This window comes from Ruegeria sp. SCP11, from assembly GCF_040329455.1.
GTDB classification, from domain to species: Bacteria; Pseudomonadota; Alphaproteobacteria; order Rhodobacterales; family Rhodobacteraceae; genus Ruegeria; species Ruegeria atlantica_E.
This window is the reverse complement of the sequence record NZ_JBDZYG010000010.1, coordinates 115,344-173,014: the sequence shown is the minus strand read 5'-3', so window position 1 is coordinate 173,014 and position 57,671 is coordinate 115,344. Positions and strand designations below refer to the sequence as shown.

The following is a 57,671-nucleotide window of genomic DNA, read 5'->3' as shown; positions in this document are numbered from 1 at the left end:
GGGACCACATTGCGAGGGATCGTCAAAGAGTTGAGCTACACAGCGGCCTACGAAAACGGATGTGACATGAGCGTTAGGGTGCTGCCCGACGGGCCGGTCATCAAGATCACTCAGGATCTGGGTGAAGGATCAGCAGCTTGCAGGCTGAACCCAGTGGCGCTTACCGATGCGGTAGCCCAGGTCGAGCGTAGTGGCTTTGACGATGTCGACCTGTTCATTCTAAACAAATTCGGTCCCGAGGAAGCCGCCGGAAGGGGGTTTTGCGCCGTGATGGCAAAGGCGCTGGAACAGAACATTCCGGTTCTGGTTGGCGTGGGGAGTGCAAATGCCAAATCTTTTCAGGCATTTGCAGGCGGATTGGCTGAGGAATTGCCTGCAGATGCCCAAGTACTAAAAACCTGGTACGGGGCCACGCAGCAGCAGGCCTGACAACAATTCAAAGCCGAAACGAACGCCTTTGTTGGCTTACTCTGCAGCGATTGCTCGCTCGGCACCGGCACCGGTCTGGATCGGAGACCAGTTCAGGTCTCCGTCATAGCGCCAGGCCAGCTTGCCCTGATCATCCATGGCGATCAGATGCAGCCATCCGTTATCAAACAGCGCGCGCACGTCACTGTGTCGCGACAGGATGTCCGACATTGCCTCGCGCGGCGCTTCGATTATCACCGACAGACGCAGCGGGTCGTGCTGAAGGCACTCACCGTCATGCACCGACTGCCAAGGCAGCCCCGGACGCGGCGCTCCGTTGTTGCCCTCAAGCACGCCGATTCCGCCGACCACGTTGTGCAGCAGCTTGTTGCCGCCGCCGAAAAGCTGTGGTGCTACGGTCGACCCATAATATTGCAGGCTGATCCAGCTGACCACGACGACAGGAGCTGTCATGATCAGTTCCAAAACACCAAACCCCTTATCCTTGCGCCAATTGTAGTTGTGCAGGAAGGCCTGGCCTGCCAAATCCGCGCCATCGGTGCGGTGGCGCGGAGCCGCGATAAAAGCCCGACAACCGGCGAGTCCCCATTCCGGGCGTGTCTCGGCCCAGTCCTGCGCCCTCTGCTGAATGTCGGTAGCCTTGTTTGCGCGCGGCAAGCGGGCAGCACGTTCCGCACGAGCCAGTTGCCCGGCAGCGGCTAGCCACTTTTGCAACTGTTTCACGTCACTTGCCCAGTCGCCGTTTGGCAAGCCATGTTCGTACAGGCTGACCCGGTCGGTTGTGGTATAGTGCATCGCTGGCAGGAACACGGTATCTTCCGGAATATCGATCCCCTGCTCCCGCAGCCCCAAGCGCAACTCGGCGTCATTCAGCAATGCTGCCAGCAACCGCGCGTTGACGTCGCCCGCATGGCCGCCGCAAGCTCCGCAATGCAACGCACTTTCATGCGGGTTGTTGGTCACATCTGCGCCATGCCCAGCCAACAGAACAACCCGCGCAAAGTTTTCGGTCAGCGACATGGCTGTCAGAACTGTCTTGGCCATGCCGATACGTGTGTCCAGATCAAGGCTCGGGTCCAGCTGCGGCGCCGGATCCGTTTTGCCTTTACCGCCAAGCCCCATCGCATCGCGCACGAGCTTCCCGGCATACAAAGGTCCGGTGGCCTCGACAAAAGCAAAGGAAGACACGGCGGCCAGTTTGAAACGGCCCCATGCCCGCTTGGCCCGAGCCGTATAACGGCGGGTCAAATCAGCCTTTTCCGGCTCTGAAGCATGCGAGCAAACACCCGGCCGCAACAACACCGGACCGTGCTGCTCTACCACGTCCGACCCGGCTGCTGTATGGGCACTGGCAAGGCCGAAAAAACCGGCAAAGCCAAGGGTTTCTATGCCGCTATCCTGTGCTTCGAACGCTCGGCGGAATACTTCGGACCGCACGTCGATGCAAAACGCGGCCTGCACGTGCGGGCGCTCCTCGATGTTGCGCGCGGCACCCGGCAGCAACCGTTTGGCCAGCTTGCGCTGTTCCGCCCGCTCTGCCGCCTCTTGCAAGACAGCGTCGATAACGAAGTCAGTTGTATGTGTTACTGGGGCTTCATGCGCAGCAACAACCTCGGCCCACTTTTCGGCGATCTGATCTTGATAAAGTTCGAAAAGTGCTTCGTCGAATACCATTCGCAGAGCCAACAGCTCGGTTACGGCGTTGTCCTGTTCGCCCTTCAACTCGGCGTCCCACAACAGATAGCGGGCGTATTGCGCCCACCCGCCCATGGTGCTGAGCCAGCGGTGATAGGCGGTGGCTGCCGCCTCGGTGCTCAGACCCAGCCGTTCGGAAGACCGGCCAATTGCGCGCCAATGCGAGCGGTTGGTAGCTGCAACAAACGCACCGAAGCCTTTCAACCCGTGAATTTCCGGTGTCAGGTCGCGCGTGGCGAAATCGCGCCAGGCGCTGAATGCGCCTCCGGTGCGGGCCTGCTGCCAAAGCGCTTGTCCCTGATCGAAATGGCTGGCCGCCCAGACGCCGATCCGGTCTTCAATCAGACCGGGCCAGTCCGTACCCGAGACCTCGGCCGCCAGTTCGGCCACTGTCGGCAGAGGCTTGGGTTGTGCCGCCTGCTGGCGCACTGCTGCCATGACATCGTCATAGCTTGGAACGTTGAACTGTTCTTCAATTGCCGACAGTGCGCCCAGAATGTCGGCCTCGGTGATCTCACCGGCATCCAGTTTTTCTGCCCAAAGTGACCGTTCAGGCGTGATCCGCGTGCCAGCAACCCGCGCCAACCGGGCCGAGGTGACCGCCAACGGCTCATTCGACTGGCCCAAGAACGGGTTCACTGCAACACTCGCGGACAGAGGAAACAGTGGTGGGATAGCCTTGGCTGCAGCTTTGGCTTCAGCCACCAATTCCAACAGAGGGGCGGGGTAGGATTCGAGTTTGGCAAACATGAATTATGCTCCTTCTCAGGCTGCGGACCGCTTGGACCAACCGTCCAGCAGCTTGTCGAAAATCGCGTTGGCGTAGAGGCCGTTTGACAGGTGCACTCGCAAACCTGCCGCCGCTGGATGCGGAGCCCAAAGCGGAAAGGTCGCCTGTGCGATGGCGACAAGGCCAAAGCTCAGCAGAGCGAGCACGATGAGTGCCCATTCCAACGGACCCGGCGCGGGCGTGGCGGGCAGAGTTCCAGCGGTCATGTACTGAGCGATGACCTGAAGTGCGAAATAGCTGACAGAGGTCACCAGCGCATAGACCACGGTGCGCTGGGTCAACTGGCGCGGGGCAGCATCGGCGAAGCCCTGGGCCAGCAGATAGGCGACTCCAAAGATCAGGATCACACCCAAGGCAATGGCCTGAACCGACTTGCCGTCAAAGCCCAGAGCTGTGCCAACCAGAGCGTAAATCACGATCGCTGTGACAAAGGCCCGTAGAACATTGCTGGCACTGGGCACCGCAATCGGACCGGGCCGGTTAATGGCCGCCACGTTCCGCACGGCCTCTCCCGAACTCAGGAACGCATGCGCCTTGTATAGGGAGTGCGCCACAATATGCAGCAACGCCAGCGGGAACAGGGCAAGGCCGCACTGCATCACCATGAACGCCATCTGCGCAATCGTGGACCAAGCCAGCGAAGTCTTCACCGCAGGTTGCGTCAACATCACCAAACCGCCGAACAATGCGGTAAATCCACCCAACATCACCAGCAGCGCCATCACTCCTGGCGCGACCAGCATCACATCGGCAAAGCGGATCAGCAGGAAACCACCCGCGTTGATCACACCCGCATGAAGCAGGGCGGAAACGGGCGTCGGGGCTTCCATAACCTCGGTCAGCCAGCCATGCACCGGGAATTGCGCTGAGGCAAGAACCGCTGCTATTGCGATCAGCAATGCCGCTGTCGCGGTCAACCAGCCAGCCTGAATCGTTGTCAGGATCGTGTGGATATCAGTTGTGCCAGTTTCGACAATCAGCAAGACCACGGCTCCGGCCAGCGCTCCTTCGCTCAATCTTGCCACGAGTGCCTTCTTACGCGCGGCGCGTTGGGCCGTTGCGCGTTTGGGGTAAAACAGCAGCAGTTTGTGAAGGGCTAAACTGGTGGTCGTCCAAGCAAACAGCAGCTGGATCAGATTGCCTGACATCACCAGTAACAGGACCGACGCCAATGTCAGCGTCATCCACTGGGTGAACATGCCCTGCCGCGTTTCGCCGTCCATATAGGTGGCCGAATAACGCAGGACGATCCAACCGATAAAACTAACCAATACCAACATCACCGCGCTGACGGCATCAAGCCGTATTGACAGTCCAATCCCGAGCAGTCCGATGAGCTCAGAGTTGCCGGGACCCTTGACCACCAGTACTGCTGCTGCCCCGGCAGCGATCAGAAAGGCAACGAAGCCTGCCAGTTCGGCAAGTTTTGGCACCCTGCCAGGGCGCAGCCCCGGATGGAGCCTGGAAAGGATCGCAGCGGCAATTAAAATCATCGGGCCAAGTAGCGGCAGATAGAGATAGTACATTGTGACGTTCCCGAGTTCGTAGGCTTGGCGACGTCAGTTAGGGCAGATTGCTTGTCATTAAAAATTCATTGTTCTGTAAGTTACGTTCTATTAAATAGAATAATATGCCTCTGAATTATCACCATCTGCGGTATTTCTGGGCCGTGGCCCATGACGGGAACCTCACTCGCACGGCGCAGCGGTTGAATCTGTCGCAATCGGCCTTGTCGGTGCAGATCAAGCAATTGGAAGAACGACTTGGACACGACCTGTTTGAACGTCGAGGACGGCAGCTCTACTTGACCGAAGCCGGACGCATCGCGCTGGATCATGCGGATTCGATTTTCTCGACAGGACAAGAACTTGTCGCCACTCTGACTGAGACTGTTCAGACCCGTAGAGCCCTGCGGGTCGGGGCTCTGGCAACCCTCTCGCGCAACTTCCAAATCGGGTTTCTGCGGCCGATCCTATCGCGCATGGATGTCGAGGTGATCCTGCGTTCGGGCGGCCCGACCGAGTTAATGGAGGGACTGCAGACACTGAATCTCGATCTGGTGCTGATGAACAGACCACCGCCCGATGACAGCCTGACGCCGTTTGAAACCCACCAGATTGCCGAACAGCCCGTCAGCATCGTCGGCACGCCCGAGCGGTTGGATCCGGAACGCCCGATCAAGGAGTTGTTGCAGGCTCAGCCTTTCATCCTGCCTACTACCGACAGCAGCGTACGTACTGCGTTTGACGCCATGGCCAGCCGTATGTCAGAGCGCCCACAGGTTGCGGCCGAGGTGGATGACATGGCGATGATGCGCCTGATGGCGCGTGAGGACATTGGACTGGCCCTTGTGGCCCCAATCGTTGTGAAGGACGAACTGACCTCGGGCCGGTTGGTCGAAGCGAAGGAACACCCCCACATCAGGGAAAGTTTCTACGCGGTCACCCTACGCCGCCGCTTCCCCAATCCGCTGGTCCAGGAATTACTGTCACAGGATACAACACCTGCCTTTCGAACCTGATTTCCGCTGCCCTTCATCGGGTGCCCATGTGCAGCGCGTGGATGTGGTTGATGTTAATAATGAAGGTTTCCCAGATGCCTGGTCTCCTTGAAGATTATCCTATTAGTTCGAGATTTTAGCACTAATACTGCAATATAATTGAACTAATGTGCCGCCTACTTCTGCCAAAATTAAAGGGAACCAATGCCTCGCCATTCCGCCGCAAAAGACCTGAGCCTCAAGTGGCTTGAGCTTTTTCAGATCTGTGCTCGAAAAGGATCATTGCAGGCCGCATCCAAGGAAACGGGCCTGACAATCAGCACGGTGTCGCATCATCTTCGCAATCTTGAGGATCACTTGGGCGTTGAGCTTTTCAACCATTCCCGCAGACCCATGGTGCTAACCCCCAAGGGGCAGGTTTTTCTACGCAACATTGATGATGCGCTTTTTGCGATCCGCAAAGCCAAGGCCGAAGCATCAGCCGGAAGCATTGCCGAAGCAAGCCTTCTTCGTGTTGGGAGCATCGAAGACTTCGACAGCGATATTGTTCCTGAGCTGGCCGTTTTCCTGTCGCAGCATATGCCGAACTGCGATTTCATGTATCAGACGGATTCAAGCCATACGATCATAGAGATGCTACGCAATCGGCATCTTGATCTGGGCATTACAACCACGCCGAATGACCGAACGCGTGACTTGCAGGAACGACCTTTGCTGCGCGATCCATTTGTCGTGGTTCTTCCGCGCATTTGCGAGCATCCCGTGTCGGACATAGTAGAAGGTCGCAGTCCCCTGCCCTTTCTGAAATTTTCAAGCAATCTAATCATTGCCCGCCAGATCGACTCGCAGATGCGTCGGCTTGGCTTGTCCTCTGTGTCCAGTTTCGAATGCAGCAACAACCAGACGCTTATGGCGATGGTGGCCGCAGGGGCCGGGTGGACGATCACAACACCCTTGCTGTTTTCGCGCGCCCAGCGATTTCAAAGTAGGCTTCGGATGCATCGATTTCCGGGCAAGAGTTTCTCACGCACATTGGCCATTGTAGCCACGCCGGATTGCTCAAGATCCGTGCTGGAATTGGTGGATGGCAAGATGCGAGCCCTCATCACCGAACACGCGATTTCTCAACAATGCCAAAGCAATCCCTGGCTGGAAGAAAGCTTCCGGCTGATCTCTTGATGGGCCTGCCTCTTGCTAGGCATTTGGGTGCAATCAGGGATGAAGAATGTTGAACCGAGCGCGTATCTCCTGTTCCTGCGCGGGCGTCAAGTACACAGGGTTGTGCTCGTTCAGGATTTCCTGCGCGCGTTCTCGGGCCCGGGTCCAGGCATCCTGTGCTCCCTTTAACGCCCATGTCCGCGGCTCGTCCCGGTCTGCAAGTGATGGGTAAAAATAGTCGCGCTCCATCGCGGCATAGGTCTGCTGGCCGCCCAGAAAATGACCATCGCCCAAAACCGCATCGCAAATGGCGTTAAAGCCCAGGTTTTCTTCCGTTACCTCGATACCCCGAAGGGCGCGATAGGTGTTCGAGTGCATTTCGTCGTCCAGCAAAAAAGCTTCAAAGCTTGCACCCAACAGAGACGCGGTCATACCTGAGCTTTCATAGATCAGGTTGCCTCCGGCAAGCGCCGCAGCCATTGACGTGATCCCCTTTTCCATCCCGTATTGCGCGTCGATCGCCTTCGCATCCGTCATCGAGCAAGCCACTCCAGACGGCAGCCCCAGCCAGTTCGACAGCTGCGCCGACGCCGCGTTGAGCACAGCGGTTTCCCCACTGCCGCCGGAAAACGCACCTGTCCGCAGGTCAATCACTAACGGCCAGTTGGAAAAAACCATCGGATAGCCGGGCTGGATGGCATGCACCATCAGCAGGCTGGCCAATGTTTCGGCCAGCGACTGCGCCAGAAATCCGGCCAGTGTAGCGGGTGCGGTCGCCCCGGCCTGAGCGGCAGTGATGCAGGATATCGGGATGTTGTGCCGGATGCACTCATAGACCACATCTACCGCGTCCTCGCCGTAGCGCATTGGCGAAATCATTGGGCTGATATGGGCCTTCATAAAGGGGCGTTTGGCAAATTCTCCCGGCCCACCTGCTGCGATGTCCAGCATCTCGACAATCGGGGCCACATATTCCGCCAGCGTGAATGACGTCGCCGTTGGCTTTGTGGTGTTTTTAAGTAAGGCAAAGGCGGTGTTGACGTCCAGGTCGTAATTGTCCGGCACATCGGTCGCGACACAGCAGCGGGTGTACCAGCTGACATTCGCCAGCGTGTCCTGAAGCCTAGTAAACTTGTGCAGGTCATCCAATGTCGAGGGTCTGTAAACGCCGCTTTCCATGTCCAGCGTCTGAACGGCGGCACCCCCGGTTCCAAAATAGACCTTGTTGCCGCCCACCTCGATTGAACGGGCCGGGTCCCGACCATGCAGAACGAAGGTCTTGGCCGCCTGATCAATGGCCTCTTCCACTAGCGCAGGGGGAAACAAAAAGCGCCCCTCGCCATTGTCGATTGCCCCGATGGTCAACAAGTCGGCCTGCAGGCGATCGGGCACTTCGCCGACACCAAGTTTTTCAAGCAGATCCAAAGCGGTGTCGTAGATCATGCGAAGGTCTGCTTCGCTGAGTGGCCTGTACGCGCCACCAATCTGACCCGGTGGACAAGGGTCAACAAGCGGTTTCGCCGAGCGCTGTGCCAGTCGCTCGCGGCGACCTCCTCTCTTTCCACGCTGCCCGGTCATGTTCGCTCCTTTTGCATCCAGACTTGGGCGCGATAGAAGAAGCGCCGACCTACTCTATTCAACGGCCACAGGTAGTATAATGAAAAAATCGAATCTAGATTTCGAAATAATTTGAATAATACGCATATCATTGCGAATTGCGGCAATGTGCAGGCCTATCTCGGCCAAACGACTGTCGGAGGCACTCTTCACATGAAAACCCATACCAAGGTTGTTGTCATTGGCGGTGGAATTGCCGGATGCTCAACACTTTACCACCTGACCCAAGAGGGCTGGAGCGACGTTGTCCTGGTTGAGCGCAACGAGCTGACCAGTGGTACGACCTGGCACTCGGCCGCGCAAGTGACCAACTTTGGCATGAATCAGACTATGGTCGGGCTGAAGACGCATTCGATCAATCTTTATAAAAAGCTGTCCGAAAACCCCGAGTATCCGATCAATTACCACCATGCGGATGGCGGCATCCGTTTGGCCAACACTGAGGCCCAGATGCAGGGCTACCGCCATTTTGCCTCGATGGCGCGGGGCATGGGTGTTGAGTTCGAGGTTATCGATGCCGAAGAATGCGCTCGCCGTCACGCGCTGATCTCGACCACCAACCTGCTGGGCGGGCTGTGGGATCCGCTGGACGGAGATATTGATCCGGCCCAGCTCTGCCAGGCGCTGGCCTATCATGCGCGCAAGGCTGGGGCCGAAGTATACCGCAACACGCCAGTCACCGCGCTGACCCAGCACAAGGACGACACTTGGACCGTGCATACCGAGCATGGTGACATTGATTGCGATATCGTCGTCAATGCCTGCGGTTATAGGGTTAATGAAGTGGGGGCGATGATGGGTGTTCATCACCCAGTCGCCTCGATGGAGCACCAATATTTTCTGACCGAAGACATCCCCGGCATCGCCGAAGCCGGACACCGGATGCCGCTGCTGCGCTGCCCGATCTCGGATTACTATAGCCGTCAGGAAAAGGGCGGGTTGCTGGTCGGGTTCTACGAACAGGACTGTAAACCCTGGGGCATGGACGGGATCGACCCGAACTTCGTCAACGCGCTCTGCCCGGATGATTTGGACCGAGTCATGGACGTGCTGGCGGGTGCATTTGAACGCATGCCCGCGCTGGAAGAAACCGGCATCCGATCCATCGTTAACGGCCCGATCACTTATACAATCGACGGTGCACCTCTGGTCGGACCGATCCCCGGTAAGAGAAATGCTTTCTGTATCATCGGACTGCGCGCGGGTCTGGGCGAAGGCGGCGGACATGGCTGGTTGCTGGCACAGCAGATCGTGCACGGTGAAGCCTGTTATGACACATGGTGCCTCGATCCGCGCCGCTTTACCGGTCACGCCAATGTAGAGCTGACTTCGCTGAAAGCAATCGAGGACTATCAAAACGAATTTCGCTTTCACTTCCCGCATGAACACCGACCAGCGGGGCGCCCAGCGAAGACAACGCCTCTGACGCCGATTCTCGCCGCGGAAGGTGCCGAATTTACGGTCGTGAACGGCTGGGAGCGGGTCGACTACATCAAGCCCGCTCCGGATTTTCACCCGAGCCTGACCTTCGATTTTGATGAAGCCTTTGACGTGGTCGCAAGTGAGATCAGGAACGTCCAGAACAATGTCGGCCTTTGCGAGGTCAACGGCTTCAACCGGTTTGAAATTACCGGTACCGACCGCCACAACTTTCTGGATCGTATGTTCTGCGGCAACATCACCAAACGCGTGGGCCGGGTTGGGTTGGGCTATCCGCTGAACCATCACGGCATGGTCAAAGCTGAAGCCACAGTCGCCAACCTGCCCGCGAGCGACCGCGGTCCCGACCGGGTCTGGTATGGCTCGGCAGCAGCGAGTGAATACCATGACATGGATTGGCTGACCCAGCATCTGCGCGATGATGAGGATGTACAAATTCGGTCGTTAACCAACGATCAGACAATCCTGGTGCTTGCAGGCCCCAAGGCGCGGGACGTGCTGTCCGCATGCGCGCGCGGCGATTGGTCGAAAGAGGCCTTTCCCTGGCTCTCAGTTCGCGAGTGCTTTGTCGGCTTTGCACCAGCTACAGTGATGGGCGTGAGTTTCTCGGGCGAGTTGGCCTACGAGATTCATGTACCCAACGCCTCGCTCTATGCCGCCTATCTGGCGCTGCGCGCGGCAGGTGAGGCGTACGGCATGAAGCTGTTCGGCGCGCGCGCGGTTGAATCGATGCGGATGGAGAAAGGCTTTCTGCATTGGAAGGCTGATATCCTGACCGAGTTCGATCCGTTCGAGACGGCACTTGATCGGTTTGTCAAGCTGGACAAGGGCGATTTTGTCGGCAAGGAAGCCTTGGTGCGCCGGCAAGCCGAGGGGCTGCGCAAAAAACTGGTGACACTGAAGATCGATGCCACCCATGCCCCTGCGCATGGTGGCGCTTCGCTGCTGCAAGGAGATCAGGTTGTCGGGACTATCACTTCGGGCGACTGGGGGCACCGCACCGGGTTGAACCTTGCCTATGCGTTTGTGAACCCCAATCTGGCCTCGGAGGGCAGCACCATGCAATTGGACCTGTATGGAGACCTTGTAGCAGCGGAGGTCATCGCGCCGTCGCCTTATGATCCAGATTGTACTCTCATGCGTGGCTGAACCTGTCATGATAGAGGTTTGCGTCACGCTTCTGGTGGATTAGAGCTTTGTCACAATAGAACTGACATCGGTGTAGGACGTCCTGCGTGTCGCCACACGGATGAACACCGACATCGGTGTTGTGGCCTTTGCTCCTAGTCCAAATGGAAATCCTTAAACTGTCCGTTCCTTATTTAGCAACGACAGACGACTATTTTACGCAAGCCTTGGCACCCGCTCAACAAGGTTGCCCTCTGTGATAGGAACGTCTTTAATGACACCTCTGTCTAAGTGTCGAACCTAGTCCAGCTTTCCTTCGATTGAGATGGTATTGGCGAGGGTGCGGATGTCGCATCTAACAGGACGCCAATCCAAACAACTCTTCGGGGTTATCTACCAGTGCCCGACGGCGAAAGGCGCCAGGTATCCATCCAAGTACAACATCCAGAAGCTCTGCATCGTCAGGATAGTCCTCGGTTCGCGTCGCCATATTGTGAGGCCAATTTGTACCCCAGACGATCCGGTCGGGGGCATACCGTGCGATTTCGCGCGCAACCAAACCAATGTCGGCATAGTCCGGCTTTCCGAACCGGGACGACTCGTAGCAACCTGCGAATTTAATCCAGCAGTTGCCCCGATCAATCAGGCGCTTCAATGTATCGACTTGTGGACTGTCCGGCGTAACGCCGCAAAAGAATTTACCATGATGATCAATTACATAACGGCTTTGCAGCGATTGCAGACAAGATTCATGTTTTTGGATATGGCTACCATCGAACTGAACAGCGATGGCCAGCCCGAACGATGCCGTCTTGGCATCAACGTCCCTCAATTCCCTTAGGCCAATAGCGCCTCCGGGCAGATCCATGACACGCGCGCCGACAATGCCAGCGTCAACCAGAGTCCGAAGCTCGGTTTCGCTTGTACCTGCGTGGATCGCCCCGACGCCAACTGCACGACCGGCGGCCTGCCGCAGTACGTCCAACAGGCAGGCATTGTCGCGCTGATAGGCATTAGCGACAGTGACGATGAACCGATCTATTCCCAGCCAATTGGCGACCTGCAAATATTGCTCAAGGTTCGGGCAACCGTCCGGGACGTCCGGGCCGCCGGGTTGGGCTGAATACCCCTTCTGGTAAATATGCAGCTGTGTATCCACCGCCCCCTTTGGCAACTGAGTTTTCGGAGGGTCTCCGGTCAGTTTGCGGCACAGCATTTTCAGACGACCTTTAGCGCAAAGCGCTGAAGGGCCGCCCGGTCGATTGTTATGCCCAATCCCGGTCCGTCCGGGATGCGCACGACACCGTTTTCGTGTTCCAGCGGTTTGGTAACAACGGCTTGACGGAATGGGTTCTCCGTCCTGTCAAATTCCAAGATCGGATCGCGGGCGCCGGGGCGCGGTGGGCTGGGCGGCAGGGCAGCCATGAATTGCAGGCTGGCAGCGATCTGTACCGCCGTTCCCCAGACATGCGGCACAACACGAATGCCATGCAGCGCCGCGTGATCGGCAATGCGGCGTCCTTCGGTGAAGCCGCCGCAACCGCAAATGTCGGGCTGCAAGATATCGACCCGTCGGTTTTCAATCGGATCCTGCATACCCCAGCGGCCATGCCAGGTTTCGCCACCGGCCACCGGGATTGGTTGCCGTGCTTTGACCTCGGAATAAGCGTTCAAGAGTTCGGGCAGCACAGGTTCTTCGAACCAGTCCACCTTATATTCTGCCGCGCGCTGGCCCAGTTCGATCGCTTCCAGAGCGTCATAGCCGTGGTTCGCATCGATCATCAGCCGCATATCCGGACCGATGGCATCGCGCACGGCGGCGATGACGCACAGATCCTCTTCGACGTCGAAACCGATCTTAATCTTGACTGCATGGAACCCTTCGGCTCGATACCCTGCGACCTCTGCTGCGATATCGGCAACCCGGTCCACGTTGTCCTTTCGGAATGACCCGGTCGCATAGGCGCGGACAGTGTCGCGAAACCGCCCTCCCAACAGGGTGGAGACGGGAACCCCGAAATGCTTGCCCTTGATATCCCAGAGCGCGATGTCGATTCCGGACAAAGCGGTTACGGTCAGACCGCGCTGCCCCTGATCGCGCAGGGCGTTGTAAAGATCGATCCAGGTCTTTTCGGTTTCCAGCGGATCGCGCCCGATCAGCATCGGGGCATAGGCCTGCACAACCGACGCGTTGAGCAAGGCTGGCCCGAGGCATTCACCCCATCCGACCAGCCCATTGTCACAGGTGATTTCCACCAGCACATGTTGCCGCCGATCGAAACGCGCCGAGGCGCTTTCGAACGCGGTATCCAGTTTGAAATCAAGGATATGGGTCTGAACGGATGTGATTTTCATTACCTGTGCGCCTCGATCAGTGCGGCCAAAGCCAATTCTTCTTCTTTTGCCAGGTCGGTCAATGGCGCACGCACCGGTCCGGCGTCAAACCCGACAAGACGGACACCCGCTTTGATTGCCGAGACTGCATACCCACGTTTGCGATCACGGATATCCATGAACGGGTAGAAGAAGCTTTGCAAAAGCGCTTCGCACTTCGCCCGGTCACCGACGCGCAGGGCTTTGTAGAAGTCTTGCGCCAATCGCGGGACAAAGTTGAACACGGCCGAGGAATAGGTGGTGAACCCCGCGCCCAGATAGGCTTCGGCGAACAGCTCTGCCGTAGGCATCCCCCCCAGATAGGTCAGCCGGTCACCAACCAGGGCCGTCACTTTCCGCACTTCACCGATATCGCCGGTGCCATCCTTGAACCCAACAAGGTTGGGGCACACATCGCAAAGCCGCAGCAAAGTATCTGCCTCAAGTACTGTGATCCCGCGATTATACACCATCACTCCGATGGACACCGCATCGCACACCGCCTTTACATGCGCAAAAAGCCCCTCCTGCGGCGCGTCGATCAGATAATGGGGCAACAACAGGATGCCGTCCGCGCCCGCCTTTTCCGCGGCTCGGGCCAATTCCACGGCCATATGCGTGCCGTAGCCGCACCCGGCAATGATCGGGGTATTCCCCGCACCGACTTTAGCGCTTGCCACGATCTCGGGCACTTCGCGCGGGTCCAGCGAGAAGAACTCGCCGGTGCCGCCGGCCGCAAAAAGCGCCGTCGCGTCGAAACCGGCAAGCCAGTCGATATGTTTTTCATAAGGCGCCCGGTTGAACCGGCCCTCTTCGTCGAAGGGCGTAACCGGAAAAGAAAGCAGGCCGGCACCTAGGGCAGTTTTGAGCGTTTGTGGATCCATTGTCGATCTTCCCGTCCGCGTTGAAAGGTTGCTCGTACCATATGCCCGGCTAGATCATTGTCAACCACTTATATTATAAGTTGATGCAGCTTATCGTAACAATTCCCGATAACGGTTGCCACTCCCCTCAAGGTGCAGGCGCATCGCATCCCGGGCACCTTTTTCATCTTGGTCCGAGATCGCCCGGCAGATTTTTTCATGTTCTGCAAGGATTTGCTGCAGGTAACGTCGGGTTGCCGCCTCTTCCTCACTTGATTCGAGGCGCTGCCGCGGAATCACCCGATTCCCCATCAGTTCCAGGAATTCGGAAAACCGCCTGTTATTTGTCGCTGCCGCGATCGCCATATGGAACTCGAAATCGGCTTCAACCGTCGATTCTCCCACCTCGATGAGCGCCCGCATCTCGCCGCAGGCTTCCAGAATTGCGCCCTCCTGCGCGGGCGAGCGCCGCTTGGCCGCAAGCGCTGCAGCCTCAACTTCGACGGCGGTTCTGAGCTCCAAAAGCTCGATGATCGACGATATCTTATTGGGGGAAAACGATTTTAACATCGAGCTGGAAGGCATCGACTGGCTGATGACAAAAACGCCTGCCCCCTGCCGCGCCTCGACCAGGCCATCCGAGCGCAAAGATGCAATTGCCTCTCGCACAACCGTTCGGCTGACTTCATGTGATTCGGTCAGTGCTGCCTCGCTGGGCAGCTTTGCTCCCAACTGGTAGGCTCCGCTCAATATGTCTTCGCGCAGAGATGCAGCCAGTTTTTGCACGAGATTCGCCCTGACGGGCCGATTCCTTGCGCGCGATCTCGACATATCCTCAGAATTCATGGTCCGGCTTACCTCCTTAAAGACTTGTGCTTTAATATAGATGCATTCCGGCCTGTCAGACAACAATACGAAAATATATTGACTTAACTTGTCATATATGTTTGCTGATAACCAGTCACTCATATGACAGGTTGGACACCAAGGGAGGTTCCCATGAAATTCGTTAAACTCAGCACTGCCGCAAGCGCGATAGCGCTGGCCCTGACTTCAGCCGTTTCCGCTGCTGAACTGCGCGGCTGGAACACGCACGTGCCGGATTACCCAGTCTCTGTCGCTATGGATCGCTTCGGCGAACTGGTTGCCGAGCGCACCGAGGGCCGGATCGCCCCCAAGACCTATCATTCGGCGCAACTGGGCGAGCAGGACGACGCCATCGAGCAGATGCAGTTCGGCGGGGTGGATTTTGCGGTCTTCAATCTGGTGCCGCTGAACAACATCATTCCGGCAACGCAGGCCACCACCCTGCCCTACGCATTCAAGTCCATCGACCACATGCACCGGGTGATGGACGGCGATGTCGGCAAAGCCATCGGATCGCATATGGAAGATGCCAACATGGTGGCGCTGGCCTGGTATGACAGCGGCGCAAGGTCTTTCTACGCCAATCAACCGCTGAACTCGATGGCGGATCTAAAGGGGTTGAAAATCCGCGTGCAGAATTCGGACGTGAATGTCGCGATGGTCGAAGCCCTGGGTGGCAACGCAACACCTATCCCGTTCGGCGAGGTTTTCACCTCGATCCAATCCGGCGTTGTCGATGGGGCGGAAAACAACTGGCCGTCCTACGAGTCCACCGGCCACTTCGAAGTGGCTGGTCATTATCTGCTGGACCAGCACACAATCGTGCCCGAGGTTTTTGCCGTTAACAAATCCGTCTGGGACGGGTTGAGCCCCGAAGACCAGGACATTCTGCGTCAGGCTGCAATCGAAAGCGCAACCCTGCAGCGCCAACTCTGGGCTGAACGCGAAGCCAAGTCTGAAGAGATCGTGCGAGCTGCGGGCAATTCGATTGTCGAACTAGAGGACAAATCCGAGTTCATCAATGCGATGACACCGGTTTACGAGCAATTCGCAACCGATCCGGTGGTCCGCGATATCCTCACCCAGATTCAGGCTGTGGACTAAGCAAGAAACGGTAAGGTGCAGGGCAAGCGGGGTAACCGTTTGCCCTGCAGGGAGGACGATATGCATTGGAAAATATTTGACCGGCTTTCGGATTTCGTCATTTTGCTTGGCGGGATTTCTCTGGTCGGCTTGATCGGGATCATGGGATATCAGGTTTGGGGGCGGTACGTTCTCAACAGCACCCCGACCTGGGCCGAAAGCTTGGCTCTGCTTTTGATCTTGATGGTGTCTCTTCCCATCGCGGCGATCGGTCTGCGCGAGAATTTCCATCTCGGTCTCGACTTCCTGACCGAGCGCCTGCCGCATCCCGTTCAATCCACGTTGCGTATCTTCAACACGGTCGTGTTACTTTTGTTCGGTGCCGCAATGACTTGGCACTCAATCGGTTTGGTAACCGGCACTTGGAACCGCGACATCCCCCTGATCGGCCTGCCCCAGGGCGTCAAATACCTGCCGCTGGTGTTTTGCGGCATCCTGATCGTCTTGTTCATGATCGAACGGCTCGCCGGTCTGGTCTTCGGTGGCGGGACAATTGGCGAAGATATCTCGGAAGAAGGAAACTGAAATGGGTCTCGCAATTCTTCTCGGGGTCTTCACCATCTCAATGCTGGCCGGGATCCCCATCGCTTTCTGCCTCGGCATCGCCGCGTTCAGCGCCGCACTTGTCGAGGGCTTGCCGGAACTGATCGTTTTCCAGCGCATGGTGTCGGGGATGAGTGGTTTCACCCTGCTTGCCATTCCTTTCTTCGTTTTCGCAGGCGAACTGATGATGCACGGCGGCATCGCGATGCGGCTGGTGCGCTTCGCTGAAACGCTGGTCGGGCAGGTGCGCGGTGGCTTGGGCGTGGTCAATGTGCTCAGCTCGATGCTGTTCGGCGGCATCTCGGGTTCTGCGGTGGCGGACACATCAGCTTTGGGGTCGGTGATGATCCCGATGATGCGCGAACAAGGATACGACGACGACTATTCCGTCAACGTAACTGTGACCTCATCGATTGCGGGCATCATGATTCCGCCCAGCCACAATATGATCCTCTATGCGCTGGCCGCAGGCGGCGGCGTTTCGATCTCATCGCTGTTTCTGGCCGGTATCGTACCGGGATTCCTGATGTGCCTGATCCTGTCCGCGGCAACCTATCTGGTGGCTGTACGCCGGAGGTATCCGTCACAGAAATTTCCCGGCTGGATGGCCGTGTTTCTTGCAGGGGTCTACGCTATTCCGGGACTGATGACTGCGGTTGTCATCATTGGAGGCGTGCTGTCCGGCGTGTTCACGGTGACGGAATCCGCTGCCATCGGTGCGATCTGGGCGCTTCTGGTCACGCTGTTCGTGTATCGTTCCCTGACGTGGCAAGCCTTTTGGCAATCCGTCACCCAGGCAATCCGCACCACCGCACTGGTGATGATCCTGGTTGGCGCGGCAACAGCCTTTGCCTATTTCCTGGCGTTGTATCAGGTGCCCGACAAGATCCTCGGCCTGATGACAGCCGTTGCGGACAACAAGTTCGTTATTCTGCTTATGATCAATATAGCGCTGCTGATCCTGGGTATGTTCATGGACATGGCGGCGTTGATCCTGATCTGTACGCCTATCTTCCTGCCGGTGGTGCGCGAATTCGGAATGGACCCGGTCCAGTTTGGCATGCTGCTGATGATGAACCTTGGGTTGGGGCTTACCACGCCACCGGTCGGGTCCTGCCTTTTCGTCGGCTGCGCGGTTGCGAAGGTTCGCATCGAAAGTGTCATCAAAACCATCTGGCCTTTTTACCTTGCCATTTTTGCGGCGCTGATGCTGACGACCTATGTCCCGGCAATATCGCTGACGCTTCCCAGCCTGTTTGAATGAGGTAGTCGCAATGCTTGAAAAACTGCTGATCACTGGTGCCGGCGGAGCATTGGGCACAATGGTACGCCCACGCCTGGGCCACGTAGCTAAATCTCTGCGCGTAACCGCCCGCCGGGAGATCCCACTCAATGGGCCCGATGAAGAGTTGATGATCGGCGACTTGGCAGACGCAGCCTTTGTAGATCGTTTGGTGGAAGGATGCGACGGCGTGTTGCATTTGGGCGGCGTATCAGTCGAACAACCTTTCGCGCCTATTTTGCAGGGCAATATCGTCGGCATGTACAACCTGTACGACGCGGCGCAAAAGGCTGGGCAGCCGCGTATCCTGTTTGCCAGCTCGAACCATGCCATCGGGTATCACCCGGTGACGAAAAGGTTGGACGCCAATTCGGTGCCACGCCCCGACGGCCTTTATGGCGTATCCAAGGTATTCGGAGAGGCGCTGGCGACTATGTATTTCGACAAGCTTGGGCAGGAAACGGCAATTGTGCGCATCGGATCATGCTACGCCAAGCCGAAGGATCACCGTATGCTCAGCACATGGCTCAGCCCGAATGATTTCATTTCATTGATATCAAGGGTTTTTCAGGTCAAAACTCTGGGATGCCCGATCATCTATGGGGCTTCTGACAATGATGCGGGATGGTGGGACAATAGCCAAACTTTGGACTTGGGTTGGGTTCCCAAGGACAACTCCGAACACTTCCGCGCCGAACTGGATGCCAAGGTCGAAAAACCGGCGCCAGATGACATCGCGGCCAGATATCAGGGTGGCAGCTTTGCGGCAGCGCCGATAAGGAAGGACTGAAAACAAATGATCTCGGGAAAACACTATATCGCCGGTGAATGGATCGGCGGCACGGAAAACTTTGCCTCAGCACCCGCGATGGGGGCTCCGACGCAATTTTCCAAAGGCTCTCCGGCCTTTGTCGATCAGGCCGTGGAAGCCGCCGAAGCCGCGTTTTCAAGTTTTGGCCGGGCCAGCCGCGCGCGCCGCGCGGCTTTGCTCCGGACGATTGCCGACGAAATCGAGGCCCGCGGCGACGACCTGACTCAGATGGCCACACAAGAAACCGGTTTGCCCGAGACTAGACTGGTTGGCGAACGTGGCCGCACCACCGGGCAGCTTCGGCTGTTTGCGGATCATATCGAAAAAGGCGATTACCTAGACCTTCGGCATGACCCCGCATTGCCAGACCGGGCGCCTCTCCCCCGCCCGGACCTGCGCATGATACAACGCCCCATCGGTCCTGTAGCCGTATTTGGCGCGTCGAACTTTCCACTCGCATTCTCGACCGCCGGCGGTGACACGGCAGCGGCGTTGGCAGCGGGTTGCCCGGTGGTGGTAAAGGGGCACGAGGCACATCCGGGCACTGGAGAAATCGTGGCACAGGCCATTGCCGCCGCCGTCCAAAAATGCGGCGAACATCCAGGCGTGTTCTCACTGGTACAAGGGGGATCTGTCGAGGTCGGCACCCGGCTTGTCCAGCATCCGTTGATCCGGGCGGTGGGGTTCACCGGCAGTCTGCGGGGTGGCCGGGCCCTGTTCGACCTGTGCGCTGCACGACCCGATCCGATCCCGTTCTTCGGTGAACTTGGATCAATCAATCCGGTCTTTGTACTGCCCGCAGCCGCCGAAAACCGCGCCGTAGGTATTGCCGAGGGATGGGCGGCCGCCCTGACCATGGGCGCAGGCCAGTTTTGCACAAACCCCGGCATTGTCCTGATCGAGGACGGGCCGTTTGCCGACGCCTTTGTTGCGATGGCTGAATCGGCGCTGGCACAGGTCCCTGAGCAGGCAATGCTGACGGATGGCATCGCCTCGGCATTTCGTGATGGAACCGCCGCCGCAACAGCCCGCACCGGCGTCACAAAGGTGATGGGCGATACAAAAGAGGCCCGATCGGCCTTGCCGGTGCTGCTGACGGTCTCGGGTGAAACCTGGCTGGAGGACGCAGCCCTGCACCATGAGGTTTTCGGCCCCTTCGGGATTGTCGTGCGTGTCAAGGATACTCAGCAGATGCAACTCATCGCCGCCCGATTGGACGGGCAACTGACCTGCACCCTTCACATGGACGATCAGGACATGGAACAGGCAGGTCAGCTGATGCCAGTGCTTGAACGCAAGGCCGGGCGGGTGCTTGTCAATGGGTTCCCAACCGGAGTCGAGGTGTGTGACAGCATGGTTCACGGCGGCCCCTACCCTGCATCGACCAATTTAGGCGCAACTTCGGTCGGGACACTGGCAATTCGCCGGTTCCTGCGACCGGTCTGTTATCAGAACGTGCCCGAGGCCCTTATCGAAGAAGCAATCGCCTGATGGTCGTGCCATCGGTTGACGCGGTTCATCGGATTACCAAGAAGGCGTCGAAAATGTCTTTGGGGAAAGCAGTCTCGCTTAGGCGAATGACGGATGACCGGGAAATATTTCGGATGACCTCACTCGATCAACTCCCCCCGATCCGCGATGCGCTCAGGCCGAAAGCGGCGGCAGGCGCTGATCCGGAGGCCGATATGATCCGGTTCAAACGCCTCGTCATCGAAAACTTTCAGGACCACATGACGGCCATGCTGCTCGATCCCGGCTACGCCGTTGCGGCATGCGTTGAAGCCTTGAAACCAGACAAGGGCCTGTTCATCTCGTTAGAGGACCCCTACTCGCCCAAAACCGAAGTAGGGGCCACGAAAACGGAACTTACGGCAGACTGGACGGTGGGCAAAGCCAAACGCATTGGCGGCGACGCGGTCAAGCTCTTGATCTGGTACCGCCCCGACGGGGCACCCGACGTCAATGCGCATCAGCAAAACCTAGTACGTCAGGTAGGCGAACTGTGCCAGCATTACGACATCCCGTTCATTCTGGAATTACTTGCCTATCCGGGCGACAAACGGTCGGACGGGCCAGAAAACACAGTGCTGGACTCTGTCGCAACCTTTGCCCAGCCCGAATATCACGTCGACGCGTTTCTATTCGAAAGCCCGGTTCCGGCGATGGAAATTCCCGAGTTTGATGGCGACGGATCGGCTCTGGTTCTGGACTGCTACAAAAGGCTGAGTGAGATCGCCGGTCGCCCGTGGATAATGATGTCGATGGGGGCAGATATGGAGCAGTTTCACCGTATAATGCGCTTTGCCTATGCTGCGGGATGCTCTGGCTATTTGGCCGGGCGGGCCTATTGGCTTGACGCTTTGGAACGCTACCCGAATTGGAGCGAGGTATCGTCGGTCATGGCCGCAACCGTTCGGATCTTTGTCGAACCGCTGAATGCCCTGACCAAGACGCACGCTGCGCCGGATCACGCGTTTCACGCGATATCGAACAGGCAAACAGGTGCCCAATTCTGTCGATCCTATCAGGATCTTTAAAACAGGAACCCGTTACCACTCTCCGATCCGTGCGTCGCACGGCTAGAAAACACCTGAAATGGCGGTGAACTGATTGATTGCGAACTCGTCTACACTCGGCGAGATCTCCTAATTCTGATCAAAATACGCTGCGGATACTACAACTCCAAACGCCCTCATGACACTCTGGGCAATCTTGCAGTTCCATAAACAACCAAGATTGAAACGCATTTGAATCTAGCGCATAGTCGCTTGAAGCTGTTCTATCCAATCGCAAATAGTCGAAGAAAATCAAGGTGCTTAAACAGTGCCATGATTTCACTAAGATCAATTCCGATAGCAGAGGCCGCAATGCGTGCAGTTAGTATACTGAAGACCTTCCCTGCCCACTTCGCAATGACACCGTTCAAGGCGCAGGAACTCGTCACGGTCCCACTAGAAAACGGTGGGCATTCGCCGTGTCTGAAACAGGATTTTCCAATCTGGTACTGCTCAACGATACGCGCCTTCATACCGCTAGTTCGATCTATGTCGGCTTTTCTCTGGCGGCCCTGTCCGCCTACGGCACCAAAACACTCGGAGGCCAGCGGCCTGACGTTGTCCCAGTTTCGATACAGGATCCCGCCTGAGCATCTCCAATCTGGTTCACTCCATGCTAGTATTTTCGGGTGGGCAATTTTGCCGCCTTCCCGCACTTCACGTGGAAACGTAGTCTGATATGTCCATCCTCAAAGAACCTTTGTTTCACTTTTTTCTTCTGGGCATCGCGATCTTCGGTTGGTTCAGCTATCTGAATGATCCGCCGTCTGTACGCGACGACGGCGGTCAGATCGTTATCGACGAACAGGATATCGACCGCCTGATCAACCAATTCCAATCAACTTGGCAACGTCTGCCAACGCCTCAGGAATTAAACGGGATGCAAGACGCCCTCCTGCGGCAAGAGGTTCTGGTCCGCGAGGCCCGCGCTCTTGGTCTGGATCAGGGCGACAGTGTGGTACGCAACCGGCTGGCTCAGAAAATGGAATTCCTGACCTTGTCGCTGGCCCAATCAACCAATCCGGATGACGCGACACTGCAGGCCCATCTGGCTGAGAACCACGAGCGGTTTATGCAGCCTGGCCGGGTGGCGTTCCAGCAGATCGGGCTGGAGCTATCTACAGATCCGACACAGATCGAGGCCGTGCTGGTTGCGCTGAACGGTGGGGCCGACCCGGCGCAGTTCTCAGGTCCAAGCCTGCTGCCACCCAACCAACCGCTTAGCAATGCCCGGCAGGTGGACACCAAGTTTGGTCGTGGTTTTTTTGCCTCCCTAGCAGAGCTTCCGAAAGGCAAATGGGGAGGGCCGGTTCCGTCAAGCTATGGGTTACATCTTGTCAAGATTGACATCAGCGAACCCGCAAGCCTGCCGTCCCTCGATCAAATTCGTGACGACGTCTTGTTTGATTGGCGGCGTGATTTGAAAAACGAACTTTCAGACGCGCAATTTGACGCGCTGCAGGCGAAATACGAAGTCACGGCCCCGACTGCCGAGGATATCGCCCGGAGATTGGGCCAGTGATTAAACGCTTTCTGCTGATCTTGCTGCTTGTTCTACTGCCCGGCGTCCAAGCCTATGGGCACGCATTGGAGCCGGGATTTGCAGATGTCCGCCAATTGACATCACAAACGTGGCAAGTTTTTTGGCGCAAGCCCGATGTTGCGGGCAGGCCTATGGCAATTGAGCTGCAACTTCCCGAAACCTGCACCCCGAGGGACGGTCCTGAACCGGGATTTGACGGCTCGGCCTGGATCGCGGCTTGGGTCGCGGATTGCCCCGGTGGTCTGTCGCAAGGAACGGTTGCTGTTTTGGGGCTGTCAGCGCAGCGGACCGACGTTCTGTTGCGGCTTCAACTGCTGGATGGGGCCACTGAAACTACCCGACTGACGCCGGACCAAGCCGAGTATCTCGTTCCCGAACAACCCGGTACTCTGGGCATCTTCACCAGTTATCTAGCTCTGGGTTTTGAGCATATCCTTGAGGGCTGGGATCATCTTCTTTTCGTGTTTGCCCTATTGTTGTTGATCCGGGATTTTTGGCGGCTGGTCGGCGCAATTACCGCCTTTACGCTTGCCCATTCCATTACTCTGGCGCTGGCGGCGCTAGGTCATGTTTTGGTGCCTGGCCCTCCGGTCGAGGCAATCATCGCGCTTTCTATTGTTTTTCTGGCTGTTGAAACACTCAAATCGCGTGATGGACATGAGCGTTTATCCGAACGGTTCCCTTGGCTAATCGCTTTTGCTTTCGGGCTCCTGCATGGGCTGGGGTTTGCCGGCGCCCTACGCGAGATCGGTTTACCAACCCAGGACGTCGCTACAGCTCTGCTGGCTTTCAATTTGGGTGTGGAGGCCGGACAGCTTGCATTTGTAAGTGTTGTTCTGATGGCCGCACTGCTATTGCGCGCCATTGCGCCGCGAGTAGCTGCAATGTGGCGGGTCCCCGGCAGCACCTCTGGCGCCGTCATCAGCTATTGCGTCGGCGCGATCGCAACATTCTGGTTCGTTGAACGAATTATGTCTTTCTGAGGCGCTTGGCGCCAAAGCAATGCGACTACTCTGCTAACGGCAGCTTTGCTGGAAGGCCGATCGTGTTTCGCGGACCTGTTTCTTTGCCATTAAATCGCGTTCGCAAACCCACATTCAGCTCCGGTCAGAACGAGGGCTACAAAGCGCGGTGAAGCTGCCGTTTGTCGCTTTGGAACATTGTTTTGCTCAGAACCTTTAAGCGCAGTCGCAATTTTTGTCTTGTGACAAGTGGCAAAACAAAGCAACGTCGAACCAGTTTTTTGGTTCAGGAAAAATAAGGTAGACTACATGGCTGGAAAATTTGAAATCTTCGAAGATAAAGCCGGAGAGTATCGGTTTCGGTTGAAGGCCGGAAATGGTGAAATCATTTTGGCCAGTGAAGGCTATGTCCAAAAAGCCAGTGCCGAAAACGGCATTGAATCAGTGAAATCGAACGCCGCGAATGACGACAGGTACGAACGCAAGGAAACCAAGTCCGGTGGGCACATGTTTAACCTGAAAGCCAGCAATGGGCAGGTAATTGGCACCAGCGAAAGCTACAGCAGCGGATCAGCTCGGGACAATGGTATTGAATCCGTCAAACGAAACGCGCCCGAAGCACGTGTCGAAGACTTGACCTGATTAAGGCAGAGCGTTTTATCTGAAATTCAATCCGGTGGCGGAGCAACGCTCAGCCGCCGGTCATTTCAGGGGGCGTTTACAGAGTTCGGTCACGATGGCCGTTGTCGCGAGTGAAATTCTTTGAAGAGTTAGCGTTGGAATTTACCTCGCTCACAAAGTGCTATGTGCAACAAGGAAGACGTTAGAAACGTCTGGGCGATGCCCGTTGTGATTTCCTTGGTCAAACTAATGTTTCAGGGACGCCGCCAAAAAAACTGAGGCGCCCCATTTCAACCAAGAGATATGAGTAATCAGCTGGACGGCACCCGCAAATCCTACGCGATCCAACCTAGGTTAAATCCATCGGACGGAAACACTTTGTGCGCATAGCCATCTAGCGAGCGTTCGGATCCATCATGGCATCCGTTATGCCTTGAACGTCCAGATCGAAACTTGCCTGCCGAGGCGGATACTCCTCGGACGAAGCAAAGAACTCCAGAGCGACAGCTGCTGCCGGACCCAGCGCCCATGGGCGATTTTCCTGCCACTCGTCAAACCCACGCGTTTCGTGAAACCGCTCAAAAGGATCAAGATCGAGGCGGGTGATCAAAGGCGTCACCAACTGGTTCTGAATCCCATTGAACCACTTGTCTTGCTCGGTAAAGAGAAACTTCCACTCTCCAAATCGTAGACCATGGAAGGTCGTCTCCGAGAAAAACGGGAAGAACACTCGGTTGGATGGCCCTTCACCAGTTAGCACAGGCGTCTGGTCGACTCCGTCAATATGAACGCGATATTCCACGCCATTGATCTCAGCCCCGTCCAGCAGATCTTCCGCAAGGCTCGGTTGGCCGAGAAGCGACATGATCGTGGGAACCCAATCCTCCATTGCTACCAGTTCACCCGTCGTTGTTCCCGGTTCCACCACGCCGGGCCACTTGATCATCGCGGGAACTTTGAAGCCGCCCTCATAGCCCCCGACACCCTTGTCGGCTCTGAACGGATGATTGCCACTATCAGGCCAGGAGTTCGAAGCGGCGCCATTGTCTGTTGAGAACATCACGACCGTATTGTCCGCCACACCCAACTCATCAAGTAGTTCAAGCAGCGCTCCGACGTCGTCGTCAAGCTCTACCATACCGTCGGCATATACGTTGCCGGTGCCCGTAATGCCGTCGTATTCGTCGCTCAGGTTGGTACGATAGTGCATCCGCGTAGTATTGTGCCAAACGAAAAACGGCTCTCCTGCCGCTACCTGTTGTTCGCCTCCGTCTTCGGCCGCGAAGGAATGCATGACATCGCGTTGTGCGAAAGGTGATGTTTTAAAAAAAATTCCGTAGGATAGTCAGCCTGCTCTACATATTCACCGGCATTGAGGTGATACAGAATGCCGAAGAACTCATCGAAACCATGCGCTGTTGGAAGATATTCGTCCCGATCGCCAAGTTGGTTCTTGCCAAACTGACCAGTCCGATATCCCAGAGGTTTGAGCATTTTGGCCAGGGTCGGGTCCTCTGGCTGAAGACCTTGTTCCGCGCCTGGCAAGCCGACGGTCGATAACCCCGTTCGGATCGGGTACCGCCCAGTAAGGAGCGCTGCGGGTCCCGCCGTACAGGAGGCATGGGCGTAGTGATCCATAACGAGAAGGCCATCTTCTGCGATGCGATCGATGTTTGGCGTTTCGCAACACATCATACCGCGGTGATAGGCAGAGATGTTCCACATTCTGACATCGTCGCCCCAAATGACAAGGATGTTGGGGCGGTCAGAGCTTTGCGCCAAAGCCATCGCAGGCGACAAAATGAGGGCCGCCGCGGCTAAGAGATTTTAAAGTTTATAAGAATAAACCTCCTTAAGTGCACAGATTTCAGGTTGCTCTACAAAGCAGATTCTTCTTTTAAAATAAATAAGTAAGATCGCCCGAAGCTGGGGCACTGGTGCCTTAACAGGAAATTGGGGGAATATGCATTTTTAGCCTGATTCTGCGATCAACTACGGTAAGCCAGCAGAGCTCGGGCGGATCTCGTTCAGACTTCAAATATCTGCAATCAAGCCGGATGCATCCAGTTTGAACTTCGCGCGCGACATCCTGATGTCGCCGGTTTTGTATACAGCCTCAACAGCGTGCAGTAGCGATCGGCTATGATACGCGCATTAAATGAAAACTGGGCTCTGTTTCTTGGGATGCTGATGCTCATGGTTGCCAACGGCCTTTTGGCGACCCTGCTGACTATTCGGGGCGCAAGCCTTGGGTTCAGCGATTTCACGATTTCCGTCATGCAGGCCAGCTACCCCCTTGGTGCGCTGGCGGGCACCGCCCTGGCGCCGAGGTTGGTTGAAAACGTCGGGCACATTCGCGCATTTTCTGCCCTTGCGTCTTTGGTTTCCATCGCAGCCATTGTGCACCTATTGACCAGTGATGCCATCAGCTGGAGCATCATGCGGTTGCTTGGCGGGTTTTGTTATCCAGGTCTCTACGTGATCACCGAGAGTTGGCTGAACGCAAAATCTGAAAACAACACGCGCGCTCAGGTTCTGTCGCTATATTTTATTATTCAGCTTGCCGGGCCTGCCCTAGGCACAGCACTGGTCGGCTTCCCCGATCCCACGGGAAACTTGCTGTTTGGCCTCGTATCAATTCTAATTTCACTGTCCATTGTACCGTTGCTTTTGTCCGGCAACAAAGCACCGGATTACGTCGCGCCGGAACGCATGTCCGTCTCTGGGTTGTACAAGATTTCACCTGTCGCCGTTCTTGGTATCACTATTGTCAGCATTGGCGTTTCAGCTTCTTACATCACGTTGCCCCTTTACGCCCTGCAACAAGGATTTACGGCTGCACAGGCCTCTGGCGCACTCGTCGCAGCCCTGATCGCCGGGGCGCTTGTCCAATATCCTATCGGCTGGATTTCCGATCACACTGACAGGCGCTACGTGATCATTGGGTTGGGAGTTATTACAACTCTGGCCAGTCTGTGGATGGCCTTGGATACGTCAGCGGCGCATATTGTGTATGGGTTTGTTCTCGTTGCGATCGGATTGTACCCCGCCTATTCAATCCTTACGGCGCATGCGAACGATCAACTTAAACTGGCTCAAATCGTGCCGGCCAGTGGCACCATGGTCTTGCTTTTGAACATAGGTCTGCTCATTGGTACGCTGCTGGGTCCCAACTCCATATCTCTGTTCGGTGGCCGGGGTCTGCAGTTTCTTCTGGCGGGACTAGGTGCAATCGTGGCGCTGGTTGCATTGATCCGGCGGGTTCAAGTTGCCGCTCCAACTGAAACCGGGGACGTACAGGTTGTTGGCGTCATCGGCACTGCACAACCAGGCGTATTACAGGCCGAGGCGCTGATTCAAGAAGAAGACCCGGATGCAGGGCAGTTAAATAGGTAAAGGTGTGTTTTTCGTTCCTGGTATCAGGCGCCTTGCTTTGGCAACAGGGCAGTGAAGAAAGCCAAGAAGATCAGGCTCCAATCTAAAACTGGTCGACGCAAGGCAATCCTCAGTGCCAGATGTCTGGAAGCTTTTCCTTTTTTCGGGCCATGAAACCGCACAACCCATCGTCGACCCCCTCATCAAGAGGTGGCGCTTCGTAGGCTCTGAGTTGCTCTTTCCACTTCTGGTTGGCGCGCTGAGCCATGTCTGTGCCGCCCTTTTCGAACCAGGTTTCAAACGCTTGCGTGTCTGACAATTCGGCATCGTAAAAGGCGGTTTCGTAGTGCCTTAGCGTGTGTTCACATCCAAAGAAGTGGCCACCCGGGCCTACCTCGGCAAAGGCGTCCATAGCAAAGGCGTCCTGTTCCATTGGCAGCCCTTTAAGGAAACGGTGCATAGCACCCAGATAATCTGCATCCATGACCAGTTTTTCGTAAGACAGGGTCAGTGCCCCTTCCAGCCAGCCCGCGGATTGCAAGACAAAATTTGCCCCACTCAGAACAGAGGCATGTAAGGCGGTCACGCTTTCCATCATCGACTGCGCATCCGGCAGTTTGGAGCTGGTGAATGCGCCCGAGCACCGAATTGGAAGGCCAACGCGCCGCGCGAGCTGCCCGGCTACGTAGGACGCCAGCGCCGATTCCGGGGTGCCGAAAGTAGGCGAGCCAGATTTCAGATCCACCGACGTGACAAAGTTGCCAAAGACTACCGGTGCACCCGGCCGGGCAAGTTGCGCAAGCGCGCAACCCACCAACACCTCGGAATAAGCCTGAGTCACGGCAGCAATCATCGACACCGGGGCCGTCGCGCCGCCCAAAACGAAGGGAACGATGACAGGGCATTGCCCAGCAGCCGCGTAGGTGCGGATTGCACCGGACATCGCGTGATCGAAAACCAATGGTGAGTTCATGTTGATGTTGCCCATGATCACGCAATTTTCGTCGACAAAGTCGCGCCCGAATACAATACGCGCCATTTCGATACTGTCTGCGGCGCGCTCGGGTGCGGTCACCGATCCCATGAAGGGCTTATCGCTCCATTTGAGATGGGCATAGACCATATCCAGATGCCGTTTGTTCACTGGCAGATCTGTCGGCTCGCAGGTCGTTCCACCCGAATGATGCAGCCAAGGCGAGGCATACACCAGCTTGGTCAGGTTTTCGAAGTCCTGAATGGTGCCATAGCGGCGCCCATTGTCGAGGTCGCTGACAAACGGCATTCCGTAAGCAGGTGCAAACACGACATTGTTTCCGCCAAGTTCGATCGTCCGCGCCGGGTTGCGTGCATGTTGGTGGAATATCTTCGGCGCGGTCTTGAGCAATTTGTAGAGCAAACCAGACGGGAACCGCACCCGATCCCCACAGACGTCTGCGCCCGCCTTGCGCCAGAGATCCAAGGCTTCGAGATCGTCTATGAACCGAACCCCGACCTCGTTCAATAGACGCTCGGAATGCGCCTCGATCATCTCCAGACCTTCCTCACGCATCAGGTCATACGTTGGTATCTCACGGCGAACACCCGTGATGATCAAAGGCTCTGAGATACTCGAACTGCGACGCTCCCGGCGCCGGTGAGCGGTACGTGGCATGATACACCCTGCGACTCATGGCATGTTCAGACATGCTCACGTGGTTTGCAGGTCGGAACTGCATCAGAAACGACAGCAGCGATCTTTCGCGACATCAAATCCTTCAGGGTCAGTAACAATCCCGACAATTGCCCAGTTTGATGTCGGCGTCCTTGCGTCTCGATAAATTGCTTGCTCAGTTTCGCCCCTGTTCGATCCGGCCCAGCAGTATGGAACCAAGCAGAATTGCAAGGCCTGCCAAAATCCTCGGCCCTGCATCGCGCTCGGCGCAATAGGACCAAGCGCGGTTGTGATGCTTAGGACAGAGCCATCTTTCACCCCAAGTTACATCAATAAAGTATCAGAGCCAGTAGACCAAGCCGAACTCTGATAGTTACGGCAGAAGATCGGAGGCCTGGCTAAACCCGGTCAGATCAAAGCCGAACGTGATCGGCTCACCCAACGCGTTCTGCGCCTCAACCCGCAACTGAGCGCCCGCGCGCATCTTTGAAATCCAGTCTGCCGAGACAGGAGAACGAGCAAAGCAGCCCTGTGCTTCGCAGGTCAGAAACTCGAGCTCTGCAACTTGTGCGTCATCGACCTTGGCCACCAGACCCTCTGAAAACAGTAATCCGAACGGCAAGGTTAAAACGGCCTCGGTTTCGTCTTTGCCGGCGGTTTTGACAAAGGCAACCGATGCCAACCTCTGATTGTTTTCACTCAGAACGATGCTTTGGGTCATTTCGCAGACCAGCTCAGTTCCGTTCACCATATTGCTGCAATTGACTGACCAAAGCGGTGCAGTGCCGTCTTGCGCGGCAAGCGGTTGCACCAAACCCAGTGATATCCCCAAGGCGCATACCCATTTTTTCATACTGCTGTCCTCATTTTTTAGAATTGTACTCCAAGCCCTAGACCGACTTGCAAAGCCTCGGTTGAATCTCCGAACATGTGATCCAGACTTAGATTGATAAAGCTGCTGTCATCCAGAGCAAACAGCCCCAACCGAGCCGACACCAACCCATGTGCGTTACCGATATAGCTGGTGTTTGCAAACCCGCCATCGGCGGCGCTGGCACCGTCAAATCCGGCCAACACCGACACAGTATCATCGGATGAGATGATTGCCCCTGCCCTGAAACTGGCGCGCAGTTTTTGTGTTGAACTCAGGATCTGTTCCGTTCCGATTTCCAATGAAGGCACCAGCGAGTAAATCATATCGCTGTCGTCTTGCAGAACAACGCCCGACAGTGTTGCATCACCGTTGCTTTCCGTCGCCAGTCGCATTGCGTCAACGGCAATCTCGGGCCTCAGATAAGAGTTGCCAGCAGCGAGCCGGTGATCATAAGCAAAGCTCAGCCGCAGGTTCTGGTGGTTCATTTTATGTTTGATCGCACTGACACCAACCGTATCGACGATGGTTCCATTGGGCAGCGTACCCCGAACCCCTCCGGCGCTAAGCGTATCATAGTCCGACCAACCTGCCGACAGCATAGCCGCGAACTCCCACGCTCCAGTGTATTTGGTCAGCGACGCGCCTAGATTGAACCGGTCGCCAGTCGCATTGTACTGCGATCCGTCTTGCAGGCTCATCTGGTCATAACCGACGGCAAATCCTGCAAACAGCTCATCCCCAACTGGCAACCGAACGCCTGCAGTCAGGTTGGTACTGTTGATGTCCAATTCATTGTAGAAGCTGGTCTGTTCGCGGTCATAAAAGGATCGTCCACCAGAGAACCAGAGGCAATTGCGCGGATCATCACCGATTTGATAATCAGTGAAGCGCTCGCAATTGTGCAGAGCATCTGCAAACACTCGGGTGCCGTAGTAAGCATCCACCGCGTCTGATGCGTATCCAGCCGTTGACAGGCTGTCGATCGCGGCGATGACGTCAGCTTCGTTTTGCATGTTTCCGATCAACGCAAGCAGTTCGCCTTGCGGTATCGTCCCCTGCCCGTTCAAGACCCGGTTAATGTAGTCACCTATGGCTGCCTGGTTCGGGTTCATGTTCCGAGTCGAATAGTCAGGCGTAATCACCAGATCGATCGAGCTGCCGTCAGAAGTAACACCGTTCAAGCCAATGGAGTAATCCAGAACCACCGTATCCTCGATCGTCGTACCTGCGTCTGCCGCAGTTCCGTCGGGGTTAATTATGACCAGCGGCAAGGCCCGTTGCAGCGTGTTCAGTTGCGGCATCAAAGTACCGCCTATGGTAGCATCTCCGGTCGCGTTAATAAGGTCGCTGTTGCCGCCCGACGCGCCGGAGGTCAGGAAATACACGTCGAAGATCGACGTTGCTGATGCACCAAAGTTCAGGCTCCCGGTCAGGTTCAGGGTCTGGCTGACATTGCCGGTGAAGGTAAAGTCACTGGCCTGCACTGTTGAGGTCAAAGGCGTCGTCATACCCAGGTCAGCCCCCAATACAAGCTCGCCGTCGATCTGCATCAGCCCGGTTGCACCCAGATTGACCGTATCCAACGCATAGAAAGTCGCGCCGTCTTCAATTGTCAGCCCGTTTGTTCCTCCGCCAAGGTTCAGGTTGCCCAAGGCAGCGCCCGCAAGCGAGATCTGCTCATTGCCGTCACCGCCATTTACCAGTTGGTCATTTCCAGCGATCAACAGAGTGCGTTCGGATAGGGTCAGCGCGTTGTCGGCGCCACCGTCCACAACGATTGAGGCAACAGCATCAGCTTGTCCCGTGCCACCCATGACCACGCCATCAAACCCAAGGGTTATTGCCCCGGCCCCGTCGCGCCCTTCGGATTGTGCAAGAATGCTGATACCACCTTCGCCAACCGACAGGATGTTGCCGGTTAAGGCCATGTCGATAGCACCACCGGAACCAACACCCCCAGCGGCGCCTCGGAAGATAGAGTCCACAATACCTCCGCCACCGCCCAGCGATTGCGCCACGACACCGATTGCGTTTTCGCCGGTCGTCACGATGTTGCCGGATTGCGAGAAGCTGATGTCACCACCGTCACCACCATTGGCGGTTGACAGGTTCACGGTGACTTGGCTGGGGTCCATGTCAGTTGCGACCAGGCCGCCGCCGCCACCAATGCTTTGAAGGACAAACCCGTGTGACCCGATACCGCTGGTCGTCACGTCTCCGACATTGGTGAACTCAATGTTACCGCCGTCCCCGGTCGAGTCGTCCTGTGCGCCCAGTGTCACATCCACGAAGCCGAGACCCGAGATTACGACTTCGCCACCGCCTGCACCGATACTCTGGACGCTTTGCCCATAGGATGCGTTACCACTGGTGAACACGTTGCCGTTCAGAGAAAGGTCGATATCGCCACCATCGTTTCTGAAACTTGGATCAGAACCCAGGATGACAGAGGCCGCTTTTTCGATGCCAGCTTGACCGTCGCCATTGCTGTTCAGCACCAACTTGCCGCCGCCGCCGCCGATAGACTGCACCGCACCGGCTGATGAGAACGCTCCGTCAGTGCCAACATCACCCGTTCGGCTTCCGTCCACATTACCGCCGCTGGCGTCATCCGTGTTAATCGCACCCAAACGCGCGGTGATATCGATACTATCACCGTCCTGAACATCTACCGTGGTGGCCGCAGTGCCGCCGCCGCCGCCAACGCTCTGCAGCATCAAGGCTGTCGACCTGTCGCTTGTCGTCGCGATGTTGCCATTGTGGGACTGCGTCACCTGGCTGCCCGCAGTGCCCGACACCTCATCACCACCCAGGGCGATTTCGCTGCTGACAACGCTGCCGGTTGTGCCTGTGCCAGATGTCTTAAAATTGACAGTGGTATCAACATTCCCGCCGCCGCCGTTCACCGACTGCGCGAACACTGCTTCGCTGCCTGTGCCGTTCACCAGAATATCGCCGGTAGAATTGACGACCACCGTGCCAACCGATCCGGTCGCCCCTTCACGCGCCCCTAGTGCTTGAGAGATTACGTAATCCAACGCAGAGACCAGCGGAGACGACACCGAATACCCGGCATTACCGCCACCGCCGCCGACGGATTGCGCATAGATGCCGAACCCGTTTTCCGCGTTCACGACAATCGAGCCAGTGTGGTTAACCGTGACGTCACCACCATCCGATCCCGATCCTCCCGATCCGCCAATGGCGATCTTGGAGTACGACTTGCCGGTCATAGTGTTCTTGAGGTCGTTAACATCCATAGCAACGGCCAGCCCACCATTGCCGCCACCGCCGCCAACGGATTGAGCAAAGATGCCATAGGCACTTGCACCTTCCACCCGGATATCCCCGGTATTCGTTACCGCCACGTTACCCGCAACATTACCGCTGCCGCCCGAACCACCGATATTCAATTGAGCGGTGGGCGAGCTGCTGTCGCCGGTCTTCAGCCTCAGAGTTCCGGTGATTGAGCTGCCGCCATTACCGCCGCCGCCGCCGACAGATTGCGCAAAGATGCCGTGTGCGCCTTCTCCGGTCGTCACAATCGTACCGTCGTTGGTTACGACCACGTTGCTGCCGGTGCCTCCAATACCACCCGATCCGCCAAGGCCGAATTGCAACGCCCGACGGGTGCTGGCCTCGGCGCCGCCATAGCGTCCATCGACCGAAATCGTCGATCCGCCATTGCCTCCGCCGCCGCCGACGGATTGGGCAAAAATACCGTGGCTTTCCTTGCCCGTGGTCAGGATGTTGCCGTCAACTTCGTTGGTCACGGTCACAGTGCTGCCAGATCCACCCGTACCGCCGGTGCCGCCGATCAGAATAGCGTTGGTTGTGGACCCTTCCGAGGAGCGGCCAAGAATAATGTTGCGCACCTGCTGGGCATCGCCTCCGCCTCCACCCACGGACTGCGCATAGATACCAATGGACTTGTCACCAGTGGTTTGGATCACATCGCGGTTGGTCACCGAAACTGCTGCAGAGGTCGCGCCGGTGCCACCATTTCCGCCAATCGAAATGGTCGCTGTGTTGCCGATCTCTTTGCGCAGGTTGATGATGCGGTTTTCCACCAGACCACCCATTCCGCCCCCGCCGCCCACGGATTGCGCATAGATAGCATGCGCCATCGTGCCCGTCGTAGTGATCATGCCGTCATTCACAACGGTCACAGTGCCCGAGGTCATGCCATCTCCGCCGGTGCCCCCGATATTGATCGAAGCTGCCGTCCCCACGGTTGACGGGTTGACGAAGGACTTGATCGTATCAAGGTTGCCCTGACCAGCCTGCACCATGCCGCCGGTGCCGCCTGCGCCGCCCACCGATTGCGCCAATAGGCCGATCGAGCGTTCCCCCAGCGTTGCAATTCGCGCGGAACTGGTCACGTCGACCACGCCACCAATGCCTCCGGTGCCGCCAGTGCCGCCGATGGAAAGTGATGCCGAAATGCCGCCACCAGCAGAGTTGCTGGCCTTGCCGCCATTACCGCCGCCGCCGCCCACGGATTGAGCGAACACCGCATGGGCGTCGTCGCCTTCCGTGACCACGGTGCCCGCGACCACGGATGTGACGTCACCCGCCGCGCCGCCAGTGCCGCCCGCTAAACCGACCGAAACGCTTGCCTTGTTGCCTTTGCTGTCACCAGTTTTTGGCGTTCCGATGCTGGCCGAAATCGAGGACGAGTTGCCGCCACCATTGCCGATAGATTGGGCAAAGAACCCGTAGGAACGGTCACCGGACGTGCTGACAATACCGTCTGAGCTGGCATAAACATCACCGCCACTGCCGCCGGTGCCTCCGGTCCGGCCGATCTGGATGTTGACGTTGCCACCATCCACCGAGGTCGAAGCCGAGTTGTAGCCCGCATTGCCGCCACCGCCACCAACGGACTGCGCAAACAGCCCGTGGGAATCCGCGCCGAGTGTAGTGATGTCGCCGGTATTACGCACATCTACGGACCCGCCGATGCCGCCTTCACCCGTCCCGCCGCCAACGGCCAAGCCAAAACCTTTGTTGGTTTGATCCGAGGAAAGTTCATACGCAAATGCCAAGTTTAGCGCCGCGTTACCACCGCCGCCGCCAATGGATTGGCCGAATACACCGTGACTGCTGTCCTGTTTCGTAAGGATATCGCCGTAGTGGTCAATATCGACCGTACCGCCATCGCCTGCAGTTCCGGCATCGCCACCAATTGCGATCACCGCCGACATACCGGTTTTGGTACCAGAGGAATCCGCCGGGTTCACCTTGCCTTCAAGCTCGTCCAGAACGGCATTGTAATTTGCGATCACCGAGTCATCGACGCCTGAATTGGTCGGCGTCTTACGGTCGGTTGAATCGCCGGTGCCACCATTGCTTTGGCTGCCGGTGGTTTTGCTGATACCCACGACCGCATTGATCCCGGCGTCGCCGCCACCGCCGCCGATGCTCGAAGCTTCGATACCGTGCGAACCAACACCATCTGTCGTGATGGTGCCCGCCGCAGCAGCAGATGTGCCGCGCGCTACTGTAACGTCGCCTGCGTCTCCACCGCCGCCGCCAAAGCCACCGATGCCCATGGCGATGGGAGAGCTGTCTTTGGTTCCCACGAAGGTCGCGTTGATGCCGCCAGTACCGCCACCGCCGCCGATGCTTTGGGCAAAAATACCTCGGGCGTGATAGCCGTTTGTGGCGATATTTCCGGTTTGGGTGACAGACACGTCACCGGCATCCGCGCCGATACCGCCGTGGCCGCCCAGACCTCCTACGATGCTCAGGTCAGTCTTGCCGTCAGAGTTGTTGGAATCGCCATAGTTCAACTGTCCGGTCACGTTCAGCGCGCCATTGCCGCCACCGCCCGCGATGGATTGGGCCAAAACGCCGTGTTTCCAATTGCCAGCGACCGATACAGTACCCGCATGGTTCACGGTCACACCACCCGACACATTGCCGTCGCCACCAAATCCACCAACACCGAATGTAACCGACGGGATCTTTCCGTCTTTGCTGAGTGCAATCCCACCCGACACATTAAGGCCGCCATTGCCGCCTCCGCCGCCGATGGATTGTGCCAACAGACCCGCCGAGCCGTCGGTATCCGGCTTCTCTTCGTTAAAGACGCCCATATCAATGAACAGACGCTCCAGCCCGTAAGTCGAGGCCAGTTCCTCAGTCTCATCTACGATTGTGTCGCCAAGGAAGTCGCGCAGTTTGTCTTCAAAGGTCGTTTCGTCGGGGATCGAGATATCGTCAGGGTTCGTCGTGACTGTAATATCCGCCTGGGACGTTACGGTGACGTCACCCGCCGTACCACCGTCGCCCGCGAACCCACCAACCCCCACGATCAGAGTGCTGTCGGAAACGATCCCGCCGGATACGTTCAGACCGCCATTACCGCCGCCACCGCCGACCGATTGCGCCAGCAGACCGGATTGTCCGGTGCCATGCGCCATGATCGTGCTGCCTGCGCCAATGTTGACATCCACGTTTGCAGCGTCACCGCCGCCGCCGCCAAAGCCGCCGACACCCACGACAACGGCATAGGACTTGCTGCTGTCTGTTTGGCCTGCGCCCGGCTTGCCACTGATCGCAATGCCGCCGGAGACATTTGTGCCACCATCACCACCGCCTCCGCCGATCGATTGGGCGATGATACCACTGGCACCTTTGCTTTCGTCGACTTCAAACGTGCCGTCGGATTGCTCCACCATCGGTACGGCTTGTATATTGCCGGTATAATCCAGATCGACCGCACTTGCGTTGCCACCCGATCCGCCAAAACCTCCAACACCCGCCGCGACCGAGAAGATTGTGTCCGATCCCGAAGGCTTGGTCAGCGCCAGCGTGCCCGAGATGTTCACGCCGCCGGCGCCACCGCCGCCACCAAGGCTTTGAGCAAACAGGCCATGTCCGCCGTCACCCGCAGTGACCACGTCGCCTTCCACGTCCAGTGTGACTGCGCCGGCGTCGCCGCCACCGCCACCGAAGCCCCCGAGCCCCAGACCAACCGCCGCACCGGACTTGCCGGTCAGATTCACAGCGCCCGAGACATTGAGGCCACCATTTCCGCCCCCGCCGCCGACGGATTGGGCCATGACACCGATACTGTCTACGCCCGTTGTGACCACCGAAGTCGTCACGCTGCCGTCGGTGCTGGACCGCAAGGTACTGATCACTTCGCCAGCATTGCCCGCGCCACCGCCGAAGCCGCCAACGCCAAGACTGATCGCGCCACCGTTTTGTTGAGTGATCCCCAGAGTGGCCGAGATATTCGTGCCACCATTGCCACCGCCCCCGCCGAGGCTTTGGGTCAAGACAGCGGTGCTGCGGTCTCCACTGGTGAGAACGCCACCAGTGACCGTCGACTGTACCAATGAACCGGCGTTTGCGCCACCGCCACCAAACCCGCCGACGCCAATACCTACCGCCGCGTTTGTAGAGCGCGATAGCGACAGCGCCGCCGAGATATTAGTGCCGCCATTACCGCCACCGCCACCGAGGCTTTGCGTCAAGATGCCAATTGAATCGTCGCCAGCCGTCGACACATTACCAGTGACTCGCTGCGTAACACTGTCAGCTGCACCTCCGCTGCCGCCAAAGCCACCAACGCCGATCCCGAGACCGCCAGAGAAGTTGCTCGCTACAGAGATCGCGCCGGAGATATTCGTTGCGCCATTGCCTCCACCGCCGCCCAAGCTTTGCGCGATGATACCTGCGGAGCGAGCACCCGAAGTACTCACATTGCCATCGAAGGTATTGTCGACCACTGCGCTGGTGCCACCGTCGCCGCCAAAGCCACCGACACCTATTCCCGCCGCGCCTGACCCTGTGCGGGCAATGCTGAGGGCGCCGGAGATGTTGACGCCACCATTACCGCCGCCACCGCCGACCGACTGAACCAGTACACCCGTTGCGTTTTCACCTGTCGTGGTAACATCGCCAGTGACCGACCCGGTCGCCGAGCTGGCATTGCCGCCGTCTCCACCGGACCCACCGATCCCTACACCAACCGCGCCGCCGCCCGTTCCGGAAAGGTTCACGGCAGCCGAGACATTCAGCCCACCGTTCCCACCGCCGCCTGCCGCGGACTGCACCAGAACACCGCCGGAATTGTCACCAGCCGTGCTTACATTGCCAATTACAGTGCCAGTGGCGGTATCCGAGTTACCGCCGTCGCCGCCACTTCCGCCAAGGCCAACCGACGCACCACCGCTGCCGGTCCCTGCAACCGTGACCGTGGCCGAGACATTCATGCCGCCATTGCCGCCCCCGCCGCCAAGGCTCTGCACGATGACACCGCCGGACTCATCTCCCTGTGTTGATACGTTGCCGGTCAGGGTGGCCTCAGCCGTGCCACCATTTCCGCCGGTGCCGGACGCACCACCCAGACCGACAGATGCTCCACCAGAGCCTGTACCCGCCGCGGCAACCGCGACCGAGATGTTCATTCCCCCGTTGCCACCGCCGCCGCCAACGGATTGCGCCAGAAGACCACTGGATGTGTCTCCCAGCGTTATAAGGTTTCCAGTGGCGTTCGCTGTAACAGCAGAGGCATCACCACCGCCGGTTCCGCGCCCGCCCAGACCCACGGCCGCCGCGCCCGAGCCGGTTCCTGCGCCACCCACCGAAGCCGAGACGTTAAACCCGCCATTGCCGCCGCCACCGCCGATCGACTGTGCAACGACCGCGCTCGACTGTGCGCCTTCGGTCTGAACGCTGTTCTGAACCGTCAAGCCCACGATGCCGCCATTTCCGCCTCTGCCGCCAGATCCGCCCAGTCCGACGCTGATAGCACCAGATCCTGTGCCAGCACCCGCGAGAGCAGGAGAAACATTAAATCCACCGTTACCGCCGCCGCCGCCGACGGACTGCGCCAGAATGCCAACCGATGCATCACCTTTGGTCACAACATTGGCCGTGGATCTTGCGGTGACCTGACTGCCGTCACCGCCGCCGTCGCCCGAGCCACCCAAGCCGACAGAGACCGAACCGGCACCCGTCCCAGCCCCAGACAGCGTCGGAGCCACATTAAACCCACCGTTGCCACCGCCGCCGCCAATCGACTGCGCGACAAAGCCGCTTGAGGCAAACCCGTCCGTCAGGATCGTTCCGTTGGAAGTCAAAGTGACATTGCCACCTTTACCTCCGGTGTCGCCGGAACCGCCCAGCCCAACGCTAACTGCTCCGCTGGCCGTTCCCGCACCGGACAAGACGGGAGCAACGTTGAAGCCGCCATTGCCACCGCCACCACCGATGGACTGCGCCACGACGCCCGAAGATTGATCACCTCGCGTTTCGACCGCATTGTTGGAAGTGGCGATTACGGTATTGCCGTCGCCACCGCCGCGGCCAGAGCCGCCAAGCCCCACGGACACAGCACCACCAGCGGTACCCGACCCCTGAACTGAAGCGCTGACATTGAACCCACCATTGCCACCGCCGCCACCGATTGACTGGGCAAGGAAGGCCGTCGCCGAGTCCCTTTGGGTCAGGATCGTTCCGCCTGATGTCAGCGAGACCGTGCCCCCATTACCTCCACCAGCGCCGGTACCGCCCAACCCAACGCTGACTGCGCCGGATCCGACGCCCGCACCTGCTCCTGTGCCGGAGACGTTAAAGCCGCCATTGCCGCCGCCGCCGCCGATGGATTGTGCAACAATACCCGAAGAACGATCTCCAGCCGTGACGATGGAGTTTGTTGTCGTCAGATTGACCGAACCGCCAACCGCTCCACTGCCACCGTCGCCACCAAGCCCGACCGAAACTGCACCGCTTGCCACCCCGGCACCTGCCAAAGAAGCGCTGACATTGAACCCACCGTTACCGCCACCGCCGCCGACAGACTGCGCCAGAACGGCCGTCGCGTCCGCTCCGCCAGTACTTACAGAGCCAGTCACTCGTCCAGTCACCGATTGTCCGATACCGCCGCCGGATCCGCCGCCGCCCAGGCCTACTGTGACGGCTCCGCCCCCTGCCCCGGCACCTGCGATCCCTGCCGTGACGTTAAAGCCGCCATTGCCGCCACCGCCGCCGATGGATTGGAACACAACGCCGCTGGAATTGTCTGAAATCGTTGTGACGTTGCCAGCCACCTGGCCTTCCACCACGCCACCGTTACCACCAACAGAGCCATTACCACCCAGTCCGACGCCGATAGATCCTGCCCCGGCGCCTGCAGCTGCAACACCTGCGGTGACGTTAAAGCCGCCATTGCCGCCACCGCCACCAATCGATTGGATAACAACCCCGGTTGAACGCAGCCCTTCGGTACGCACATCACCATTTACGCGTACACCGGTGACATTGCCGCCAATTCCGCCGCTGCCGCCATCACCACCAAGCCCGACGTCAACCGTCCCAGCACCCGCGCCGCCCGCAGCCAGGCCCGCGGCAACACTGAAACCGCCGTTGCCACCACCACCACCGATGGATTGCACCACGACGGCCCCGGAGTCGTCACCTCGTGTCGTAACATCTGCGTCAACCTGAGCAGTCACTGCCCCGCCAGCGCCGCCGCCGCCCGCTTGACCGCCGAGGGCAACACTGACTGATCCGGCCGCTGCACCGCCAATATCAGCGCTGGCCCCTATGCTGTAACCGCCGTTCCCGCCACCGCCGCCAACAGACTGCGCGACCACACCGCTAGAGAAGGCTCCGCTGGTCTCAATAGTGTTGCCGCCCGCGATCAGAGTGACGTCGCCACCAATTCCTGCGCCACCGCCGTCGCCGCCAACACCAACATTGATTCCGACCGCCGCGCCACCGCTTGCACTAATACCAGCAGCGATGCCGCCACCGCCATTACCACCACCGCCACCAACGGATTGCGCGATCATCGCGCTGGAATTTGTACCCGTCGTGGCGACATCCGCTTTGGTATAGACCTGTACGTCACCGCCATTTCCGGCGCTGCCCGCTTGTCCGCCAATTCCCACCGAAACATTGCCGGAAAACAGTGCCGAGGCGCCTCCGGTCGCAGCAACGGCCAGACCACCATTACCTCCGCCGCCACCAACGGACTGGAACAACATACCTGTCGAGCGGTTTCCGGTCGTGACAACTGTGCCTTCGAACCCCGAAGCCGTTGCAACACCACTGCTGTTGAATTGGCCAACCGTAACAGTTCCGCCTTTGCCACCCGCGCTGCCGTCGCCGCCAACACCAACAGCAAGAGAGCCCGATACCGGGCCGCCCGAAACTGCAACAGAAACTGCGTACCCTCCGTTACCGCCGCCGCCGCCAACGGATTGCAGCATGACACCGATCGCATCGTCGCCTCCGGTCTGCACCGAAGCAGAACCGCTGCCGCTGATCGACACATCCCCTCCGTCGCCGCCATTTCCTGCAGAGCCGCCGACTGACACCGAGGCCGCGCCAAACGCCCCAACGGCCACCGACACTGCACCGCCGCCATTGCCCCCGCCGCCACCGACGGATTGCGCGAACACCCCTGTTGAACGGTCACCCGATGTCTGGATGGCAGAAGGCTGACTGCTGTCGGTGTTGGACAGAGTAACGTTGACGTCACCGCCTTTACCTCCGGCCCCGCCATCGCCGCCGATGGCCACGCCCACGAATGCACCGACCGAACCGGATGAGCCGCCGTTGCCACCGCCACCGCCGATGGACTGGGCCAATATGCCCATCGCATCGTCGCCGTCCGTCGTAATGATCCCGTCATTAACGATGGTGACTGTCGAACCGGACCCACCTCCACTGCCGCTCCCTCCGACCGACACCATGCCGCCGGACGAGCCTCCATCACCACCGCCACCACCGATGGACTGCGCGATGATACCCCGAGCACCGTCGTCGCCGGTTACGATTTGTCCGTAATTTCTTACGCTGACTGCGGCACCTGTACCCCCCTTGGACCCGGTCCCGCCAATTGCGACCAAGCCATAGGAGTTCGCGCCGGTCCCACCGCTACCGCCAATCGACTGCGCCATGACCCCGTCAGAACCTTTGCCTGAGGTCAGAATACTGCCGCTGCCCTGAACCGTGACGCTGACCGTATTGCCGCTGCCACCATTCGACCCAACACCGCCCAAAGAAAGCGAAACCAATCCACCCGCAGTGCCACCCGAACCGCCGCCGCCGCCAATCGACTGGGCTACAATCCCGCGCGAAAAGTCACCCTGTGTCTCTATCGCTCCGGCATGAGAGACCGAGACCACGCCGCCGTTGCCGCCATTATCCGCGCCGCCAATCAATGATACCAACAGGTTGCCGCTGGTACCCGCGGACCCGCCCGAGCCCCCGATGGACTGCGCGTAGATACCGTTTGCATAGTCGCCCGTTGTCAGAATGCTTCCGGTCGACGCCGTGTTCACCGTGACGGTGCCGCCGCTGCCGCCATAGCCGCCGTCACCAGAAGATCCAACCAGCCCCCACTGCGATCCGCCATTACCACCGTTATTAGAAACGCTCAGCGCGTAGATACCGTCGGCCGAGTCTCCGGATGTAGAAATCGTACCCCGCTGGGTAACGGTTACATTGCCGCCATCTGCCGAGTGCCCTCCGGTTCCGCCACCCGGAGCAGCAAAACCGCTGCCGCCGTCTCCTGCTTTTCCGCTTTTGCTGAATGCGAAAATACCCTCGTTGTTGGTACCTGAGGTTTGGATCGTACTGCTGCTGGATTGCGTCGCGTTGACCGTCCCCCCTTTGCCGCCATCGCCACCATCGCGCCCGTCCCAAAAACTCAGATATGAATCGCCACCGTCGCCGCCGTCGCCGCCGACGCTGCCGACCTGCCAGCCAATATTGCTCGTGGCGTTGACGTCACTGCTCAGTGTCTTTGTCTGCGTTGGGCCAGTCGCGCCGTCGCCGCCCGAGCTTGGTGGCACAACCAACGCGCCGTCACGCCCGTTGCTACCATCCTGACCGTAGACAACTTGGCTCACCCCATTTGGCCCTGAAACATCTTCAGGCGGAGTCACAGCACCGGGAGTGCCTGAGCTGTTGAAGCTGCTGTTATACTGCGACAGGGTCAGCTGCGTGGATAAACTGGCCGTTCCAGTCGCGCCAGAGTTGCTGATTTGAGCGGTTGTTCCGCTAATAGAAACAATCTCAAATGCAAGTGGAGGATTGTCGGAATTGTAGATTGTGTCGCCGGCGTCTTTGACCAAAAAAACGTAGCCATCCGCGGTCTCGACAAAGGCTGTTGTACCGGCCGTAGGTGTCGAAGCCGGGTCAACAATCAGCGCGCTGACGGTGGTATCTTCACCTGTCACCGGGTTGGTTACAGTGTCGCCAACCTTGGAGTCTGCCGTCGGTGCGGCAAGTAATGGTGTTGAAATCAAAGCGTAAAAAGACGCCGCCAAAAGCAAACTTGATTTCTTTGTCACCCTTGCACCCCGCAAACAATATAACCAAAAAATGGGGGCAAGCCGCGTTCGCGCAGAACGGCAACCTACAAGGCGAACTCTCCCCATCACACCTCGCCGCAGGATAAACGCAAGATTAAGGGGAGAATTCGATTAAAGTTCTCTCTTTAGGAGTTACTTGCCGCCCATTGCTTAAATGCAACAATTTGGTGCTTCTTTTATGTCATTTTGATATTCAACCCAAGGCTGAAAAAATTTCGAACCCCCAATAGCCCATTCAAGCAAAGTGTGCGGCTCGGAATTTCAGCCTAAAAGTGCTTCGATTTTAGCAAGCGTTGCGGTACTCACCGCCACGCCTTCCGTATCAGCGAGTTGCCGCTTGGCTCGACGTCCATCGCCGGGAATATGCGCCCCTTCCTGAGATCGGATGGCCTCTACAAGGTTTAAAACACCACTTTCAAACAGGCCGTTCGCAGTGACACCGGGATCGATCGCGATGAAGAACTGGCCAGTTCTTGGAGGGCCGCCCGCTGTACCGGAAAAAGGCGACGCATTGATCCCTAACGTGGCACCCGTCAGAGCCGCCGCCAGGAGTTCTGTCATAAGCGCAACCCCCACCCCTTTGTAACCGCCTGATGGGGCCATCGACCCTTTTAAGCCCACTGCGGGGTCGGTTGTCGGGTTACCATCCGGGTCCAGCGCCCACCCGACCGGGATAGGTTTACCCTCGCGCGCATGTTTCATGACTTCGCTCTTGGCGATGGTGCTGGCGCTTTGGTCAATCAGTAGCGCGGGCTGCCCGTCCGAACCCGGCACTGCAATGGAAAACGGATTGGTTCCGACAACGGGCTTCGAGCCGCCCGAAGGCGCAATTGAAGCGGGGGCATTTGTAAAGCCCAACGCGACCAGTCCGGCCTGCGCGAGCCGATAGGTGTGATAGCCTAAGACTCCGCAGTTATAGCTGTTTTTCACAGCCAGAACCGCCACGCCTTGTTCACGGGCTGCGGGGATTAAAGTCTGAAAGCCCAGATCAATCGCGGGGTGGGCAAATCCAGTCGCTGCATCGACGGTCACAACCCCCGGCTTGGGCCGTTCCAGCACCGGCGTGGCTTGACCATCGACCTTCCCACACTGCACATGCTCGCAATAAATTGGGATGTAGGCCAACCCATGACTTGCGACGCCATCGGCTTCGGTCGCCGCTGTAGCCTGTGCGAGTGGTCGCGCGTTAGCGTCGGCAGTACCAGCAGCCAACAAAGCGCGGAAGGACAGGTCTTCGATTTCAGACAAGCTAAGAGTCCGTGTTTCGCTCACTTTAGTATCCCTTCAATCGTTGTCAGAAACCCCGGCACCTGCACCCAGCAGGCGGGATTCTTCCGTAGCGGGGGCATAGGTGCAGTGGGCGAAGCGGTTCAGCGTCGCCCAATCTTCCGGTTTGGGGTGCGCCCTTGTTTTCAAACTGTGCTGGGCCTCAAGTTCCCCGCCACGCGCAATGAAAACCCTGTTGGCCGTCAACGGTAAGGAGCCCGGGATCGAAATGCGCGTTCCGTCGGTTACCAGCCGTGCATTGTCCAACTCGACAGTCAATGAACTATTCAGACCCCGTGCAGCATTTGCGGCAAAGGGCAAGAGCAGAACAGGAGCGGCCACATCTTTCATTCCTATTGCACCAGACCAAAGAAGATGCGCGCAATCGGACAATAGCGGTCCCGCCGACAACGGGCACAGCGCACCGTCACTCTGCCATGGGCCATAAATGGCTTGCGGGCGATGACGCGCAGGCTGCGACGCCAATCCTCGTTCCAGCAGCCCTGCCAGAACACCTGCGCCATCCAAACCCTGCGCACATAGCCACCGGGCGGCCTTGGATGCCTCTTCAGCTTGCCCCCAGGAATACCCCGCACCTCGTGTTGCCCGTTTGGCCAACGCTTCAAGTTCATTCAGTGAAAAACTCATGCTGGCAACTCTGGATAGACCCACAAATCTGCGTTTTCAGTGGTTAGGTTTTCGGGATAAGGCGCACCAGCATACATACATATCCGCACCCACCGATCCGAGCGCGGATCGAAATGAGTAGCGCCGAAGAAGGAAAGCTTTGCGCGCAACATATCCAGCGGCAACACCGAGGCACCGATTGTATTGTCTCGGATTTCACCATAGGGCGCGCGTTGGCTCATCTGCGCACGGCGAATAGTGTGCCTGTGTTCAGGGTGATGTAGTAGAAATTCTGCCACGGGCTGCGTTGCAGAATAATCCTCCATCGCAGCGTATGCCGCAGACGCATCCCGCGCGGGGGCCAGTGGTTGTTCATACTCCGCGATTGGTTCCTCAAATCGTTCGCCCATTCTGGGTTCGAGCTTTTCTTCGGACACATACCATGCGCGGGCGCAGTTTTCCGGTTTCGCCCAGTCCAGGTGCAGCGCCCAGTCATAGCTGCCACGGATCAAATCCCTTGCTTCGCCAACCAACATTTCACCATCAATGATGAAACTATCAGCGTGACCGTCAGCCATACAGGTCGCCAACTCATCGACCAGCGCGCCATACGGTTCCAGGATCAGCGAATTCAGCAACTCCTGCCCTTCTTCGCTCAGCGCTGTTTCCGACCATTCCACCAATCGGTGCCAAGGATAATCTTCCGTTAGATCATTCCGCTCGAGACATTCCGTGATCGCTTGCAAATCGGTTTTCAGGCTGTCCAGTTTCGCGATCTGGATCGGGTGATCCGAGCGCCACCAGGAAACCGACAAGCGGCTGCGTTGGAACACTTGCCGGAATATATTGGCCTCAGCGGGATTCGCGTTTTTCAACGACCGAATACGCGCAATGGCTTCCTCGCGAACAGCAATCCAATTGTTGAACAGCATCGGATGGTTCACAATGAAAGGGGCCATCCCAAGGCCAGTAGAGTTCCCGATGCCCAACCAATGGGCGATGGTCGGGTCAAGCTTGGCCGTCTTTGCCCCGCCCTGAACGTCGGCCATGTGTTGGACCAAATCCCGAACAAAGGCACGCGTCAGAAACACGGACAGCATTTCCACCTGAAATGGAGCGTTTATTTCCGGACGGTCGGCGATCGTCTCACGATCCGCGGCGCCGAACTTGCCCGAGCCGTAAACGGCGGTGGTACGCATCAGATAACCGACTTTGTAAATCTGCTCCAAATCCGGCTGTTGTCCCGCTGCCAAAGCTTCTACTACATGTGTCCACAGACGTACCGAGCGATTGGCGCGGGACAGAGACAACTCGCTTTCGCTAATACGCCCTGCCTCTTGCAGGGGAACATTGCGTTCCAGACGGTCCAGATCATCCCGTGTCGGAATCCCATCAAATAGGGCAAAAGTGGCATCCCAGGCATCGGCGATCACCCGGTCTGATCGTTTTTCAGGCGGCAGATCATGGGCAAAGGCAACCAGCGAGTAGGCACGCTCTGGCCCCTGCGCCGTATAAACCGCCCGACCAACGCCTGTATCGTCGATATCAAAAACAGGCCGCGAAAACGTCCAGTTTTCCCGCGCCATGCGACGGGTCAGTTGGCGCATGAAGCTGAGGCGGCATTGGTGCAAAGATCCCAACCGCGAAAGGCGCATCACCTGTTCCGGTGATCTGCGTGCGATATGGGTGCCGTGGTCCGTCATGGCTGCATCGGTCCGAAGTTTTCGGCAAAGAACCGATACCAGTTGCGCCCCATGATGCCTGCTACTTCCTCGTCACTCATTCCGGTTTTCCGCAGACCGTTTTCAATTTGACCGAAATCGCGATTGTCCCGAAACCATTCCGGCATGGGTGGGAAACCCGGATTGCTGGCCGAGCCTTCGCCATAGTCGATCTGTTTCGTCCAACGCCCGACCCGCATCCATTCGACCACCGAGTCCGGATGATCCTGACACAGATCAGTCCCTATCCCCAAATTCTGAACACCGTACTTTTCCGCAGTTCGGGCAATCATTTCGCAAAAACTTTCCAGCGTACATTCGGACTTGGCCTTCAAATGATGAGGGTAAGCCGAAAACCCCAGCATCCCACCGTTTTCGGTGACTGCCTGGATCACATCGTCGCGTTTATTTCGCAGCGCGGGAGCCCATTCATGAGGGTTTGCGTGCGTGATGGCGATCGGGCGTTCAGACAGTTCGGCTGCTTCGATGGTGGAACGGTCGGCGGAGTGGCTCATATCAACAACCAGACCTACGCGGTTCATTTCTTTGATGACCTGTCGGCCCATGCGGGTAATCCCGGTGTCCTCGGCCTCGTAACAGCCAGTGGCCAGCAGGGATTGGTTGTTATAGGTCAGCTGCATGAAACGTGCTCCCAGCGTGTGCACGATTTCCACCAGACCGATGTCGTCTTCGATGGGCGATGGGTTCTGAAAGCCAAAGAAAATCGCCGTGCGTCCAGTCTCGCGGGCGGTGTCGATGTCGCTAGCCCAGAGACCCTTCATGATCAGGTCAGGATATTGTTCGAACCATCGGTTCCATTTCTCGAAATTGAGGACCGTTTCGCGGAAGTTCTCGTGATAGGCGATGGTGACGTGAACTGCGTCCACGCCGCCCTCACGCAATTGGCGGAAGATCTTTTCCGACCAGTTGGCATATTGCAGCCCATCAATGCGCATCAGACCGGCTTTCCTGCACTGATATAGGCGGTTTTAACGGTGGTGTAGAATTCGGCCGCTGCTTTACCTTGCTCCCGAGGGCCATACGAGCTGTCACCACGGCCTCCGAAGGGCACGTGATAGTCGGTTCCAGCGGTGGGCAGGTTCACGGTCACGACACCGGTCCGTACGTGGCGGCGGAAATGCGTGGCACGCGCCAGGCTTTGGGTGACGATGCCCGATGTCAGGCCAAAGTTGGTGTCGTTGACCACACTCAGGGCTTCGTCGTAGCTGCCAACTTTGATGACTGAGGTCAGCGGCGCGAACATCTCCTCACGGTTGATGCGCATATCGTTGTTGGTGTTCAGGAACACCCCCGGCGACATGTAAAACCCGTCATGCGGCATCTCGAGCCGCTGGCCACCACAGGCCAGCTCCGCGCCTTCGGATTTGCCCAGCTCAACATAGGCCAGATTCTCATCCAACTGTTGCTGGCTGATGACCGGCCCCATTTGGGTTCCGTCTTCCAGCGCATGTCCGACTTTCATCGCCTGTGTCCCGGCCACCAGTTTCTCGACAAAGGCGTCATGCACGCCTTCATGCACCACAAGGCGTGATGAGGCGGTACATTTCTGGCCAGTACCGCCAAAGGCACCTCCCAAGGCCAGAGTGACCGCCAGATCGAGATCAGCGTCATCCATAACGGCCAAGGCGTTCTTGGACCCCATCTCCATCTGGACTTTGGTCAGGTTCTGGATGGCCGCCGCAGCGATGCCCTTACCAACCGGAACCGAGCCGGTAAATGAGATCGCATTGACCTTTGGGCTTTCCACCAGACGCTGACCAATGGATCGGCCCGATCCCATGACCAGGCTGAACAAACCCTTGGGAATATCCTGACGGTTGATGATTTCGGTCAATGCAACGGCCGAGGCCGGAGTGATGTTTGCAGGCTTCCAGACAACGGCATTGCCGTAGCACAGCGCCGGAGCGATCTTCCAAGAGGCGGTTGCAGTTGGGAAATTCCAAGGGCTGATGATGGCGACAACACCCACAGCCTCGCGCCGGACGTCGATTTCGATATCGGGGCGAACAGAGTCCGCATTTTCACCGATTTGACGCAGACACTCTGCAGCATAATAGGTAAAGAACTGCCCCGCGCGGTAGACCTCGCCCTTGCCTTCGGCCAGAGGCTTGCCTTCTTCGCGGCTGAGCAGAGTGCCCAACTCCTCGGCGCGCGCCATCAATTCATTGCCGATATTCATCAGAACGGCCTGTTTGCGCTCAAGCCCATAGGCCGCCCATTCAGCCTGCGCGATCCGTGCCTGATCCAATGTGTCCTCAAGCTGATCGGCATGGGCCTGCGCGAAATGGCCTATCAGATCACTCAGATCCGAAGGGTTTCGGTTTTCGATTTCACTTTCGCCAGCCATCCATTCGCCGGCGATCAGGTTCAGCTTGGTCACGTTGAGCCCCAAATCCAGGTTTAATGATCCGGGGCAGGATGGACTTCAAAAGCTGCATCAGTCAAACTCAAACAACTTAACTTTACTTCAGCAAAGTTGAAGCATGACAATCAAGATCGAAATGCTACGTTGCTTCTGTTCCGTCGCGCAAACTGGCAACCTTGCCGAAGCGGCCGACCGTCTGGGTCGAACCCAGTCGGCTGTTTCCATGACGTTGAAACAACTGGAAGACCATCTTGGAAAAAAACTGTTCGAAGGCGAGCGTAAAAACCGGCTGTCCACCTTAGGTGAGCAAGTGTTCGAAATGGCGCTGAAACAAACGCGACAATTCGATCAAACGGTGCAATCCATAGAGGTCGCAGCCGACGCGGCTCACGGGATGATCCGAATAGTCTCAGTCCCCTCAGTTGCAGCACTTTTGTTTCCATCCATACTTGAGCACATGACCTCCCTATTTCCGGGCATCAAGGCCGAGTTACGTGATACCGACACACAACAGGTTCTGGATGCCCTGACCGAAGGCAAAGCCGATATCGGGATCGCCTCAGGGTATCATCCGCTGAACGGCGTCAAGGTTATGCCCCTATTCGAAGATGCATTCGGGCTGGTTTGCGCATCCGACCATCCGCTGATCACCAGGCCGGAACCACCCTCCATAGATGATGTTGTTGCTGGAACGTTTGTTCGAAACGCCTTGTGCGATCTCATTCAAACACCACGCTTCCTCAGCGCAATCGAAACCGCGGATGTGACAATTCACAACACACATTCCCTGATAACCATGGTGCAGACAGGGGATTGGGTAACAGTTCTGCCGCAAACGGTGATCCAATTCCTTCCGGAATCCACTGCGTTTCGTGCCATTTCGGATTTGCCCGACAAACGGCAGGTCTATCTGTATGTGTCTGAAAGACCGCGATTCAAAGATCTGACGGATGTATGCAGTACTTTTATTCAAAGTCACAAAATCTCAAGCGGCCTTGAAAGCTAGCCACCTTCTGAGTGTTCAAGTTTCCAAAGCTATGGAGTGCCGCTTGATGGCCCCTAGCGAGGATTCATGTCGTTTGCAGGCCTGTTTGTCGCAAACTTGCTTGCGACAGCGTTTTTAACTCCGCAAGATTCGACCATGACGACGACTTGTATTCCGAACCCGATGGAACGCCGCGCAACCGGCTGTGATCTAGTGCCCTCTACCTGATCCGGGGCTCTTGCCCAATTGTTGACGCTGCAACCACGGTAAATTCGGAATACTTCATGACAACACAAATGTTGCGCCTTGCCATCGATATCGGCGGCACCTTCACAGATACAGTATTGGTTTCCGGTGACGAGAACATTCTGGCCTCGACCAAAACCCTGACCACGCATCAAAACCCGGCCGAAGGCGCGATGGAAGGCGCAATACGCGTCATGCAGCAATCCGGTCGAACACTGGCCGAAGTTTCCGGTTTCATTCACGGCACAACACTGGCAACCAACGCGCTGATTGAAAGGCGCGGCGCGATCGTGGCGACCATCTGCACGGAAGGGTTCAGAGATATCCTCGATATCGGATACGAGCGGCGGTATTCTCAATACGACATCAACTTGGAAAAGCCCGATCTGCTAGTCCCACGCGAACGGTCCCTGACCATTGGCGAAAGAATGTCCGCCGAAGGTGAGGTGCTGATCCCGTTGGACGAAACGCAGATCGATGCTCTGTTGGCAGAATTCGACGCAAGCGGTGCCGAGGCCATCGCGATCTGTCTGATGCACGCCTATGCCAACCCGGCCCACGAACGGCGGCTACGCGAGATCCTGAGTACACTTCGCCCCGATCTGACGATCTCGATTTCCTCAGATGTCAGCCCCGAAGCGCGCGAGTTTGACCGGCTCTGCACCACTGTCGCAAACGCCTATATCCAGCCGCTGATGGAGAGCTACCTGACCCGCTTCGTCCAGCAATTCACTGCTGAGGGAGTGAGGTGCCCAATCCTGATGATGACGGCAGGCGGTGGTATGTGCACTGTGGAAACCGCCTCGCGCTTTCCAATCCGCCTGGTCGAATCCGGCCCGGCAGGCGGGGCTATTCTGGCCGCACGTATCGCCGCGAGGGCTGGTCTGGACGAGGTCTTGTCCTTTGATGTGGGCGGAACCACGGCCAAGCTGTGCTTGATCGATAAGGCCAGACCGCAAACATCGCGCGCGTTTGAAATCGCACGCGCGGCACGGTTCATCAAAGGCTCAGGCATGCCCGTGCGCATTCCGGTGATCGAGATGATCGAGATCGGCGCGGGTGGCGGCTCAATTGCGGGCGTCGATCGTCTGGGTCGCCTAACCGTTGGCCCAAAATCCGCAGGTTCCGAGCCTGGTCCGGTAGCCTTCATGCGCGGTGGAACTGACCCCACCGTAACCGACAGTGATATCACCTTGGGCTATATCGTTCCGGATACATTTGCCGAGGGGCACATCAAGTTGGACCCCGAGGGCTCAAAGGCCGCTCTAACCCGAGTGATCGGTGAGAGGCTGGAACTTGATGCAGTAGGTTCGGCAGATGGGGTCAGCCGTATCGTGGATGAGAGCATGGCCAGCGCCGGGCGGATGCACGCAGTTGAATCGGGCAAGGACCTTGGTCCGCGCACAATGATCGCTTTTGGCGGCAACGGCCCGCTGCATGCCAGCCGGGTGGCGCGTTCCGCCGGGGTGTCGCGCATCGTGATCCCGCCCAATCCGGGCGTTGGTTCAGCGGTTGGATTCCTGTTCGCGCCGGTCTCGTTCGAGATTGTACGCTCGCGCTATTCGCTGCTGGACAGCATGGATATGGACGGGGTGAACGATCTGTTTGACTCGATGATCGCAGAGGCGAAAGAAGTCGTAGCTCAAGGCGCGGGAACCGCGCCAACCGAGACACTGCGTTCCGCATTCATGCGCTATAATGGGCAAGGTCACGAGATCGAGATCACCTTGCCGGATCGTGCCCTGACGCCTGAGGATATTGCCCCTCTAACGGCTGCGTTCGAAGAGGAATACCGCAAGCAGTTCTCGCGCCCCGTACCGGGGATGGAGATCGAGATTTTGAACTGGGCTGTGCGGGTGGCCACCCCCGAAAGCGCGGTGCCGCCGGTACCAGAGACACCTGAACGCTCCGCGTTCACTGTTACTGAAACACGCCCCATCACCTGCGATGTGGACGGCTCCAAACGGGACGCGGCCTTTGTGGCCCGCGCCGATTTGAAACCCGGCGATCACGTATTTGGCCCGGCACTGATCCATGAGCCGCAGACCACCACGCTCGTATCCGCCGATTTCTCGGCCCACGTGGATGCCATCGGCAACCTTGTCCTGATGCAAGACCAGAAAGGAGGTGCAAAATGACCGCTGAACTTTCCCCCGCCCGCCTGCAAGTGATGTGGAACCGCCTGCTGGCGGTGGTCGAGGAACAGGGCCAGACCCTGATCCGCGCCGCCTTTTCCCCCATCGTGAGAGAATGCGGCGACATCTCTGCCGGGATTTTCGACGTCAATGGCCGGATGCTGGCGCAGGCCGTGACCGGAACGCCGGGCCACATCAACACCATGGCCGAAGCCGTGTTGCATCTGCGTCAGCGCTTTGCCGTTCAGGACATGAAGCCCGGTGATATCTACATGACCAATGACCCGTGGCTGGCCTCGGGTCATTTGAATGACTTCCTGCTGATGATGCCCGCGTTCAAGGATGGCAAGGTGGTTGGCTTCACCTCCTGCACGTCACATCTAGTCGATCTGGGCGGTCTTGGTATGGGACCGGAAGGCTCGGATATCTATGACGAAGGCCTGCTGATCCCTCCGTGTAAACTGGTCGAAGAAGGCACGCCCAACGCGCTGCTGATGGACATTATCCGTGCCAATTCGCGCGAGCCGATTGCCAATGAGGGCGACATCTACGCGCTGATTGCCTGCTGTGAGGCCGGGGTGAAACGTCTGGTCGCGATGATGGACGAGTTCGGGATCGACGATCTCGACACTCTGGGCAGCTATATCATCGACACATCCCGCAAGGGCGCGCTGGAGGCAATCGCCGAAGTGCCCCAAGGTGTCTACAAAAACGTGCTGCGCATGGACGGCTACGAGAATGAGCTGGAGCTGCACGCCACCCTGACCGTCACCAGCGATGGGATGCATGTCGATTTCACTGGCACATCGGGCTGTTCGAAAAAGGGCATCAACGTACCGCTGAACTACGCCACGGCCTATACTGTTTTTGCCCTGCGCTGCATCGTTGGGCCGGACATTCCGAACAACGCGGGTTCGCTGGAGCCGTTCACAGTCGATGGACCAAAGGGTTGTATCCTGAACGCACAGCGTCCGGTACCGGTTGCGATGCGCCATACTCTCGGGCAGGTGACGCCCGATCTGGTGCTGGGCTGCTTGCATCAAGCACTGCCGGATCAGGTGCCCGCCGAAGGGGCTTCGTGTATGTTCGACCTACCTATGCGGCACGCGCCGGAAGTCGCGGCCAATGGGGGGCGTGAGTTTGCCATCGAACCGGTCCACAATGGCGGCACAGGCGCGCGGCCACATGCGGATGGTCTTTCGGCCACGGCCTATCCTTCAGGCGTGTTCGGATCTCAGGTTGAAATCACTGAAAGCGTGGCACCCGTGATCATGTGGCGACGCGAGTTGCTGCCAGACTCGGGCGGCCCGGGCAAGTATCGCGGGGGGCTTGGTCAGAGGATCGAGATGACCTCCTCCAACAACGCGCCGTTTATCGTTTTCCTGTCAGTTGAACGACTGAAATTCCCTGCCCTAGGTCGCATGGGCGGTCATCCCGGCGCCCCGGGGCGTATCCGGTTCCGAGATGGCGATGGCAACATCCCCGGAAAGGGAGAGTTGCGGGTCGAGGGTGAGGACTACCTGATCTTCGACACCCCCGGCGGCGGCGGTTTTGGCGATCCGGCTGAACGCGACCCGAACGCGCTGGCACTGGACCTCAAACGCGGTTTGGTCACTGAAGAGGGTGCCAAAGCCTATGGAGACGTATCATGATCCTGGCCGTAGAACACGTCCGACAGATGGCGGCCTATGCTCTGGCTGATCTGGGTGGGCCCGAGACCATCTCGCTGGCTCAGAATGAAAGCGCCTTTCCGGCCAGCCCCGCTGCGATTGCAGCGGGGCGGGTAGCCCTGGAGCAGATGCCGCTCTATCCAGACCCCGACTGGCCCGAACTGCGCGAGGCGATTGCTGAAACATATGGGGTAACGGGCGAGAATATCCTGTGCGGGGCCGGGTCAATGGAGTTGATCGGCTGCCTGATCCGTTCTTTTGCCGGGCCGGGCGATCGGGTGTTGGGCACCGACTATGGCTATGCCTACGTGGCCTCTGCTTCGGCGCAGGTTCAGGCGGACTATGTGAAGGCGCGCGAAGTGGATATGACCGTCTCGGTCGATGATGTTTTGACCGCGGTTACGCCCGAAACCCGGATCGTCTTCGTCTGCAATCCGGGAAACCCCACCGGGACTCTGATACCGAACTCTGAAATTGTCCGCCTTCGCAATGCTCTGCCCGGGGGTGTGCTGTTGGTGGTCGATCAAGCCTATGCGGAATTTGCGGATGTGGATCAGAACCCGGCTGAGATTTTCGCGCTCGTCGACCACGGCAACACCGTGGTCATGCGTACCTTCTCCAAGGCTTATGGGCTGGCCGGAGCACGCGTAGGCTGGGGTCTGTTCCCGCCTGCGATCGGGGCGGAGGTACGCAAGCTTCTGAACCCGAACAATGTGTCGATCCCCTCGCAAGCTATGGCCACGGCGGCGGTGCTGGATCAGGCGCATATGCGAGATACCGTCGCCAAAACCGCCGCAATACGGGACCGTTTCGCCAACAGGTGTCGAGCGTTGGGGCCGACGGTTGCACCGAGCCATACCAACTTCGTACTGATCCGCTTTGCCGACGTCGAAACTGCGCATAAAGCGGACAAAGCCTTGCGCGCGCAAGGGCTTCTGATGCGGGGGATGGGCGGCTATGGTCTGGCCGATTGTCTGCGCGCAACGATCTGTGACGAAGAAGTCATGGATCGCTGCCTGACCGTGCTGAAAGAGGTAACGTCATGACCTATGAAACCCGGACGCGCGCCAAGATCGGCGTGTTGGTGCCCTTTACCAACACTAATCTCGAACCAGATATGATGCTGATGCGCTGCCCGGATACGACAGTGCATTTCCAACGCATGGGTGGCTATGACGTGGATGAGATCCCAGGTTCGGACCAGATGGCCGGTCTGGGAGCCTCGGATATCAGTCATGATCTGAAGATGATCTCGGGCGTGCGCCCCGATGTTGTTCTATATGGCTGCACCTCGGCCACGCTGACCCACGGCCCATCGTTTGACGACCAACTGGTGCGGGACATCAAGGCGAGATCCGGTGCTCTGTCCTTCACCGCCGCCGGTGCGCTGGTGGACGCGATCAAAATGCTTGGCGTTTCAAAGGTTGGGTTCTCATCACCCTATCTGGGCGAAATCAATTCACAGGCGATGGATTTTCTGGCGCAAAATCAGATTACGACAGTCAAATGCGCCGATATTGGACGCGAGCTGGGCAACTACGGGCAAGGCGAACTAACCCCGGACGAGGTCTTTGACCTGGCCTGCCAAGCCGATCACCCAGAGGCAGAGGCAATCGTGCTCAGCTGCACCGACATGCGCGCCGTCGAGGCCGTCGACCGCATTGAGGCCGCTCTGGACAAACCCGTAGTGACTTCAAACCAAGCCATGATGTTTGCAGTTATGCGAGCTCTCGGCTTACCACGTCAGGGTAATGTTCCAGGTCGGCTGTTCGATCTGCTCTGAGCGCCGCAGCAGATTGCGCTCAGATCCTAACGGTTGTCCGGCGCGTCGTATATCAATGCGCCGAGGTCCGAGAACTTTGAACTAGGCGCCTGCAAAGCCAAGACCGCATCGCGAATATCCTCGGCGCGGGCGACGCCCAGACTAGGAGCCGCAAATTCCATGAATTTTTCAATCACCTCGCTCTGCTCCATTGGTGCTTCAGGCCCGCCGCGGGCATGAACATCTCCGGAGTCCAGCACTCTTCCGTCTTTCAATACGATGCTGACATCGGCGACCCGGCTTTCGGGGAAACGCTCTGAATGCCGTGCTACTTCGGCAACCGAAATACGGTCGACAATAGAGGCCACCAACGGATCGGACAGGCCAGATCCTGTGATATGTTCAACACCGATACGGCCGTAGGCCACCATAGTCGCAACGGCGAACGGCAGCGAATATTGCGCCTTCGAAGTATCGTCTGGCATGCCCTGAAACAGACAGGCGCTTTCTCGAAAGGTGTTGACCTGAATCGTCGCAATATCTTCATGCGTCAGGTCGTGATCGCGCATCAACGCCCGCGTGGCATCAATCGCCGCATGAGCCCAGCGACAGATCGGATAAGGTTTTACGTATTGGTGCTCCATCTGCCAGAATGTGCCCAGATCCTGCCAGTGAGACGCAACTTCTTCGGCCTCGATGGTGATCGCAGGTGCGCCAGTAAACCCTTTCTCGGCCAGAACCGCTGCCGAAATACCCACCAACGCCCCCCAGCCCGAGCCGTCATGCAGCATGGTGGGGTTGGCAATCTCGCGCATCATCTGGCTGCGCGGACCGTGATATTCAGCGATCCCCATGGCCTGCCGCATCTGTTCCGCATCCAGACCGCGCAAACGCGCTGCAACTGCCACGACCCCCAGAGCGTTCCATGCGCCCGAGGTATGATAGTCGCTGACTGTGTTGTGCAGCGAAAGCCCCGCGCGCCCTGCGACCTCATAGCCGATGGTCACGGCAGCCAGTGCCTCTGGGCCAGAAAAATCACCGACAGTTTCTGCAATCGCGGCCAGAGCCGGAACAACAACCACACCTATGTGGCCTTTGGTTGGGTTATACCCGTCATGGCCGTCTAGGTTATCGGTTTGGGTGGCCGCCGCATACGCTGCGCCCGCAATACTGACCCGTCGGCCATCGAACAGCATTCGGGCGCTCATGTTCGGTTCGCCGGTGCCAAAAAGGGCCAATGCACCCTCGCGCGCGATGCGACCCGCCGTCATAGGCCCCGCGCCGATGGTAATACCCAGCGTATCGAGCAG

37 protein-coding genes (2 of these 37 cut by a window edge) are annotated in these 57,671 nt (G+C 58.0%); 19 read left to right on the top strand and 18 right to left on the bottom strand.

Translation table 11 applies throughout. From position 1 onward, the window contains the following. A protein-coding gene (locus tag ABLN94_RS16405) for a DUF2478 domain-containing protein (RefSeq protein WP_352994269.1) crosses the window boundary here: on the top strand, nt 1-429 show its 3' portion. Its footprint begins 84 nt before the window's first position; the window shows 429 of its 513 coding nt (coding positions 85-513); the start codon falls outside the window, past its left edge; it ends in the stop codon at nt 427-429. 36 nt (nt 430-465) lie between these two features. Here ABLN94_RS16405 and ABLN94_RS16400 read toward each other — a convergent pair whose 3' ends face one another. Further along, complete coding sequence (locus ABLN94_RS16400) at nt 466-2,874, bottom strand: YbcC family protein (RefSeq protein ID WP_352994267.1); 2,409 nt, start codon at nt 2,872-2,874, stop codon at nt 466-468. Between the two features lie 15 nt (nt 2,875-2,889). Next, a complete protein-coding gene (locus tag ABLN94_RS16395; RefSeq protein ID WP_352994264.1) occupies nt 2,890-4,440 on the bottom strand; it encodes a proton-conducting transporter membrane subunit in 1,551 nt (516 codons plus the stop codon). Nucleotides 4,441-4,544: 104 nt separating this feature from the next. On the opposite strand from ABLN94_RS16395, the gene ABLN94_RS16390 reads away from it, so the two are divergent. Both ABLN94_RS16390 and ABLN94_RS16385 read left to right on the top strand, forming a co-directional pair. Then, nucleotides 4,545-5,435 carry a LysR family transcriptional regulator gene (locus tag ABLN94_RS16390; protein ID WP_352994262.1) on the top strand — a complete coding sequence of 297 codons (891 nt, stop codon included), beginning with the start codon at nt 4,545-4,547 and terminating at the stop codon, nt 5,433-5,435. 183 nt (nt 5,436-5,618) lie between these two features. Continuing rightward, the gene (locus tag ABLN94_RS16385; RefSeq protein ID WP_352994260.1) at nt 5,619-6,593 is read left to right on the top strand and encodes a LysR family transcriptional regulator; all 975 of its coding nucleotides are present in this window, start codon (nt 5,619-5,621) and stop codon (nt 6,591-6,593) included. Between the two features lie 33 nt (nt 6,594-6,626). On the opposite strand, the gene ABLN94_RS16380 is transcribed toward ABLN94_RS16385, so the two are convergent. Further along, nucleotides 6,627-8,150 (bottom strand): trimethylamine methyltransferase family protein, encoded by a 1,524-nt coding sequence (locus ABLN94_RS16380; protein ID WP_352994257.1) that lies wholly within the window; start codon nt 8,148-8,150, stop codon nt 6,627-6,629. 192 nt (nt 8,151-8,342) lie between these two features. Between ABLN94_RS16380 and ABLN94_RS16375 the strand changes: the two genes are divergently transcribed. Beyond that, nucleotides 8,343-10,778, top strand: a complete 2,436-nt coding sequence (locus ABLN94_RS16375) for a GcvT family protein (protein ID WP_352994254.1) — start codon at nt 8,343-8,345, stop codon at nt 10,776-10,778. 334 nt (nt 10,779-11,112) lie between these two features. On the opposite strand, the gene ABLN94_RS16370 is transcribed toward ABLN94_RS16375, so the two are convergent. The 4 genes from ABLN94_RS16370 to ABLN94_RS16355 form a co-directional block, all read right to left on the bottom strand. Further along, a complete protein-coding gene (locus tag ABLN94_RS16370) occupies nt 11,113-11,973 on the bottom strand; it encodes an amidohydrolase family protein (protein WP_352994251.1) in 861 nt (286 codons plus the stop codon). A 2-nt stretch (nt 11,974-11,975) separates the two neighbouring features. Next, on the bottom strand, nt 11,976-13,112 hold the full coding sequence (locus ABLN94_RS16365) for a mandelate racemase/muconate lactonizing enzyme family protein (protein ID WP_352994248.1): 1,137 nt from the start codon (nt 13,110-13,112) through the stop codon (nt 11,976-11,978). Then, the gene (gene kdgD / locus ABLN94_RS16360; protein ID WP_352994246.1) at nt 13,112-14,014 is read right to left on the bottom strand and encodes a 5-dehydro-4-deoxyglucarate dehydratase; all 903 of its coding nucleotides are present in this window, start codon (nt 14,012-14,014) and stop codon (nt 13,112-13,114) included. The genes ABLN94_RS16365 and kdgD overlap by 1 nt, the downstream gene beginning before the upstream one ends. Nucleotides 14,015-14,104: 90 nt before the next feature. After that, the gene (locus tag ABLN94_RS16355; protein WP_352994244.1) at nt 14,105-14,779 is read right to left on the bottom strand and encodes a FadR/GntR family transcriptional regulator; all 675 of its coding nucleotides are present in this window, start codon (nt 14,777-14,779) and stop codon (nt 14,105-14,107) included. A 213-nt stretch (nt 14,780-14,992) separates the two neighbouring features. Here ABLN94_RS16355 and ABLN94_RS16350 point away from each other — a divergent pair, with 213 nt between their 5' ends. The 9 genes from ABLN94_RS16350 (at nt 14,993) to ABLN94_RS16310 (ending at nt 24,341) form a co-directional block, all read left to right on the top strand. After that, the gene (locus ABLN94_RS16350) at nt 14,993-15,964 is read left to right on the top strand and encodes a TRAP transporter substrate-binding protein (protein ID WP_352994241.1); all 972 of its coding nucleotides are present in this window, start codon (nt 14,993-14,995) and stop codon (nt 15,962-15,964) included. 60 nt (nt 15,965-16,024) lie between these two features. Further along, nucleotides 16,025-16,528, top strand: a complete 504-nt coding sequence (locus tag ABLN94_RS16345) for a TRAP transporter small permease (protein WP_352994238.1) — start codon at nt 16,025-16,027, stop codon at nt 16,526-16,528. A gap of 1 nt (nt 16,529) precedes the next feature. Next, nucleotides 16,530-17,810: a TRAP transporter large permease gene (locus tag ABLN94_RS16340; protein WP_352994235.1), complete on the top strand. Its 1,281-nt coding sequence runs from the start codon at nt 16,530-16,532 to the stop codon at nt 17,808-17,810. Nucleotides 17,811-17,820: 10 nt separating this feature from the next. After that, nucleotides 17,821-18,618, top strand: coding sequence for an NAD-dependent epimerase/dehydratase family protein (locus ABLN94_RS16335; protein ID WP_352994232.1), 798 nt, complete (start codon nt 17,821-17,823; stop codon nt 18,616-18,618). Between the two features lie 6 nt (nt 18,619-18,624). Further along, nucleotides 18,625-20,130, top strand: coding sequence for an aldehyde dehydrogenase (NADP(+)) (locus tag ABLN94_RS16330; protein ID WP_352994229.1), 1,506 nt, complete (start codon nt 18,625-18,627; stop codon nt 20,128-20,130). Further along, the gene (locus ABLN94_RS16325; RefSeq protein WP_352994226.1) at nt 20,130-21,176 is read left to right on the top strand and encodes a tagatose 1,6-diphosphate aldolase; all 1,047 of its coding nucleotides are present in this window, start codon (nt 20,130-20,132) and stop codon (nt 21,174-21,176) included. The genes ABLN94_RS16330 and ABLN94_RS16325 overlap by 1 nt, the downstream gene beginning before the upstream one ends. A gap of 697 nt (nt 21,177-21,873) precedes the next feature. Then, nucleotides 21,874-22,716 (top strand): peptidylprolyl isomerase, encoded by an 843-nt coding sequence (locus tag ABLN94_RS16320; protein WP_352994223.1) that lies wholly within the window; start codon nt 21,874-21,876, stop codon nt 22,714-22,716. Continuing rightward, entirely contained in the window at nt 22,713-23,720 is a 1,008-nt protein-coding gene (locus ABLN94_RS16315) for a HupE/UreJ family protein (protein WP_352994221.1), read from the top strand. Before ABLN94_RS16320 ends, ABLN94_RS16315 begins: the two co-directional genes overlap by 4 nt. 288 nt (nt 23,721-24,008) lie before the next feature. Continuing rightward, nucleotides 24,009-24,341, top strand: coding sequence for a YegP family protein (locus tag ABLN94_RS16310; RefSeq protein WP_352994218.1), 333 nt, complete (start codon nt 24,009-24,011; stop codon nt 24,339-24,341). A 373-nt stretch (nt 24,342-24,714) separates the two neighbouring features. Here the strand turns inward: ABLN94_RS16310 and ABLN94_RS16305 are convergent, their stop codons facing one another. Continuing rightward, the gene (locus tag ABLN94_RS16305) at nt 24,715-25,614 is read right to left on the bottom strand and encodes a sulfatase-like hydrolase/transferase (protein ID WP_352994215.1); all 900 of its coding nucleotides are present in this window, start codon (nt 25,612-25,614) and stop codon (nt 24,715-24,717) included. Further along, nucleotides 25,572-26,045, bottom strand: coding sequence for a sulfatase-like hydrolase/transferase (locus tag ABLN94_RS16300; protein ID WP_352994212.1), 474 nt, complete (start codon nt 26,043-26,045; stop codon nt 25,572-25,574). Before ABLN94_RS16300 ends, ABLN94_RS16305 begins: the two co-directional genes overlap by 43 nt. A 417-nt stretch (nt 26,046-26,462) precedes the next feature. Between ABLN94_RS16300 and ABLN94_RS16295 the strand changes: the two genes are divergently transcribed. Beyond that, the gene (locus tag ABLN94_RS16295) at nt 26,463-27,716 is read left to right on the top strand and encodes an MFS transporter (protein ID WP_352994210.1); all 1,254 of its coding nucleotides are present in this window, start codon (nt 26,463-26,465) and stop codon (nt 27,714-27,716) included. 109 nt (nt 27,717-27,825) lie between these two features. On the opposite strand, the gene ABLN94_RS16290 is transcribed toward ABLN94_RS16295, so the two are convergent. The 8 genes from ABLN94_RS16290 to ABLN94_RS16255 form a co-directional block, all read right to left on the bottom strand. Continuing rightward, nucleotides 27,826-29,346: a trimethylamine methyltransferase family protein gene (locus ABLN94_RS16290; RefSeq protein WP_352994208.1), complete on the bottom strand. Its 1,521-nt coding sequence runs from the start codon at nt 29,344-29,346 to the stop codon at nt 27,826-27,828. A gap of 373 nt (nt 29,347-29,719) precedes the next feature. Then, nucleotides 29,720-30,199: an invasion associated locus B family protein gene (locus ABLN94_RS16285; RefSeq protein ID WP_352994207.1), complete on the bottom strand. Its 480-nt coding sequence runs from the start codon at nt 30,197-30,199 to the stop codon at nt 29,720-29,722. 17 nt (nt 30,200-30,216) lie between these two features. Then, nucleotides 30,217-43,542 carry an autotransporter outer membrane beta-barrel domain-containing protein gene (locus tag ABLN94_RS16280; protein WP_352994204.1) on the bottom strand — a complete coding sequence of 4,442 codons (13,326 nt, stop codon included), beginning with the start codon at nt 43,540-43,542 and terminating at the stop codon, nt 30,217-30,219. Nucleotides 43,543-43,824: 282 nt separating this feature from the next. Next, on the bottom strand, nt 43,825-44,835 hold the full coding sequence (locus ABLN94_RS16275) for an Ldh family oxidoreductase (RefSeq protein ID WP_352994201.1): 1,011 nt from the start codon (nt 44,833-44,835) through the stop codon (nt 43,825-43,827). 12 nt (nt 44,836-44,847) lie between these two features. Continuing rightward, a complete protein-coding gene (locus ABLN94_RS16270) occupies nt 44,848-45,477 on the bottom strand; it encodes a DUF3726 domain-containing protein (RefSeq protein WP_352994199.1) in 630 nt (209 codons plus the stop codon). Next, on the bottom strand, nt 45,474-47,159 hold the full coding sequence (locus tag ABLN94_RS16265) for a hypothetical protein (RefSeq protein ID WP_352994197.1): 1,686 nt from the start codon (nt 47,157-47,159) through the stop codon (nt 45,474-45,476). The genes ABLN94_RS16270 and ABLN94_RS16265 overlap by 4 nt, the downstream gene beginning before the upstream one ends. Continuing rightward, the gene (locus tag ABLN94_RS16260) at nt 47,156-48,133 is read right to left on the bottom strand and encodes a membrane dipeptidase (RefSeq protein WP_352994195.1); all 978 of its coding nucleotides are present in this window, start codon (nt 48,131-48,133) and stop codon (nt 47,156-47,158) included. Before ABLN94_RS16260 ends, ABLN94_RS16265 begins: the two co-directional genes overlap by 4 nt. Continuing rightward, complete coding sequence (locus ABLN94_RS16255) at nt 48,133-49,545, bottom strand: aldehyde dehydrogenase family protein (RefSeq protein WP_352994368.1); 1,413 nt, start codon at nt 49,543-49,545, stop codon at nt 48,133-48,135. Before ABLN94_RS16255 ends, ABLN94_RS16260 begins: the two co-directional genes overlap by 1 nt. A 136-nt stretch (nt 49,546-49,681) precedes the next feature. Here ABLN94_RS16255 and ABLN94_RS16250 point away from each other — a divergent pair, with 136 nt between their 5' ends. The 5 genes from ABLN94_RS16250 (at nt 49,682) to ABLN94_RS16230 (ending at nt 56,382) form a co-directional block, all read left to right on the top strand. Beyond that, entirely contained in the window at nt 49,682-50,569 is an 888-nt protein-coding gene (locus ABLN94_RS16250) for a LysR family transcriptional regulator (RefSeq protein ID WP_352994192.1), read from the top strand. 263 nt (nt 50,570-50,832) lie between these two features. After that, nucleotides 50,833-52,932 (top strand): hydantoinase/oxoprolinase family protein, encoded by a 2,100-nt coding sequence (locus tag ABLN94_RS16245; RefSeq protein ID WP_352994189.1) that lies wholly within the window; start codon nt 50,833-50,835, stop codon nt 52,930-52,932. After that, nucleotides 52,929-54,581, top strand: coding sequence for a hydantoinase B/oxoprolinase family protein (locus tag ABLN94_RS16240; RefSeq protein ID WP_352994186.1), 1,653 nt, complete (start codon nt 52,929-52,931; stop codon nt 54,579-54,581). Before ABLN94_RS16245 ends, ABLN94_RS16240 begins: the two co-directional genes overlap by 4 nt. Further along, nucleotides 54,578-55,645, top strand: coding sequence for a pyridoxal phosphate-dependent aminotransferase (locus ABLN94_RS16235; protein WP_352994183.1), 1,068 nt, complete (start codon nt 54,578-54,580; stop codon nt 55,643-55,645). Before ABLN94_RS16240 ends, ABLN94_RS16235 begins: the two co-directional genes overlap by 4 nt. Next, on the top strand, nt 55,642-56,382 hold the full coding sequence (locus ABLN94_RS16230; protein ID WP_352994181.1) for a maleate cis-trans isomerase family protein: 741 nt from the start codon (nt 55,642-55,644) through the stop codon (nt 56,380-56,382). The genes ABLN94_RS16235 and ABLN94_RS16230 overlap by 4 nt, the downstream gene beginning before the upstream one ends. Nucleotides 56,383-56,408: 26 nt before the next feature. On the opposite strand, the gene ABLN94_RS16225 is transcribed toward ABLN94_RS16230, so the two are convergent. Beyond that, nucleotides 56,409-57,671: the 3' portion of an MmgE/PrpD family protein gene (locus ABLN94_RS16225; protein WP_352994178.1), read on the bottom strand. It continues 93 nt past the right edge of the window; only the last 1,263 of its 1,356 coding nucleotides appear in the window; the start codon falls outside the window, past its right edge; the stop codon is at nt 56,409-56,411.

Excerpts from the sequence above, each read along its gene's own strand:
- ABLN94_RS16400 (WP_352994267.1), bottom strand. The coding sequence starts at position 2,874 with ATGTTTGCCAAACTCGAATCCTACCCCGCCCCTCTGTTGGAATTGGTG.
- ABLN94_RS16395 (WP_352994264.1), bottom strand. The coding sequence starts at position 4,440 with ATGTACTATCTCTATCTGCCGCTACTTGGCCCGATGATTTTAATTGCC.
- ABLN94_RS16390 (WP_352994262.1), top strand. The coding sequence starts at position 4,545 with ATGCCTCTGAATTATCACCATCTGCGGTATTTCTGGGCCGTGGCCCAT.
- ABLN94_RS16385 (WP_352994260.1), top strand. The coding sequence starts at position 5,619 with ATGCCTCGCCATTCCGCCGCAAAAGACCTGAGCCTCAAGTGGCTTGAG.
- ABLN94_RS16380 (WP_352994257.1), bottom strand. The coding sequence starts at position 8,150 with ATGACCGGGCAGCGTGGAAAGAGAGGAGGTCGCCGCGAGCGACTGGCA.
- ABLN94_RS16375 (WP_352994254.1), top strand. The coding sequence starts at position 8,343 with ATGAAAACCCATACCAAGGTTGTTGTCATTGGCGGTGGAATTGCCGGA.
- ABLN94_RS16370 (WP_352994251.1), bottom strand. The coding sequence starts at position 11,973 with ATGCTGTGCCGCAAACTGACCGGAGACCCTCCGAAAACTCAGTTGCCA.
- ABLN94_RS16365 (WP_352994248.1), bottom strand. The coding sequence starts at position 13,112 with ATGAAAATCACATCCGTTCAGACCCATATCCTTGATTTCAAACTGGAT.
- kdgD (WP_352994246.1), bottom strand. The coding sequence starts at position 14,014 with ATGGATCCACAAACGCTCAAAACTGCCCTAGGTGCCGGCCTGCTTTCT.
- ABLN94_RS16350 (WP_352994241.1), top strand. The coding sequence starts at position 14,993 with ATGAAATTCGTTAAACTCAGCACTGCCGCAAGCGCGATAGCGCTGGCC.
- ABLN94_RS16345 (WP_352994238.1), top strand. The coding sequence starts at position 16,025 with ATGCATTGGAAAATATTTGACCGGCTTTCGGATTTCGTCATTTTGCTT.
- ABLN94_RS16340 (WP_352994235.1), top strand. The coding sequence starts at position 16,530 with ATGGGTCTCGCAATTCTTCTCGGGGTCTTCACCATCTCAATGCTGGCC.
- ABLN94_RS16335 (WP_352994232.1), top strand. The coding sequence starts at position 17,821 with ATGCTTGAAAAACTGCTGATCACTGGTGCCGGCGGAGCATTGGGCACA.
- ABLN94_RS16330 (WP_352994229.1), top strand. The coding sequence starts at position 18,625 with ATGATCTCGGGAAAACACTATATCGCCGGTGAATGGATCGGCGGCACG.
- ABLN94_RS16325 (WP_352994226.1), top strand. The coding sequence starts at position 20,130 with ATGGTCGTGCCATCGGTTGACGCGGTTCATCGGATTACCAAGAAGGCG.
- ABLN94_RS16320 (WP_352994223.1), top strand. The coding sequence starts at position 21,874 with ATGTCCATCCTCAAAGAACCTTTGTTTCACTTTTTTCTTCTGGGCATC.
- ABLN94_RS16310 (WP_352994218.1), top strand. The coding sequence starts at position 24,009 with ATGGCTGGAAAATTTGAAATCTTCGAAGATAAAGCCGGAGAGTATCGG.
- ABLN94_RS16305 (WP_352994215.1), bottom strand. The coding sequence starts at position 25,614 with ATGCATTCCTTCGCGGCCGAAGACGGAGGCGAACAACAGGTAGCGGCA.
- ABLN94_RS16300 (WP_352994212.1), bottom strand. The coding sequence starts at position 26,045 with ATGTGGAACATCTCTGCCTATCACCGCGGTATGATGTGTTGCGAAACG.
- ABLN94_RS16295 (WP_352994210.1), top strand. The coding sequence starts at position 26,463 with ATGATACGCGCATTAAATGAAAACTGGGCTCTGTTTCTTGGGATGCTG.
- ABLN94_RS16290 (WP_352994208.1), bottom strand. The coding sequence starts at position 29,346 with ATGCCACGTACCGCTCACCGGCGCCGGGAGCGTCGCAGTTCGAGTATC.
- ABLN94_RS16285 (WP_352994207.1), bottom strand. The coding sequence starts at position 30,199 with ATGAAAAAATGGGTATGCGCCTTGGGGATATCACTGGGTTTGGTGCAA.
- ABLN94_RS16270 (WP_352994199.1), bottom strand. The coding sequence starts at position 45,477 with ATGAGTTTTTCACTGAATGAACTTGAAGCGTTGGCCAAACGGGCAACA.
- ABLN94_RS16265 (WP_352994197.1), bottom strand. The coding sequence starts at position 47,159 with ATGACGGACCACGGCACCCATATCGCACGCAGATCACCGGAACAGGTG.
- ABLN94_RS16260 (WP_352994195.1), bottom strand. The coding sequence starts at position 48,133 with ATGCGCATTGATGGGCTGCAATATGCCAACTGGTCGGAAAAGATCTTC.
- ABLN94_RS16255 (WP_352994368.1), bottom strand. The coding sequence starts at position 49,545 with ATGGCTGGCGAAAGTGAAATCGAAAACCGAAACCCTTCGGATCTGAGT.
- ABLN94_RS16250 (WP_352994192.1), top strand. The coding sequence starts at position 49,682 with ATGACAATCAAGATCGAAATGCTACGTTGCTTCTGTTCCGTCGCGCAA.
- ABLN94_RS16245 (WP_352994189.1), top strand. The coding sequence starts at position 50,833 with ATGACAACACAAATGTTGCGCCTTGCCATCGATATCGGCGGCACCTTC.
- ABLN94_RS16240 (WP_352994186.1), top strand. The coding sequence starts at position 52,929 with ATGACCGCTGAACTTTCCCCCGCCCGCCTGCAAGTGATGTGGAACCGC.
- ABLN94_RS16235 (WP_352994183.1), top strand. The coding sequence starts at position 54,578 with ATGATCCTGGCCGTAGAACACGTCCGACAGATGGCGGCCTATGCTCTG.
- ABLN94_RS16230 (WP_352994181.1), top strand. The coding sequence starts at position 55,642 with ATGACCTATGAAACCCGGACGCGCGCCAAGATCGGCGTGTTGGTGCCC.